This is a genomic window from Streptomyces sp., assembly GCF_031181555.1.
Taxonomy (GTDB): Bacteria; Actinomycetota; Actinomycetes; order Streptomycetales; family Streptomycetaceae; genus Streptomyces; species Streptomyces fimbriatus.
Genome location: NZ_JAPSKQ010000006.1, coordinates 1 through 57,671, shown reverse-complemented (window position 1 = coordinate 57,671; position 57,671 = coordinate 1). Strand labels below are relative to the sequence as shown.

Genomic DNA, 57,671 nt, shown 5'->3' with positions numbered 1-57,671 from the left:
GCGAAGTCCGTGCGCTGTTCAGGTGCCTGGAGGCGTTCCTCGTGTCCGGCCGAGCTGCCGTAGCCGGGGCGATCGAGGGCGACGACGGTGAAGCCGGCCGTGGCGGCGGTGCGCAGCAGGGAAAGCCTTGGGTGGCCGGGGTGGTCGAAGTAGGTGGAGGTGGTGGCGCCGCCGTGCACGGCCACGATCACGGCGCGCGGGCGGGCCGCCTCGGCGACCAGTGCGGAGGCGGGGACACCGTGTACGTCCACCACCTCCCGGTGGACACCGATGGCGAGTTCGGGTTCGGTCGAGGTCATCCGTCCGTCCTGAGCAGGAGTACGCCGCTGGGGGTGAGCCCGCCGCTGGAGACCACGGCCGTCCGTGCGTCCGCCACCTGGCGGGCGCCCGCCTCGCCGCGCAGCTGGACGACGGCCTCGTGGAGCAGGCCCATGCCGTGGGTGCGGCCGTGGGAGAGCTGTCCGCCGTGCGGGTTGAGCGGGAGGACCCCGTCCCGGGCGATGTTCTTGCCGCCGTCCAGGAAGTCGCGGGCCTCGCCGATGCCGCAGAAGCCGAGCGCCTCGATCCAGGACAGGCAGTTGAAGGTGAAACCGTCGTACAGCAGCGCCACGTCCACGTCGGCGGGGCGCAGCTCGGTGCGGGTCCACAGGTGGGCGGCCTGGCCCAGCACCTGGGGTTCGTGGGTGAGCGTGGCCTGGTCCCACTCGGGGCGTTCCATGATCCGCGTCCCGACCGCCTCGATACGGATCGGGGCCTTCGGCAGGTCGGCGGCGGTCTCGGCGGCGGAGACGACGACGGCGGTGGCGGCGTCGCAGGGGACGTCGCAGTCGTAGAGGCCGAAGGGCGTGGTGATGGTGCGCGCCGACAGGTAGTCGTCCATGGTGAGCGGGTCGCGGTAGACGGCGTCCGGGTGCAGGGCGGCGCCGGCACGCTGGTTGAGGGCGATCCAACCGAGGGTCTCGCGGGTGGAACCGTAGCGGTGCATGTGCCGCTGGGCGTTCATCGCCAGCATCATCGCGGGTGAGACGGCGCCGAACGGCTTGAACCAGCCGTCGGCCGCTCCTCCCCGGGGAAGCCGGATCTTTCCCTGACGGACGAGTTCGGCGTGGGTCGCCTCCCACACGGTGCGGAAGCAGAGCACGTGGCGGGCGAGGCCGCCGGCCACCGCGAGCATGGCGGCGATCACGGAGCCGCCGGGGCCGAAGGTCTCCCCGGCTCCGTTGTGCCAGACGGGGCGGATGCCGAGCGCGGATTCCAGTGCGGTGACCCCGCCCTCGGCGAAGCCGCCGTAAGCGCCGCCGCCGGGGTAGGTGGACAGACCGTCGATGTCATCGAGGGTGAGTCCGGCGTCGGCGACGGCCTTCTCGCACGCCTCCACGGTGAGGTGGAGAGGCGGGGCCATGAGGCGGCGGCCGATGCGGGAGGCACCCGCGCCGCTGATGACGGCGCGGTCCTCGAACTTCCGGGTGACCGGCGTGCGGCGGAGGTGCTCACGCATGCGTTCGGGGGCCGGGTCGTCGGTCGGGAGGGGGGCCGGGTCCGGCTGGTCGGCGGCCGGCCGGAACAACGGCAGCCAGGTGTCGCCGGCCTGTTCGAAGACGACCTCCATGAGCATGCCGAGGCGCAGGTCCTCCGGCGCGCAGTCGACGACGTTGGTGGTCAGGCGGACCCGGGGGTCCTCCTCGACGGCGACCTGGGCGACGACGAACGGGGTGGGCAGGCCGGGGAAGGGGAAGCGGTGGTTGACGGTGAAGCCGATCAGGGTCGCCCGGCCGGAGACCTCCCGGATCGCGGTGCCGTGGCCGCGGCACTGGCGGCAGACCTGCTGCGGTGGGTGGACCAGGGCCGCGCAGGCGGTGCAGGAACGGAAGCGGAGCCGTCCGTCGCGGCCGGAGGTCCAGAAGAACTCGGTCTCCTGGTCCGGTTGCGGCCGCGGACGGACGGTCTCCTGGTGGGGCGTGGTCAACGGACCTTCGCCTCCGCCTTGCGTACCGTCACCGGCTCGGCCAGTCCCTGCTCGTCGCACGCCTGCTGGAGGGTCACCAGTGTCTCTTCCAGGCCGGGGCCGATGCGCGGGCCGGGCGTGAAGGTGGCGGGCAGGTGACGCATGCCCTGGATGACTCCGATGGTGTCGTAGTGAACGGTGCCGGCGGGGTCGCAGACGAAGTCGGGGATGCGGTCGAGGACCTGGAGCAGCATCCGTTTGAACACCGTGCGGGCCACGTTGGAGCCGATGCAGCGGTGGATGCCGAGACCGAAGGCGGTGTGCCGGTTACCGCCGCGCTCGAGGTCGACGCGGTCCGGGTCGGGGAAGACCGCCGGGTCACGGTTGGCCATCGCCCACGACAGCCAGATCCGGTCGCCCTCCTTGAACTCCTTGCCGGCGATCTCGCAGTCCTCCGCGACCGTCCGCGCGTCGCCGGGAGCCGGTGTGAAGTACCGCAGGAACTCCTCGGTGGCCGTATCGAGCAGGGTGTCGCGCTCCTGGCTGAGCCGGCTGCGCTCCCCGGGGTGCTGGGAGAGCCACTCCAGGGCGTGCGCGGTGAGCGCGGTGGTGGTGTCGAAGCCGCCACCGATGAGCAGGGCCATGGCACCGACCAGATCGGTGTCGGACGGGGCCTCGCCGTCGATCTCCAGGCGGACGAGGGCATCGGCGAGTCCCGGCCTCGGCCGGGCGCGGACCTCGTGGAGGGTGGTGGCGATGTCCTTGAGCATCGCCATGTGGGCCTCGGCCACCCGGGCCATGTCCGGGGAGTTCGGCGGGGTGTAGACACCAGCGTGGGCCGGCTCGTTGTACAGCTGCCACTTCTTCAGCGGGACGCCCATCATGGCCAGGGTGAAGACGGCCGGGACGATGTTGGCGAGGTCGTCGACGAAGTCGATCCGCCCGGACTCGATCTTCTCGTCGATGCAGGCGCGGGCCACCTCGTCGATGAACGGGATCCAGCGGGCGATGGCCGCCGGGGAGAGATAGGGGTTGAGGGCGTTGCGGTACGCGCGCTGCTCGGGTGGGTCCATCTCCAGGAAACCGCCGCGGAAGCCCTTGCCGCGGGTCGGCGCCGGAATGCTGATGCCCTGGTAGCCGCGGCGCTCGCCGTTCACGTCGTGGTCGTTGGAGAGCTTGTCCCCGGCGCGGGCGAAGGCGAGCAGTTCACGGTTGCCGGCGGCCACCCAGTGACCGCCGTAGGTGTCGGACCAGGCGAGCGGGCAGCCCGCGTGGAAGGCGCGGGTCTGCTCCTCGAACTGGTCGCGGTACTCGGGGGCGTGCCGGTCGAAGTGGACGCGGGGCTGCTTGCGGGTGTCGTCGTGCGGCTCGGATGCGGTCATGGGTGCCTTCTCCTCGTGTCGGCCGCGTTCCCCTCAGAAGACGCTGATCGCTCGCTCGGGGCAGGACCGGACGGCCTCCACCACCTGGTCCTGCTGGTCTTCGGGGACCTCCTCGGCGATCGGGGAGGAATGGCCGTCGATCTCGCTCAATTCGAATACTTTCGGGGCGCGCATGGCGCACAGGGTGTGTCCCTGGCAGCGCTCGGGGTCGACGCGTACCTTCACGTCACTCAGCTCCCGTTCACGGGTCGGGTCAGGTCAGGTCAGGTCAGGTCGGACATGGACTTGCCGACCGAGGCGAGGGTGGCAGGTTTTCCGTAGTCGCCCTTGTACTTGTAGACGGGTCCGTCACAGCGGAAGGCGCCCTGGTCGGGCTCGAAGTCCGCCGGCTGCCAGCCCTTGTCGGTGGCCTCCACGACCGAGAAGCACGTGCTCGGTTCCTTCGAGGTCAGGTCGAACGGGGCTTGCAGGCCGCCCGCCGTCCAGTCGGTGTTCTTCCGCGCGTTCTCGTACACGCAGGCACGGGTGAGAGTGATGCAGTCGCGGGCGGAGGTGGCGAACAACAGCCAGGAGGAGAAGGCGCGCAGCGCGGGGTAGGTGACCTCCTTGCCGGGCTCGTACTTCTCGAACAGGTCGATGACCTGCTGGGTGGCGGGATTGTCGGCCGCGCTCTCCAGCGGTGCCGTGGCGAACAGCTCGGCGTAGTTGTGCTGCTTGGCCAGGGCCGTACCCGCCAGCTTCGGGAAGGCGGGGCCGTAGGCGTTGGAGTTGGCGTCGATCCAGTCGGGCGCGTAGTCGATGCCGGTGAGGGCCTGCTCCAGTTTGGCGAGGCTGGCGAAGTCGCCGAGGAAGACCAGGCCCCTGACGCCTTCCTTCTTGATCGCCTGGGCGTACGGCGTCCAGTCGGAGACGCCGGACGCCGGGTACAGGTCGGTGTAGGAGACCTTGCCTCCGAGGCCGGTCACCGCCTCCTCGAACTGGGCCGACATCACCTTGGTGACGGGTGAGTCACCCGCGATGACGCCGACCTCCTGTGCGGAGTCGGGGTACTTCTCCTTCAACAGCCAGCTGTAGTAGCCGGGGTACTGGAAGTACCCGGCGCTCGGCTGCGCGGCGATCACCTGGAGGTCGGAGCCGATGGCCCCGATCTGGCTGGACTGCGCGGGGAAGTTGGGCAGCAGGCACGTCAGCCGATCCTTGACACCCAGGCTGTCCAGGGCGGCTCCGCCACCGACCAGCGCGAAGTCCTCCTTGCACGCTTCCAGGGTCCGCTGGCGGACCTCCGTGAACCGGGTGTCCCGGGTGACCGGTTCGATCTCGCGGCCGTTGATGCCCCCCGCATCGTTGCACCAGGAGGTGAACACCTTCGCCGCGTCGACGAACTCGGACTTCTTGGTGAACCCGACGTCGGAGAGCACACCGACCTGGATCTTGTCGTCGCTGACGCCCTGCACGGACGACTTCCCGGCGGTGCCGGGGCCGCACACGTCCTTCAGGGTGCCGAAGTCGGACGACGCGGTCTGCGTCTCCCGCGCGGAGGGACTGTTCCGCTGCGCGGAGTCGGTGTCGTCGTCGGACCGGGTGGAGCAGCCGACGGCCAGCAGCACCGCGAGAGCGGTGACACCGCCTGTGAGCAGCCTGCGCATGGTGCCTCCTCGGACAGCCCGGACGCCGTCGTCCGGGGGAGGTGACGGGAAGAGAGGGTCAGGTGACCGCTCCGCTCGCCTTGAGGGCGAGGATGCGGTCCCAGTCGTAGCCGAGCTCGGTGAGGATCTCCTCCGTCTGCGCGGCGAACTCCGGAGCCGGGCCGAGGGTCGTGTCCTCGACGTCGAACTGGACCGGGCTGGCGACGAGTTCGAGGTCGCCGGCCTGCCCGATGTAGCCGTTGGCGCGTACCTGGGCGTCGGTGGTGGCCTGGAGGGTGTCCTGGACGGGAGCCCAGGGGCCGTCGAGCGCGGCGAACCGCTCGGACCACTCGGCGAGCGGCCGGGTGGCGATCACCTCGCGTAGGATCTTCACCGCGTCGCCGGTGTGCGCCGCGATGGACTCGGTGGTGGCGAACCGGGGGTCGTCCGCGAGGTCGGGGCGGCCCAGGCAGTGGCACACGTTGGCCCAGGACCTCGCCGGCTGGAGCATGACGAAGGAGACGTACCGGTCGTCGGCGGTGCGGTACAGCCCGGAGAGCGGGTTGGTGGGTGAGCCGTGGGTGCTGGGTGTGACGCCCTCCCACGCACGGCCCAGGTGCAGGGACAGGCCGATGGAGTGGCCGAGCGCCCACAGGCCGCTGCCGAGCAGGGAGACGTCGACCACGGAGGGCTCGCCCGTGCGTTCGCGGCGCAGCAGCGCGGCCGCGATGCCGCCGGCCAGGTTGGTGCCGGAGACGGTGTCGCCGTAGGCCGGTCCGGGCGGCGCGATCATGCCGTCCGTGCCGGGCGGGGTGATGCTCGCCGCTGTGCCGGCGCGGGCCCAGAAGGCGGTCATGTCGTAGCCGCCCCGGTCCGCCTCGGCTCCGCGGGGGCCGAGCGCGCTGCCGCGGGCGTAGACGATCCGCGGGTTGACGGCGCGGATGTCGTCGACGTCGATGCCGAGCCGGGCGCGGGAGGCGGGCAGGAAACTGGTGAGAAAGACGTCCGCGTCCTTGGCGAGTTCGTACAGCACCTCGCGGCCCTCGGCCCTGGCCATGTCCAGGCCGATGGAGCGCTTGCCGCGGTTGGCGTGGGCGACGTTGGGATTGGGGTCGCCCTCCACCTTGAACGTACCGGTCTGGCGCAGCCCGCGCTGCGGGTCCCCGGTGACCGCGTGCTCGACCTTGACCACGTCGGCCCCCCAGTCCGCGAGGACGGCGCCGGCCGAGGGCACGAAGCCGTACATCGCGACTTCCAGGACGCGGATCCCCTCCAGCGGCTTCATACCTGCTCCTGCGGTACGACGATGCGGGCGAACGCCTTCTCCTCCAGGAACTCCTCGAACCCGGACCGGCCGCTCTCCCGGCCGATGCCGGACTGCTTGTAGCCGCCGAAGGGCACGTCGGGTGCGAAGTAGTTGCCGCCGTTGATGGAGAAGGTGCCGGTGCGGATGCGCCGGGCGATCCGGATCGCGCGTTCCTCGTCGGCGCTGTGCACCGCTCCGGACAGGCCGTACCGGGAGTTGTTGGCGATGCGGACGGCGTCGTCCTCGTCGTCGTAGGGGATGACGGCCAGGACGGGGCCGAAGACCTCCTCCTGGGCGATCTCGCTCTCCGGGTCCACCTCCGCCAGGAGGGTCGGCGCGTAGAAGAAGCCGGGGTCGATGGGCTTGCCGCCGCGGACGAGGACGGCTCCGTCGTCGACGGCCCGGCGCACCATGCTGTTGACCTTGTCCCGCTGCTGCTCGCTGATGAGCGGCCCCATGTTCACCTGCGGATCGGTGGGGTCGCCGACCCGGACGCGGTCCAGCCCGGCCGCGACCATCTGCACGATCTCGTCGTGCCGGGCACGCGGTACGAGGAGGCGGGAGGTGAGGGCGCAGCCCTGGCCCGAGTGGGAGCAGATGGTGAAGGCGGCGAACATGGCGGCCTTGGTGACGTCGGCGTCGTCCAGGACGATCATGGCCGACTTGCCGCCGAGCTCGAGGAAGACGCGCTTCACCGATCCGGACGCGGCGGCCATGATGCGCCGTCCCGTGGCGGTGGCCCCCGTGAAGGTAACCACGTCGACAGCGCGGTGGGTGGTGAGCACCTCGCCGACCTCGGGGGTCGAGGAGCTGAGGACGTTGACGACGCCGGGCGGGATGTCGGTGTGCTCGGCGATCAGTTCGCCGAGGGCGAGGGTGGTGAGCGGGGTCTGCGGGGCACCCTTGAGGACGACGGTGCAGCCCGCGGCGAGCGCGGGGGCCAGTTTGGCCAGGGCGAGCTGGTTGGGGAAGTTGTACGGCAGGATCGCGGCGACGACACCGGCCGCCTCCTTCTCCACCCAGCGGTGGTGGCGCTGGCCGCGGGACTCGACCTCGCCCAGGTCCTCGGTGAACTCGTAGCTCTCCAGCAGGTCGGCGTAGTACTTCACGATGCCGATCGGCTCGTCGAGCTGCGGGCCGTGGGTGAGCTGGCGGGGCGCGCCGGCCTCGGCGATGGTCAGCTCGCGCAGTTCCTCGCGGTGCTCGTCGAGGACCTGGTGCAGCTGGCGCAGGCAGCGCAGCCGCAGGTCACGGTCGGTGGGCCAGCCGGTGGTGTCGAAGGCGCGGCGGGCGGCGGCGACGGCCGCCTCGGCGTCCGCCCGGGTCGCGTCGGGTGCATACCCGACCAGCTCTCCGGTGGCGGGGTTGTGGGAGGCGAAGGCCGCACCGGCGGTGACGAGCTTGCCGTCGATCAGCTGGGACCTGGTGAATTCGGTGTTCACAGCCGCACCACCGATCCGCCGTCGACCGCGATGACCTGGCCGGTCACCCAGCTCGCCGCGTCGGACAGCAGGAACAGGAGCAGCCCCGCCGGATCCGCCGGCTGCCCCATGCGCTTGAGTGCGAGGGACCGCACCAGCGCCTCGCGGACCTGCTCCGGGATGATGTCGCGGGAGCCCTCCGTGTCCGTCGGGCCGGGCGCGATCGCGTTGACTCGGATGCCCCGGTCGCCGAGTTCGGCGGCGAGGGACGCGGTGAGGTGGTTGATGCCGGCCTTGGCGAGACCGTAGAAACCGGTGGCCTGCCAGGCCGCTGTGGACGACTGGTTGACGATGGCCGAACCCTCCTTCAGATGCGGTAGGACGGCGCGGGTCGTGTGCAGTGCGCCGAGCAGATTCACCTTGAGGAACCGGTCGAGGTAGTCGTAGTCCACGCTCGTCAGGCCCTCGCGGCGCATGCCCTGGAAGATCGCGGCGTTGTTGACGAGGTGGTCGATGCGGCCGAACTCGCGGATCACCGTGTCGGCGAGCGCCTCGGCGGACGCCGGATCGCCGACGTCGGTCCGCACGAAGAGCGCGTCGCCGATCTCCTTCGCGACACGCTGCCCCTGTTCCTCGTTCAGCTCGGCGACCACGACCCGTGCGCCCTCGGCAGCCAGTGCCTTCGCGTAGCCCTCGCCGATTCCTTGGCCGGCTCCGGTGACGATCGCCACCTTGCCCCTGAACCGCATCCCAGCCTCCCTGGTCGGTTGGTCGGAAACTACATTCTCCATTTCAGCGAATCAAGCATTCAGACAAGGGAACGTGACACTCGGACCCGAGGCCGCCAGGAAGGTCACCGGCCCGCACAACTTCCCTACTGAACACAGGGGTTCCCGTCAGGACCTCTATGAGAATACGATTCTCTCACACGGAAGGGGTGTTTCCATGATCGAATCGAAGGCCTTGAGTCCGTCCCTCGGGGTGGAGTTCACCGGTGTGACGGACCCGCTCGACGACGCCTTCGTCCACCGGGCCGTCGAAGCCCTCACCTGGCGCGGGGTCCTCCTCGTGCGTGGGCTGCACCTCGACGACGAGCAGCAGCTGGCGTTCAGCCGCACGCTCGGCGAGGTGGTCGCGCTGCGCGGCCAGGAGATCTTCCCCATCTCCATCAACCCGGCCAAGAGCAAGAGCGCCAAGTACCTGAAAGGCGCCTTCTACTGGCACCTGGACGGCACCAGCGACGACGTACCCGTCAAGGCGACCACACTGACCGCCCGGCACGTCGCCGCGGTCGGCGGCGGCACCGAGTTCGCCAGCACGTATGCGGCCTACGAGAGCCTGCCGGAGAAGGAACGCGAGCGGTACGAGTCGCTGCGCGTGGTGCACAGCTTCGAGGCGTCCCAGCGGCTGGTGAACCCCGATCCCACCGACGAGGAGCTGGCCGCCTGGCGGACCCAGCCCAGCCACGAGATGTCCCTGGTGTGGCACCGCCGGGACGGGCGCCGCTCCCTGGTGACCGGCACCACCGCCGACCACATCGTCGGGATGGACCCCGACGAGAGCCGTTCCCTGCTCGACGAGCTGCTCGAGTGGACCACCCAGGAGCGATTCCGCTACACCCACGACTGGGAGGTCGGCGACCTGGTGGTCTGGGACAACACGGGGATCCTCCACCGGGCGCTGCCCTACGACGAGAGCTCCGAACGGCTGCTGCACCGCACGACCGTCGTCGGCGACGAGGCGTTCGCATGAGCACTCCGTCGAAACGGACGGCCGTCGTCACCGGCGGTGCCTCCGGCATCGGCCGGGCGATCGCGCGACGGCTCACCACCGACGGCCTCAACGTGGCCGTGTTCGACATCGCGCCGGCCGAGGAAGGCCACGCGTTGACCGTCGACATCACCGACCGGACACAGGTGGACAAGGCGATGGACGCGGTGCGCGACCGCTACGGCCCGGTCTCCGTACTGGTCAACGCGGCGGGCAGGGACGGTTTCACCCGCTTCTCGGAGCTGTCCTTCCAGGAGTGGCAGCGCGTCGTGGACATCAACCTCAACGGGGTGTACCACTGCGTGCAGTCGGCACTGCCGGACATGTGGGAGGGCCGCTGGGGCCGGATCGTCAACATCTCCTCCTCCAGCACACACTCCGGCCAGCCCTTCATGGCCCACTACGTCGCCGCCAAGTCCGCGGTGAACGGGCTGACCAAGTCCCTCGCCCTGGAGCTGGGCCCCCGGGGCATCACCGTCAACGCCGTGCCGCCGGGCTTCATCGACACCCCCATGCTGCGCACCGCCGAGCAGGAGCGGCGGCTCGGCGGCACCATCGAGGACCACATCGCACGGACCCCGGTGCGCCGGGTGGGCCGCCCTGAGGACATCGCGGCGACCTGCGCCTTCCTGGTGAGCGAGGAGGCGGGCTACATCACGGGGCAGATCATCGGCGTGAACGGAGGGCGCAACACATGACGAGGTTGCCCCCGGTGCCGTACGAGGAGTGGGACGCCGAGGCACTGCGACCGCTGACGGGCGGCCGGACAGTACCCCCCTCGAACGTCCTCGGACTGCTCCTCCACCATCCGGAGCTCGCCAAGTCGTTCCTCACCTTCTCCGCCTACTTGCTCGCCCGCAACTCGCTGCCGGAGAAGACGCGCGAGCTGGCGATCCTGCGGGTCGCCTGGCGCCGCGAGTGCCGGTACGAGTGGACGCAGCACGTGCTGATCGGCCGACGGGCCGGCGTGACGGAGGACGACCTGGAGCAGGTGCGGACGGGTGCCGGCACGCTGGTGAACCGTGCCGTCGACGAACTGGAGACCTCCTCCGCCCTCTCCGACGGCACGTACGCGGAGCTGGCGGAGGAGCTGGACGATCGACAGTTGCTGGACTTCGTGTTCACCGTGGGCGCGTACGGAATGTTGGCGGCGGCGTTGAACACGTTCGAGGTGGACCCGGATCCCGGTCTCGACGACGGGGAATCCGGCTGAAGCCTGTGGAGAGAGTGCGGCAACTGCTCGGTGCGGCGTTCCGAGGCGCATGTCGTGTACACGGCTATCTGCCGATGACGGGCGGGTGCCCGCCGCCTCCGCCCACCGCACTCGAATCGGCAGCCCACCCGGTCGGTCCGCTCGGGAATGGGCGTTCTCACGGAAGCGAGGTTCTGCAAACATGCGGGTACGTACGGAACGTTTCAAGAAAGGGACGTTGCCAGTCAGAGCGGTGGCCGCACTGCTCGCCCTTGCCCTCGTCGAGCCGATCACGGCACAGGCGGGCGAGTCACCTGCCACGGCGTCGCTCGCGACGATTTCGGTCGACTTCGGTTTCAGGGAGGGGCAGCTACCGCGGTCGGAGAGGTACAACAATTTCGCGAACGTCACCGCGTGGCCCGGCCAACGTGCTGACGACGCCAAGTTCCTCAACGAGCAAGGTTTGCACGGCGATGTTTATCGGGTGTGGCTGAGCAGCCCCAACGCACCCGCGGAAGACAACATCTTCAACCAGTGCGACCTGAAGACCCGCGCGTGCGACTTCTCCAGACTTGACTCCTACCTCACCGAGGCGAGCACGGTGTCCGACTCCGTGCTGGTCAACCTCAACCCCACGGACTTCATCGAGGGACGCAGGCCGATGAAGCATCTCGAGCCGTTGGTCGAGTTGATCCTGCGCAACCTCAAAGAAAAGTACCCCCGAGTCGACTACGTCGAGGTCTTCAACGAGCCGGACTGGCAGTTCCACGGGCTGGAGCGCAGGCAAGGAGTCCCCGCAGACGGGACAACGGTGCAGCCCGACAGGCTGTACCGCTTCTACAGGCCGTTCTACGAGGCCGTCAACAAGGTCAACAGAAGAATTCGCCGTGCGGACAGGCTGAAGGTGGGCGGACCGGCGCTCATGTTCAGGGACGGCAAGTGGCTGCAGCCGTTCCTGGACGACTACGCGTCCGACAAGAACCCCCGCAAACGACTCGACTTCCTCTCCTACCACGCGTACCTGGCATGGGACGACGACTACCAGGTACCTACGCTCTACAGCCGGGACCTCAGACAGGTCGCCTCGGACCGGGCCACTATCCGGGCGTGGCTGAAGGAACGCCGTCTCGACACCAGGATCCCGACGTTCGTCACCGAGGCCGGTGTCTATCCCGGTCCGGCGTTCGACGACCCCCAACCCAAGAACGACTACCTCCGCCAGGCTGCCGGCCTCGCGACGCTCGGCTACTGGTACTCCCGCCAACCCGACACCCACATGTTCAACTGGTGCGTTCGTCACCGCGTCGAGGAACGCAAGGACCAGTTGGTCACCCGCACCCCGGACGGGCCCCTGACGAACACCTTCACGCCCTACGGCAACATGATGCTGATGCAGTCCAAGATGAAGGACACCAGGGTGTCCGCCGTCTCAGACGGCCTCGAGGAGGACAACGGCGTCTACGCGGTGGCGTCCAAGGACAGGACGGGTGCTTCCCTGATGGTCTGGAACTGGCAGCACACTCACGACCGCAGCTACCGTGCGACGATCGACATGTCCCGTCTCCCGCTGGAGCTCAGGCACCGTCCGGTGCGCCAACGCATGTTCAGGATCGACGCGACGACAAGCAACTACTTCGCCGACCCCGGCACAGCTGGCCTCCAAACGGTGAAGGACAGGATCATCACACCGGGCACCTTCCGCACCGAAAAGATCGACCTCACGCCCAACGCGATGTACCTGATCCTTCTCGAACCCGCGTGACAAAGATGGCGACGCCTTCGAGCCAGGTTTACATCCCAGGTTCGCCTTGTTGTCATGTAGGAGCGGAGAGCCCTGCCGGTTCTGGTCATGGCAGGACAGGGGCGATGCTGCACGGTCGGAGCCGGCCTCGGGTTCAGCCGATGTGTCGGGTGGGTCCTGGCCGCCCTCCGAGGCTGCTACGTCGTGTCACGTCGCTCGAGGAAGCTCTCCCACGTTCGGCTGGTCCCTCCGTCCGAGGATCTTCAAGATCTGGCGGCAGATGTCGCGCTTGAGGCATCGCTGTGCGTTGCGGGGGGTCTTTGCCCTCGCTGACGCGGCGGGCGTCGTACGTCTTTGTGGCGGGATCCAGACGCATCATGATCAGAGTGATTGTGCGCATCGATCGGTTTGGTTAACGGTCTCCTCCCCAGTTGAGCCGATGCCTGTTCGTCGGGCCGGAGGAAGCCGGGATCTGAGCGGCACCGGCGAACGACGCGAAGGCAGTCGCGGGTGCGCAGACGGTGGCACAGCCGGGTACGCGAGTCGGGCCGCGCCGGCCTCAGGTGCGCCCCGGAGCGGCCGTCGAACGAAACCTGCCCCGTCCTCGAAGCGGACGCAGCCCCCGCAGGCTTCCGGGCTCTTTTACCTCACCCCAGGACGCCTCCCTCGACGCGGTCACGGCCCACTCGTCGCGCTCGGCCGCCCGCCGTGCGGGGACCTGCGGCTGAAACCGAACCGGTGCACCAAGCGCGTCGCACCCGACATGCTGCAGGAGATGTGGAACTTCCTGCCGATCAGCGTGGCCACCCCCTCGCCGCCGTCCACACCTGGTCCTCCACTCAGCCGTGCGCGGCCGCCCCTCCCTCGGGATATACCGCCGATTTCTCCGGACAACGCGGCGGCAGACGGCACCGTGAACCGCTCGGGCCACGCGAGACCAGAGCCTGCACGGCCACCGTCCCGCCGCAACCGGTGCCGCTGACAGGCCGGCTTCTCACTCACCCGCAGGCGCCGTGCCACCTCCAGCGGCTTGATCTCCTGCTCGAACAGCTCGGCCGCCGGCATCCGCACCGTCTCCCGGCACCGACGTCCCGCAGCGGTCAGCCCACCCTCCCCCACACACCTCACGGAATACAGCCACCACCCCCAGCCCATCAGGAAATTCGCCGAAGCCCACCCTGACGAGCCGAAGTCAGTAGGGGTGGGACGCCGCGCATACCGGCCAGGAACATCTGTCTGTCCGAGCCGCGTGTATCGAGTGCGGCGGTCCACTGGTTGTCCGGAGAAAGGGTGACCGGGTCGGTGTACTCGGGGTGCGCCGTTAGCCGACGTACCTTTCCGGTCCTCAGGTCAGCGGCGTATACATCGATGCTGGACGACTCGCTGGGGTAGCCGATGTAGGTGACCTCCCGGCCGTCGGCGGAGAAGCCGCGCAGCTCGCCGACAGAGGGAACCTCGGATTCGATCACCAGGCGGTCCGGGGATCCTCGTCTGCCCTCCTTGGTCTGGACGGGCTGCTCATTCTCGGCGGAGTCGAAGAGCCGGGTGACCGCGGTCAGGTCGTAACGGGGGACGCAGGGGCTGCCGGTCTTCGGTGTCGGGTTGAACTTGAGCCGCGCGAGGTAGCTGTACTGGTCAAACCGATTGCCGGTCATTGTGACACTGCTGAAGCCGATGTGCTTGCCGTCGGGGTGCAGACGCAGCTCGCGCATCGAGCCGGTCTCGCCCGAGCCGTCGGCCCGCACGTTCCAGCGGATCGGGTAGGCGCGGATGTCGTCAGGAGTGCAGGCGTGACTGACGATTCGGTACCGGCCGCAGCTGATCACGGTGGTGCCCACCATCACACGCCTGCCGTCTGCGAAGGCCTCCGGGTGCTCCCAGCCGGTGCCAGGGAACTATCCGTCCTTCACGTCGCTTCCGCAGGTCACGCACTTCCAGGGATCGCCGCTCGGGAACGCCGTCCCGTCGGCCCTGATCAGGATGAGCTGTTTATCCCGGTGGACCGAGGCGGGATCGGAGGCTGCGGGGGCGCCGACGAACTCGACCAGGGCCATGACATGGCGGCCGTCCGTGGTGAATCCGCCGCCCTGCAGAGCGTTCCAGTCGGAGCCGATACAGCCGGTGCCGCGCGGGTTCACGGCCTTCGTGCAGGCCCCTTCGCCGTCCGAAGGCGTGGTGGGCGGCAGCGGTAACCGCTCGACGTCGATCCGTTCAGGGCTCGGCGGTGGGGGCGGTGAAAGGACCCTCCGAGTGCCGGCCGTCGTCGGCTGCCAGGCGGTACACGTGAGTAACACCGCCGCCAGCAAGGCCAGCACGCGCCACTAGCGACGCGAGCCGGTGGCAGCTCTTCGTACGGACATCAGGATCTCCTTAAGGATACACCTCTTGTTTCATTTGACAAGAATTACATTCTCTAAAAAGGCAATGCTGCTCTCTCGGACTCATTCCTACCGAACGAAGGCTGCGGCGTCATCGGAGGGTGACCTTCGGTCGGCCGGTTCGCGATCCAGTCACAGGAGACCGTGTGCGCGAAAACATCGGGTGCGCCGTCCTCTCGGGGCGGCCGGTCCACGACCTCCTGTCCATTGAGCACGAAGGCAACGAGGCCGCGGCCCCCATGATGGGGATCCACCTCGGTGATACGCCTGCGAGGTATGGCGTGGTCCGGGTCAAGGAGCGTTCCGAGGCGGTGCGCCATCCTGCGTGGGGGGCAGTACGCACGCATCGCTGCCTGCCGCCGTCACGGTGGTACAAGCGACTGCACCGCGACGTACACGGCTTCCTGAGGGGCACTCGGGCCCCGCATGCCCGATCTCCTCGGTCAGCGTCCAGTGTTCTTTCGCTCCACGCGGTTCTTCCCTGCTGAACCGCAGCACGAACTGTTTGTGCGGCACGTCCTGTTCGTTTGCCCACGGATTGACATCAGCAGGGTCCACAGCGGTGGCCACGCCAACGACCAGCCTGGCCACCGGTCACAGCAAAAGCCGTTGCGTTGCCAGCCGTCACGGGTCCCTCCTCTGCGGATATGGTTCTCAGCCCTGCTCGATCCGCTGCTTCATGTCCTCCAGACGGGTCAGGATGGGAAAACCGTTCACACTGAGCGCGTTGCCGTGCCCGGTCTGGTGGACGTCGAAGACGGCCTGGAGCGCGGCGTAGAAGCCCTGGACGTCCAGGGTCTGGTTGACCGCCCGCTTGGCCTGGCGCAGACCGAAGGACGGCATCCTCGCTATCCGCGCCGCAAGTTCACGTGCCGATCCGTCCAGTTCGTCCAGTGGAACGACCTTGTTGACCATGCCCACCCGCTCGGCCTCGTGGGCGGTGAGCGGGCGGCCGGTGAACAGGATCTCCTTGGCCTTGCGCGGGCCCAGCTCCCAGGTGTGGCCGTGGTACTCGACCCCGCCGATCCCCATGTGCACCACCGGGTCGGAGAACTCGGCGTTCTCGGCGGCCACGATCAGATCGCACGGCCAGCAGAGCATCAGTCCGGCGGCGATGCACTTGCCCTGGACGGCGGCGATGGTGGGCTTGGGGATGTTGCGCCACTTCAGCGAGTATTCGAGGTAACGGCGCGTCTCGGCGTTGTAGATCCACTCCAGGGTGATCTCGTCCGGTCCCGGCCAGCGGTCCTTCAGGTCGTGTCCGGCGGAGAAGTGCCGCCCGTTGGCCCGCAGGACGACCACGCGGACCTCCTCGTCCCGGGCCGCGCGGGTCCAGGCCGCGTCCAGCTCGTCGAGGAGGGCCATGGTCTGGGCGTTGGCGGCCTCGGGGCGGTTCAGCGTGATGACGGCGACGCCGTCTTCGGCTTCGTACAGGATCTGGTCCATGACCGGCGTCCTAACGCGGTAGGCCGAGGATGCGCTCGGCGATGATGTTGCGCTGGATCTCGCTGGTGCCGCCGGCGATGGTGCCGGCGAAGCTGCGCGCGTACCGCTCGAACCAGCTGGAGACGAAGTCCTCGTTGTTCATGTGGTGGTACGGGCCGGTGCGGGCGGGGTGCGGCAGTGCGTCGGCGCCGTGCGCCTCCAGGGCGTGCAGGGAGGCGGCCTGCACGGCCTCGGAGCCGAGCAGTTTGAGCACGGAGATCTCTGCGGGGTTCCGGTCGGGACCCAGCTGGCGGTAACCGAGGAGTCTGAGGGCCGTCAGGTCCATGAGGAGGGTGGCGTACCACTCCTGGCCGGTGCCGGCGTCCGCGGCGTCGCGCACCAGGTCCTGGAGGCGTTCGGCGTACGACAGCCACAGCAGGGTGCGTTCGTGGCCGAGGGAGCCGTTGGCCACGCGCCAGCCCTCGCCGAGCGGGCCGACCAGGTTCTCCCGCGGCACGCGGACGTCGGTGAGGAACACCTCGTTGAAGTCGTGGTCGTCCTCGGCGGCGATCGACCCGAAAGGCCGGCACACGACGCCGTCGGAGGCGGTCGGGATCAGCAGCGCGCTGAGCCCTTTGTGCTTGGGAGCGTCGGGGTCGGTGCGCACGAAGGTGAGGAGCACGTCGGCGTCGTGGGCGCCGGACGTCCAGATCTTCTGCCCGTTCACCGTGAAGGTGTCCCCGGCGAGGACGGCCCGGGTGCGCAACGAGGCCAGGTCGGAGCCCGCCTCGGGTTCGCTCATGCCGAGCGCGGCGGTGATCTCGGCGCGCAGGATCGGCACTGCCCAGCGCCGCTTCTGCTCGTCGGTGCCGAAGGTGAGCAGGGAGGCGGCGATGATGCCAAGTCCCTGCGGGTTGAAGCTGTGGTAGATCCGGCGGTGGGCCAGCTCCTCGAGGTGGGCGAGCTGTTGGGGCAGGGTGGCGTTCCTTCCCCCGTACTCGGGTGGCCGGCCTGGCAGCAGCCAGCCGTTCTCGAAGAGGGCGCGCTGCCAGCGGCGGGCCCAGTCGGGGACGTGGGCGCTGGAGCGGGGGCGTTCGCGGGCCTCCGCCTCCGTGGGCAGGTGTGCGTCGAGGAAGGCGGAGAACCGAGCGCGGAACTCCTCCACCTCGGGGTCGTCGGCGAGCTTCATACGGCCAGCAGGGCCTTCCTGTGGGCGGACGCGGTACCGAGCAGGAGGTCGCAGGCCTGGGCCCGCTTCAGGTGCAGTTGCAGTTCGTTCTCCCAGGTGAAGCCCATGGCACCGAACAGCTGCAGGCCGTGCCGGAAGACCAGGCGCTGGCACTCCCCCGCCGCCGCCTTGGCCATGTGGGCGGCCCGGCTCCGGCGCGGGTCGTCCTCGGCGATCGTGAGCGCGGCGAAGTGGGTGAGGGCGCGGGCCCGTTCCACGGCCACGTGCATGTCGGCCGCCTTGTGCTTGACGGCCTGGAACGAGCCGAGCGGCCGGCCGAACTGCGTGCGCTGTTTCACGTGCGCGAGGACCAGATCGAGGATGCGGCGGCAGGCTCCGACCCCGGTGGCCGCGAGACCGACCAGGGCGAGATCGGGGACGCCGACCGCCAGAGCGCCCGCGTCGACGTGCGCCACGTGCAGGTGCGGGTCGAGAACGTCGACGCGCTCGGCGCCGAGGCTCGCTCCGGACACGACGGTGACACCGTCCGGGGTGAGCAGCGCGATCTCGTCGGCTCGGTCGGCGTCGAGGACATAGTGGCCGGTGCCGTCGAAGACGGCCGTGCCGCTGCCCTCGGGCAGCCGTCCGGCCAGCGGCGCGAACCAGGTGGCGGTGGCCAGGAACGGGGTCGGATCGGCCACGTACCCCAGCTCCTCCAGGATGAGGACCAGCTCCAGCGGCGGTGCCTCCAGCCAGCCCAGGTCCCGATAGGTCTCCCATTGCCGGTCCTCGGGCTGCGGCCGCACCTTGGCGACCGTCTCGCGCACCGTTCGGCGCAGCATCCGCTGCTCCTCGTCGAGTTCGAACTCCATGTCCGGCCTCCGCTCTCCCGAGGTTCTGGTGGCATCCTCTGCGGCACCATGCGCGGCGAGAATAACATTCTCGCTAAGAGGAAGTAAGAGTCTCGTTTCACGCGGAGCGCGATTCGGCAGGGGGAGTGCCACCTCTTTTCACATGTGTGGAGTACCGTTCTGCCATGAGTGTCGTCCCCGCCGAACCGGTCGAGTCCCCTGAGCCCGCGTGGCGGCAACGCGCCGTCGAGCGATCCACCCGGGCCGCGAAGCTGCGCGCCGAGCAGCGCGTGCAACGCTTCCTGGACGCGGCGCAGGAACTGATCGCCGACAAGGGCACCACCGACTTCACGGTGCAGGAGATCGTGGAGCGGTCCCGTCAGTCGCTGCGCAGCTTCTACCAGCACTTCGACGGCAAGCACGAGCTGCTGCTCGCCCTCTTCGAGGACGCGCTGTCGAGGTCGGCCACCGAGATGCGGGAGAAGATCTCGGCCGTGGCGGATCCGCTGGAGCGGCTCAAGGTGGCGGTGGACCTGCTGTACGAGGCTTCCACACCCCGTGAGGGGCAGCAGTCCCCGCTCTTCACCGACTTCGCCGTCCAGCTGCTGGTGAGCCACCCCGACCAGGTGGCCACCGCCCACGTGCCGCTGCTCACCCTGTTCACGGAGCTGGTGGAGGGCGCGGTCGAGGCCGGCCTGGCCGTCGCCCCCCGCCCCCGCCGCACCGCCTCGCTGATCATGCAGACGGCGATGTTCACGGCCCAGGCGCCCGCGGCCCCGGTCGGCGCACAGCCTTCCCGGATCGGCGCGGAGGACGTGTGGGAGTTCTGCCTGGGCGGCATCACCGGGACGGTCCGGGACGCCGCCGAGAACACGGCCGGGACCACCGGACCCAAGAAGACCACGACCGCCAGGAAGACCACGGCCGCCAAGAAGGCGACGACGAAGAGGACCGCCGCCAAGAAGTCCGCCACCGCCAGGGACGCTGCCGGCGGCACGGCCTGACACCGCAGTCGTCCGAGTCGAAGGGTCCGCGTCCGCGCGGACCCTTCCCATCCGACGGCTGGCCCCGGCCCACCGCAACTACGTCATGTTTCTCGGGCAGTTGACGTCTCTTTTGGTCTGACCTTTGATATGTTTCACACATCAGCAACCGGCAGAGGGGTTCCCCGCCGTGGATTTCGAGCTGACCGAGGACCAGGAGACGATACGCAAGGCCGTGGCCGGTCTCCTGCGCGACTTCGACGACCGGTACTGGATGGAGAAGGATCGCGACCACGCCTTCCCCGACGAGTTCTACGACGCCGTCGCCGGCGGCGGCTGGCTCGGCATCACGATCCCGGAGGAGTACGGCGGTCACGGCCTCGGCATCACCGAGGCCACGCTCCTCCTGGAGGAGGTGGCCCGCTCCGGGGGCGGGATGAACGCCGCCAGCGCCATCCACCTGTCCATCTTCGGCATGCACCCGGTCGTGGTGCACGGATCCGAGGAACTGAAGCGCCGCACGCTCCCCCGCATCGCGGACGGCGACCTGCACGTCTGCTTCGGGGTGACCGAGCCCGGCGCCGGCCTGGACACGACGAGCATCACGACGTACGCCCGGCGGAACGGCGACCACTACGTCGTCAGCGGCCGCAAGGTGTGGATCTCCAAGGCGGTGGAGTCGGAGAAGATCCTGCTGCTGACCCGTACGTCGCGGCGCGACGAGGTCGCGAAGCCGACGGACGGCATGACGCTGTTCCTCACCGACCTCGACCGCGACCACGTGGACATCCGCCCGATCCCGAAGATGGGGCGCAACGCCGTCACCTCGAACGAGCTGTTCATCGACGAGTTGCGGGTCCCCGTCCGGGACCGGGTCGGCGAGGAGGGCCAGGGGTTCCGCTACCTGCTCGACGGCCTCAACCCCGAGCGGATGCTGATCGCCGCCGAGGCGCTGGGCATCGGCCGGGTGGCACTGGACCGGGCGGTGGCCTACGGCCGCGACCGTGAGGTGTTCGGCCGCCCCATCGGCATGAACCAGGGCATCCAGTTCCCGCTCGCCGACTCGCTCGCCCGGCTCGACGCGGCGGAACTGGTACTGCGCAAGGCGACCTGGCTGTACGACAACGGCCGGCCCTGCGGACGGGAGGCCAACACCGCCAAGTACCTGTGCGCCGACGCCGGGTTCACCGCCGCCGACCGCGCCCTGCAGACCCACGGCGGGATGGGCTACTCCGAGGAGTACCCCGTGGCCCGTTTCTTCCGCGAGGCCCGGCTGATGCGGATCGCCCCGGTCAGCCAGGAGATGGTCCTGAACTACCTGGGGTCGCACGCCCTGGGCCTGCCGCGCAGCTACTGAATCTTCCGTACCGACGATGAGGAGCTCAGGGATGACCGACCGTACGGAACTGTTCGACCTCACGGGGCGCTCGGCGCTCGTGACCGGAGCCGCCGGCGGGATCGGCTCCGCGGTGGCGGGAGCACTGGCCCGCGCCGGGGCCGCGGTGCTCGTCACCGACGTGGACGGCGAGGCGGCGGCGGCCGTGGCCGGCAAGCTCTCCGCCGCCGGGCTGAGGGCCGACAGCACGGCCCTCGACGTGACGGACCGGTCCGCCGCCGACAGCGCGGCGTCCCGGGCCGCCGCGCTCGCGGGCGGAAGACTGCACATCCTCGTCAACAACGCCGGGGTCACGGCTCCGGCGATGTTCGACAAGCTCCGGGAGGAGTCCGTCCGGCGGCTGATCGACGTCCATGTGATGGGCGCCTTCCACTGCACGCAGGCGGCCCTGCCGTTCCTGCCGACGGACGGGACGGGACGCGTCATCAACGTCACCTCCTCGGCCGGCCTGACCGGCACCCTCGGCCAGGTGAACTACTCGGCCGCCAAGGCGGGCATCATCGGCCTCACCAAGTCGCTCGCCCGGGAGCTGGCGCGCAAGCGCATCCTGGTCAACGCCCTGGCGCCGCTGGCCGCGACCCCGATGACGGAGACCATCCGCACCGACCCCAAGTTCGCGGAGCGCATGCTCGCCCGCATCCCGCTGGGCAGATGGGCCGAACCGGAGGAGGTGGCGGGGGCGTTCGTGTTCCTCGCCTCGGACGCCGCCTCGTTCGTCACTGGCCAGGTTCTGCCGGTGGACGGTGGGATGGTCATGTGACAGGCCCCTTTCCGGCTGTGTTGAATGGTTCAGCCGAAAAGGGACGCCCGACGAGAGGCCCGCACCGTGTCCAGCGCCGATTCCACCCCGCCCACTCCGCGTTTCGAGACACTCACCGTGCCGAAGGCGTCGGACGTGCTGGCGGCCGAAGTGCGCGAGCGCATTCTGTCCGGGGAGTTCGGCGAGGGCACGGCGCTGCCGCCGGAGCGACAGCTCGTGGAGCAGACGGGGCTGAGCCGGGCGACGGTGCGAGAGGCGCTGCGCATCCTGGAGGTCGAGCGGCTGGTCGAGATCCGGCCGGGGCGCGGAGGCGGGGCCTTCGTGCACCGGCCGGGGCGCGAGTCCCTGGCCAGTACGGTGCGGTTGGTGATCCGGGGGCAGCGGATCCGGCTGGAGGCGCTGCACGAGACGCGGGAGGCGATCGAGCCGGCCTGCGCGGCGCTCGCGGCCCGGCGGCGCACCGAGCGGGACCTGGCGGACCTGGACGCCGCCCACGCGGATCTGGTCGGGGCGGGTGACGACGTGCCGCGGTTTCTGCGTGCCAACATCCAGTGGCACAACGCCGTGGCCAGGGCGGGCAGCAACGAGCTGCTCATCGGTTTTCTGAGCGCCCTCTCCGAGTCGATCCACGCCTCCACCGACCTTGCGCAGTTCATGGACGTCCGCATCCGTCGGCTCACCGCGCGTGCCCATGCCCGGATCACGGAGGCGATCCGGTCCGGTGACGCGGAGGCGGCTCACCGGCGGATGAGCCGTCATGTGTGCGGCTTCGCGCGCGCCGCTGCCGAGGTGGACGAGCGGGAGCTGCTGGACCTTCCCGGAGCCGAAGACTGACCACCGATCGGGGTCCTCCTGTCCGGAAGGCGGGCCACGTGAGTCCCTACCTATGCGAGAACGATATTCTCGTTTTAAGGTAACACCATTGACAATATCGGTCTGACCTTTAATACCATCGCCGCATGAGCGACGTGAGCCCCGTCCTGACCGTGACCGCCGACGGCGACGTCCGCGTCGTCACACTGAACCGGCCTGAGCGCCTCAACGGTGTGTCGGAGGAACTGCACCGCCGGTTGTCCGAGGTGTGGGGGGAATTGGCGGAGGACAGCAAGGCCCGGGCGGTGGTCCTGACCGGAGCCGGACGGGCGTTCAGCGCCGGCGGCGACTTCGACCACCTGCTCCGCCACCACGACGACCCGGAACTGCGGGAGCGCTCGATCCGGCTCGACCGGACCATCCAGACGGAGATGATGCGTTTCCCGCTCCCCGTGGTCGCGGCGGTCAACGGTCCCGCGGTGGGCCTGGGATGCAGCCTGGCCCTGGGGTGCGACCTGGTCCTGATGGCCGAGGACGCCTATCTCGCCGACCCCCATGTGTCGGTCGGTCTGGTGGCCGGTGACGGCGGGGTGACGCTGTGGCCGCTGCTGACGAGTCTGCTGCGGGTCAAGGAGTACCTGTTCACCGGCGACCGGATCCCGGCCGCCACGGCGGTCGAACGGGGGCTGGCCAACAGGAGCGTCGCGCCCGCCGACCTGATGGACGAGGCCCTCGCGCTCGCCCACCGGCTGGCCGCCCAGCCCGCGGAGGCGCTGCGCGCCACCAAGGCGGCGCTGGCCACGATGGTGGAGCAGGTGTCACGGGGTGCCATGGAGGCGGCCCTGCTGGCCGAGCGGTCCACGATGACCAGCCCGGACCACATCCGGATCGTCAACGAGCTGGCCTCCCGGGCACACCGCCGCCCGGCCGTCCCCGAGGAGGACTGAGCGTGGAGGCCGAGGAGTTCACCCTGGTCCGCGACATGCTGCGGACGTTCGCGACCCGCTACCGCGTCGGGTCCGCCGACGAGATCGAGCCGCAGACCCGCACGGCCGCGCAGAAGGCGCTGGACGAGCTGGGCCTCGCGGAACTGCGCCTCGCCTCCCCGCCCGCCGCGACGGCGCAGGAGTGCGCGCTGCTCGCCGAGGAACACGGCAGGCAGCCGCTGACGACGTCCCTGCTCGGGACGGCCCTCCTCGCCCCGGAATTGCTGCGCCTGCTCGGGATCACGGTCACCGCGTCCCGCCCGACGATCGCCCTCGCCCACGACCTGCGCTTCCCGCAACGGTCCGCTTCCCCTCTGGTCGCCTGGGACTGCGACGCGGCCGACTGCGCACTGCACGTCGCCCCCGACGGGACCGTGCGGCGGATCGCCCTGGGCCCGCCCACACGGACGGCCGACCTGCTGCGCGCCGTGCGCACGGTCTCCGACGACGGTGACGGGGAGGTCGTCGGACGCCTCGGCTTCAAGGACGGGCAGCGCTGGCAGTCGTACGCCCTGGTCGTCGTGGCCGCCGAACTGGTCGGCGCGGCGGGTGCCTTCGTGGAACTGAGCACGGACTACGCCCGTGACCGCCGCCAGTACGGACGGCTGATCGGGTCCTTCCAGGCGGTGCAGCATCTGCTCGCCGACGCCACGGTCCTGGTCGAGGCGTGCGCCAGTGCCACCCGGTACGCCGCCTGGTGTCTGGACCACGAGCCGCCGGACCGGGCGCTGGCGGCGGCCCGGGTGGCCAAGGCGGAGGTGAACACCTCGGCGGTCGAGGCGGTGTACGCGGGGATGCAGGTGTTCGGCGGCATCGCCCAGACCTGGGAGCACGTCGCCCATCTGTACCTGCGCCGGGTCCTCGTGGGGGCCGGCCTGCTCGCGACCACGGCCGACCTGCTGCCCGTTCTGGCCGATCCCCTCGCCGCCGCCCCGGACGGAGACCGGTCCGGCACGGCCGGGCATCCGGCTTCCGCGACGGCCGAACCGGAGAAGACGCGATGACCGACCTCCCCCTGGACTTCGGCGACCCGGCCGACCTGGAACGCCTGCGTCGCGACTTCCGCGCCTGGCTCGCCGACCACCCGCTCCCCGCTCGCGGCGCGGACGAGCCGGTCCCGGTCTTCCTGCACCGCTGGCACCGCATGCTGCACTCCGGCGGCTGGGTCGGTCTCGACGTGCCGCGGGAGTACGGCGGACGCGGACTGACCTCCCTGCACCAGGTCGTGGTCAGCGACGAGCTGGGAGCACGGGGCGCGCCGGGAGTCCCGCGCATCGGGTATCTGGCCCACGCCCTGCTGGAGTTCGGTTCCGAGGAGCAGCGCCGCCGGTTGCTGCCGCGCATGCTCGCGGGCGACGACGTCTGGTGCCAGGGCTTCAGCGAGCCGGGCGCCGGCTCGGACCTGGCCGGGATGAGCACCCGAGCCGATCGCGGCGCGGACGGCCACTACATTATCAACGGCCAGAAGTTATGGACCAGTTACGCCCAATACTCCGGTCTGTGCCTGTTGCTGGCCCGCACCGGCCCCACCACGCCCCCACACACCTCGATATCGGCGTTCGTGCTGCCCCTGGACCGTCCAGGGGTGACTGTGCGGCCGCTGCGCGCGGCCAACGGTGACGACGAGTTCTGCGAACTGTTCCTCGACGACGTCCGTCTGGCGGAGTCCGAGCGCATCGGCGCCGAGGGTGACGGGTGGGCACTGGCGATGACGACCGTGGCGTACGAGCGCAACGCCCTGGACACCGGCCACCTGTCCAAGTACGGGCTGCTGATCGAGCGGCTGCGGCGCCGGGCCCACGAGCGCCGCGGCACCCTCGCCGACGGGCTGCTGTCGGACATCGGCCGGTGCGTCGTCGACTACCGGGTCCTGGTGGCCCACTCCCGCCGCCGCACCGCCGAACGCCTGGCCGGCCGGGCCGCGGGCCCGGAGTCCTCCGTCGACAAACTGCTGATGACCCGTGCCGAGCAGCGGCTGTACGAGACGGCGCTGAAGGTCTTCCCCGAGGAACTGCACGGGGAGGGCGGGGAGGTCTTCGGCGACTACCTCTACTCCAGGGCCGCGTCCGTCTACGGCGGGACGTCCCAGATCCAGCGGAACATCATCGCCAAACGCCTGCTGCGTCTGCCGGCCGACGGCCGCGGCTGAACGGAGTCCCGTCATGCGACACGACCAGGAGTTCCAGAGCATTCCGAACGTGGTCAGAGCCGCCGCGCGGCGGTTCGGCGACGCGACCGCACTCGTCGAGGGGGACCGGCGCATCGGGTTCCGCGAGCTGGAGGGTCTGATGGTGCGGGCCGTCGCCTCGGCGCAGGCCCTGGGCATCGGACCGGGCGACCGAGTGGGCCTGTGCGCCCCGAACTCGGTGGAGTGGATCGTGGCGGCCCTCGGCATCCAGGGCGCCGGAGGCGTCGTCGTCCCGCTCAACACCCGGTTCAAGGCACGGGAACTCTCCTACATCCTGCGCAAGTCCGGTGCCAAGGCCCTCTTCGCCGCCGCGTCCTTCCTGGGCAACGACTACACGGCCGACCTCAGGCGGGCGGACCCGGAGCTGCCCGCGCTGCGCACCACGGTGTCACTGCCGGGCGCACCCGGTACGGCCGACGTGACGTGGGAGCGATTCCTGGAGCTGGGATCCGGGCCGGCGCAGGCGCACGAGGCCATCGACCGGCTCACCCCGGACCACGTCAGCGACGTGATGTTCACCTCCGGCACCACCGGCCATCCCAAGGGCGTCGTCCTCACTCACGGGCAGTCCCTGCGCGCCTACGGCTGGATGTCCTCGGAGTACGGTTTCCGCGCCTCCGACAGCTTCCTGGTCATCCCGCCGTTCTTCCACTGCTTCGGCTACAAGGCGGGCTGGCTCGCCTCGTTCCTGCACGGCGTGACGGTGATCCCGATGGCCGTCTTCGACGCGGGGCGGGCGCTCGAGGTGATCGAGCGGGAACGGGTCAGCATCCTGCTCGGCCCGCCCACCATCTTCCACGACCTGATCCACCACCCCGGCCGCCCGGGCCGCGACCTGTCGTCCCTGCGGGTGTCCATGACGGGCGGCTCCACCATCCCGGAGTCCCTGATCCGCGCCATGAAGAAGGACTTGTCCTTCGACGTCGTGCTGAGCGCCTACGGCCTCACCGAGTCGACCGCGCTGGTGACCACCACCCGGCCCGGTGACACCGAGGAGACGGTGGCCCGCACGACCGGACGGCCCATCCCCGACGTGGAGGTCCGCCTCACCGACGCGTCCGGGCAGGAGGTCCCGCCGGGCCGGGACGGGGAGATACAGGTCCGCGGCTACAACGTCACCCAGGGCTACTGGGACGATCCCAAGGCCACCGCCGCGGCGATCGACGGCGACGACTGGCTGCACACCGGGGACATCGGACACCTCGACGCGGCGGGCAACCTCGTGATCGTCGACCGCAAGAAGGAGATGTACATCGTCGGCGGCTTCAACGCCTACCCGGCCGAGATCGAGAAGCTGCTGCTCGGCTGCGAGCACATCGCGCAGGTGGCGGTCATCGGCGTGCCGGACGCGCGCATGGGCGAGGTCGGCTGCGCCTTCGTCGTGCCCGCACCCGGCGCCGACCCCACCGAGGAGGACGTCGTGGCGTGGGCGCGTGAGCACATGGCCAACTTCAAGGTGCCCCGGCACGTCCGGTTCGTGGACGCGCTGCCCCGCAACGCCAGCCTGAAGGTCCTCAAGGACGACCTGCGCGCCCGGTACGGGGACGGTGGGCGCCGGTGACGGAGGGACCGCTGGCCGGGGTCACCGTGGTGGCGCTGGAGCAGGCCGTGTCGGCGCCGATGTGCACCCGCACCCTCGGCGACTTCGGCGCGCGGGTGATCAAGGTGGAGAACCCCCGGGGCGGGGACTTCGCGCGGCACTACGACGATGTCGTGGGCGGCCTCGCGGCCCACTTCGTGTGGGTCAACCGGGGCAAGGAGTCGGTCGCGCTGGACCTGAAGACCGACTCCGGCCTCGGCGTGCTGCACCGGTTGCTGGACCGCGCCGACGTGCTGGTCTCCAATCTCACCCCCGGTACGACCGCCAAGCTGGGCCTGTCCCCCGCCGATCTGGAGGCCGCCCACCCGGGCCTGATCGCCGTCGAGATCGACGGGTACGGTCCCGGCGGCCCGCTGTCCCACAAGCGCGCCTACGACCTGCTCGTCCAGGCCGAGTCGGGGGCGTGCGCGGTGACCGGACACCCGGGGGCGCCCGCCAAGCCGGGCCCACCGGTGGCCGACGTGTGCAGCGGCCTGTACGCGGCGCTCTCCGTCCTGGCCCTGCTGCACGGCAAGGGACGCGGTCGGCCGACCGCGTCCGTCGCGGTGAGCCTGTTCGACACGATGACGGAGCTGATGGGCTACCCGCTGACGTACACCCGGCACTCCGGGGTCGAGCAGCAGCCGCTCGGCATGGGCTCGCCCGCCGTGTCCCCGTACGGCGCCCACCGGACCGCCGACGGGCACACGGTCGTCCTCGGCACCACCAACGACCGCGAATGGCAGCGTCTGGCCCGGGAACTGCTCGGTCGGCCCGATCTGGCGGACGACGAGCGGTTCCGCACCAACGCCGGGCGGGTGGAGCATCGGGCCGTCCTGGACGCCGAGATCACCGCCTGGTGCGCACGGCACGACCTGGCGGACATCCAGGCCCGGGCGGACGCCGCCGGGATCGGCAATTCCCGCTTCAACACCCAGGCCGACGTCCTGGCGCACCCGCATCTGGCGGCCCGCGGCCGTTGGCGGGAGATCGACACGCCGGGCGGACCGGTGCCCGCCCTGCTTCCGCCTCCCGTGATCGCGGGGTACGAGCCGCCGATGGGGGCGGTGCCCGCGCTGGGCGAGCACACGGACGCCGTGCTCTGCGAACTCGGTCTCACCGACGAGGAGATCGTGGCACTGCGCGAAGAGGGGGCCGTGCGGTGACCGTTCTCCTCACCGACGACGCCGAGGGGGTGCGGACCCTGACGCTGAACCGCCCGCACCGCAAGAACGCGATCGACGCCGAGCTGTGGGAGGCGCTGCGCACCGCGCTCGACGACGCCGGACGGGACCGGAGCGTCCGCGCGCTGGTCCTCACCGGGGCGGGCGGCGCCTTCTGCTCGGGCGCCGACATCTCCAAGGGCCTCAGCGACGTCCACCCCGTGTACCGCATGCGCACCCTGACCGACGTGACGCTGCTGTTGCACGAGCTGCCCGTGCCGACGGTCGCCAAGGTGACGGGGGTGGCGGTGGGCGCGGGCTGGAACCTCGCGCTGGGCTGCGACCTGGTCGTGGCGACACCTCAGGCGAGGTTCTCGCAGATCTTCACGCGGCGGGGGCTCTCCCCCGACTGCGGCGGCTCCTGGCTGCTGCCGCGGCTGGTCGGTCTCCAGCAGGCGAAACGGCTCGCACTGCTGACGGAGACGATCGACGCCGAGGAAGCCCGCGCGCTGAACCTCGTGACCTGGGTGGTGGACGCCGGAGAGGTGGACGCCTTCGTCGACGGCCTCACCGCGCGTCTGGCGGCCGGCGCCCCCGTGGCCCTCGCCCAGACCAAGGCGCTGCTCAACGAGGGCGCCGACCGCACCCTGCGCGAGGCGCTCGCCGGCGAGGCGCGGGCGCAGGCGGCGAACTTCGCGACCGCCGACGTACGGGAGGCGTACGCGGCCTTCGCCGGAAAACGCGATGCCCATTTCACCGGCGGCTGGGCGGTGCCCGGCGCGAGTGCCGGACGATCGGAGGACGAGACGTGACTCGGGAAGCGGTGATCGTCGGTGCGGTCCGCACCGCCGTCGGCAAGCGGGGTGGTGGACTGTCCGGCGTCCATCCGGCGGACCTGTCGGCGACCGTGCTGAACGCCCTCGCGGAGCGGACCGGTATCGATCCGGAGGTGGTCGACGACGTCGTCTGGGGCTGTGTGTCCCAGATCGGCGACCAGTCGAGCAACATCGGCCGGTACGCGGTGCTCGCGGCGGGCTGGCCGGAGAGCGTTCCGGGGACGACGGTCAACCGGGCGTGCGGGTCGGGCCAGCAGGCGCTGGACTTCGCCGTGCAGGCAGTCCTGTCGGGCCAGCAGGACGTGGTCGTGGCGGGTGGCGTCGAGGTGATGAGCCGGGTGCCGCTGGGAGCCGCGAAGGCGGACGGGATGCCGTACGGCCCGCAGGTCCTGGACCGCTACCGGGGCTTCTCCTTCAACCAGGGGATGTCGGCGGAACGGATCGCGCGGAAGTGGGGCTTCTCGCGGGAGGACCTCGACGCGTACGCGGCGCTCTCGCACGAGCGCGCGGCGGCGGCGCAGGACGCAGGGGCGTTCACCGCGGAGATCGTGCCCGTGGCGGGGGTCGACGCCGACGAGGGGATACGGCGCGGGACGAGCGCGGACACGCTCGCGAAGCTCAAGCCCTCCTTCCAGGAGGACGGCGTGCTCCACGCGGGCAACGCCTCGCAGATCTCCGACGGGGCCGCGGCCCTGCTGGTCACCACGGCTCACAAGGCACGGGAGCTGGGGCTCGCTCCCCTGGTCCGCTACCGGGCCGGTGCGGTCGTCGGGTCCGATCCGGTGCTGATGCTCACCGGGCCGATCCCGGCCACCGAGAAGGTGCTGCGCAAGGCGGGCCTCGCCCTCGACGAGATCGGTGTGTTCGAGGTGAACGAGGCGTTCGCCCCGATCCCGCTGGCCTGGCTCGCCGAGACCGGCGCGGACCCGCAACGGCTGAACCCCCTCGGCGGAGCCATCGCGCTCGGCCACCCGCTGGGGGCCTCGGGAGCGGTGCTGATGACCCGCATGATCCATCACATGCGCGCACACGGCATCCGCTACGGCCTGCAGACCATGTGCGAGGGCGGCGGCACCGCGAACGCCACCGTCGTCGAACTCGGCGACTGACGACGGGAGTCACCGTGCGCAGAGACGTCTTCACCGCGGATCACGAGGACTTCCGGGAACTCGTCCGGGACGTCGTGACCAAGGAGGTGGTCCCGCACCACGCCGACTGGGAGAAGGCCGGGCGGCTGCCCCGCTCGTTCTTCGAGCGGCTCGGCTCGCTCGGCCTGCTGGGCATGGCCATCCCCGAGGAGTACGGCGGTGGCGGGCAGCCCGACTACCGCTACAACGTCGTCCTCCAGGAGGAGGCGGCCCGCGCCCTGGTCACCCTGGGCACGGTCCGCACCCAACTCGACGTCGTCCTACCCTACTTCCTCGCCTACGCGGATCAGGAGCAGCGCGCGCGCTGGTTCCCTGGCCTGGCCTCCGGCACACTGCTGACCGCGATAGCGATGACCGAGCCGGGCACCGGCTCCGATCTCGCGGGGATCCGCACCACCGCCGTACGGGACGGGGACACCTACGTCCTCAACGGCGCGAAGACCTTCATCACCGGAGGGCTGCTGGCCGATCTGGTGATCGTGGTGGCGCGCACGGACCACGACCCCGATGACCGGCGGGCGGGACTGACGCTGCTGGTGGTGGAGGACGGGATGCCCGGGTTCACGCGCGGGCGGGTGCTGGACAAGATGGGCATCAAGGCGCAGGACACCGTGGAACTGGCCTTCGACGACGTCCGCGTGCCCGTCGCCAACCGGCTCGGCGAGGAGGGCGGGGCCTTCGCGTACCTCGGGCACAACCTGCCGCAGGAGCGCATGACCGTGGCGGTCGGCTCGGTGGCGCAGGCGCGGGCGGCGCTCGACACCACCATCGCGTACGTCAAGGAACGGGAGGTGTTCGGAACCACCGTCGCCTCGTTCCAGAACACGAAATTCGAACTTGCAGCAGTGGAAACCGAATTGGAGGCCGCGCAGGCGGTGCTGGACCGGGCCGTGCTCGAACTGGTCGACGGCCGGCTATCCGGCGCCGACGCCGCCAAGGTCAAGCTGTTCTGCACGGAGGTGCAGGCACGAGCCGTCGACCGGTGCCTCCAACTGTTCGGCGGGTACGGCTACATGCTGGAGTACCCGATCGCCCGGCTGTACGCGGACGCGCGCATCACCCGCATCTACGCCGGGACGAGCGAGGTCATGAAGGTCATCATCGCCAAGTCCCTGGGGTTGTGAGGCATGGAGGACTTCTCTTCGCGCCCGGGCGTCGCCCTCGTCGCGGGCGGCACCGGCGGCATCGGCTCGGCGATCGTACGGACGCTCGCCGCCCGCGGCTGCGATGTCGTTCTCACCTACCGCGCCAGCGGGGAGGCCGCGCACGCGCTCACCGACGAGGTGAAGGCCGGCGGGTGCCGGGCTGCGGCGGTCGGGCTCGACCTGACCGACGAGGAGGCGACCGGGAAGGCCGTGCGCGACACCGCGTCGGACTTCGGCGGCCTGCACACGGTGGTCTACGCGGCCGGGCCGCACGTGCCGATGACCCACCTCAGCAAGGTGACACCCGGTCAATACCGTGGGCAGCTGGAGGCCGACGCGGTCGCGTTCTTCAATCTCGTCCACCCCGCGCTGCCGCTGCTGCGGAAGAGCCGGGGCTCCGTCGTCGCCGTGACGACGGTCGCCACCCGGCGTTTCCCGGTCCGCGACGGACTCTCCTCGGGCGTCAAGGGCGCGGTCGAGGCCGTGGCCCGGGCGCTGGCGGCCGAGGAGGGACGGTACGGCGTCCGCGTCAACTGTGTCGCTCCCGGCATGCTCACCGACGGCATTGCGGGCCGCTTGATCAGCACGGGCGAGCTGGACGAGGACGCCCTCGCCGTCACGCGACGCAACATCCCCCTGCGGAGGTTCGGGCAGGCGCAGGACATCGCGGAGGCGGTCGCGTTCCTCGCGTCCGACCGGGCCGGGTTCATCACCGGGCAGGCGCTGGGGGTGGACGGCGGGTACAGCGTCTGAACGAACAGCGCGCTCAAGGGGTGATCGGGCGGCCCGCCACGTACGCGGCTCGTACGGTGTCGGCGGACAGCACGTGCAGCGCCTCCCGCAGGGGCACGTGGAGCAGGCACAGGTCGGCCGGCGTGCCGACCGTCAATCGACGGGCACGGGCGGGCCGTTCGGGTGCACCGAGAAAGAGCCGCAGAGCCGCTTCCGGCGTCACGCTCTCGCCGTCGTCCCGTCCGACGGCGGCCCGCATGACCGCCCAGGGGTCGTCGGTGCCGTACGGCGCGTCGGTCCCCGCGGCGAGCGGAACACCCGCCGCGGCCAGGCTCCGGCAACGGTAGAGGTGGGCCCGGTCGTCGGGGTGGACCTCGACGGCGTACTGACGGCCCCGCTCCACCGGGAAGTGCGGCTGGGTGACGACCGTCAGACCGAGCCGCCGGATCCAGGAGACGGTCTCCTCCGGAATCACCGCGCCGTGCTCGACGCGGTCCCCGGCGACCGGACCGGCCTCCTCCAGGGCGAGCAGGGTGACGAGTAGCTGCACACGGGTGACGCAGTGCACGGCGACCGGCCGGGGCCGTACCGCGCGCACCCTGGCCGCCAGGTCGCCCAGGGTCGGCAGGGCGGCGTCGTCCAGCATGACCTTGACCGGGGAGTCGAGGCCCATGACGGTGAGCCGCTGCGGCAGCACCGACAGGGTCCCCCGCAGTCCGGGGGCGGGACGGGGGTCGGCGTTGGTGAAGCCGGTGACACCGAGGCGCGCGGCCCGTCGGCCCAGGCCCACCAGGTCGAGCCGTACCGGCGGCACCAGGTGGCGCAGCCGTTCGTCCTCCCGCCACAGTCGGCCGTCGCCGTCCAGCTCTGCCGCCCGCAGCGCGGCGGTGTTGAGGAACCACATCGTCCCGCTGCGGTGCTGCACCCGTACGGGCCGGTCGGCGACGAGCGCGTCCAGCGCCGAGCGGTCCAGGTCCCCCGCGACGCTCTCGTGGTAGCCGACGGCCCGGACCCACTGGCCGGGCGGCCCGCTCCGCAGGGCCGCCCGGAGCCCGTCCGCTCCGTGCACGTCGGCGGGGCCCACGCGGACCGAGGAGGCGTCCGCGGCCAATGCCGTCAGGTGGACGTGGTGGTCGTGCAGTCCGGGCAGCAACGCCCCTCCGCGCCCGTCCACATCGGCGCTCCCTGCGAGGCGGCGCCCGATCTCACTGATCCGCCCGTCGGCACCGATCCGCACGTCCGTACCGGCGAATCCTTCGACCTCGACGTTCCTGATCAGCACGGCACCGTCCGGGAGTCGGTGAGCTCGGCGGCACAGGCTGCCATGGACACGCACAGCAGTTCCCCGCCACCGGCGGCGAGCGAGCGGACGACCGCCCGGGCGGCATACAGGCCGGTGACGGGATCGGCCAGGGCGTCACCGAGGAACACCGGGTCGTCGTACGCGTCGCGGCCGACCAGACCACCAGCCACCGCCGCGTCGTCACCGAAGGCGATCCGGTCGTCGTCGCGGCCGTACCCGGTGATGCCGACCCAGACCCGCCCCGGACGTGCGGCCAGGAACTTCTCGGCGCTCACCCCCAGCCGGCGCAGCGCCCGCGGGCGTGAGGCCTCAATGACGACGTCCGCCCGGTCCACGGCGTCGGCCAACTCGCCGGAGGCGAAGTCCAGCACCAGGCTCTCGTGCCCCTCGTGCAGCCGGCGGTAGAACTCCGGATGCCCCCACCGCGCACCGTCCGGTCTGGTGGTGCTCTCCACCTTGGTCACCTGTGCCCCGGCCAGGCCGAGCAGCCGCGCGCACAAGGGCCCGGCCCACAGTGCGGAGAGGTCGAGCACGCGCAGGGCGGTGAGCGGGCGGGGGCACCGCTCACCATGGGACCGGGCACGCACGGGGCGGCGGCGGGCACGGGCCGATCCGAGCGCGGCGGCGGGGATGCCCACCGTCTGGGCGGCGTCCGCGAGGCGGGACGCGGTGACCCGTCGGGCCCCGCCGACCAGGTCCGTGTCCCGCGCGTCGAGGAGGGCCAGCAGCGCGGGGAGGGACGCGTGGTCGTCCGGACGGGCCAGGTTGACGGCGGCCCATCCGTCGGCGGTCCGCAGGAGTCGGCACGAACCGCCGGCCGAGGTCCGGCCCGGTGCCGGGAGGCCGGCGAGGCACGCCCGTAGGAAGAGGGCCGCGGGCAGGTCGACGGTGACGCCGGAGAGGACCTCGAAGTCGTCAGCGACATCCCGGAGCGGGCCGAGGTACGGCGCGACGTCGGACATCCAGCGATCACAATCGAGAGCGGCATTTCCCATGGAGTAAACACCCTTCTCTGCAAGTGGGAGTCAGATTACACTCGGACCGTCATGGAGTCGCCCTGCCGTGTGATCCACATCGACCGTCCGGCACCGCCGCCGACCGCGCGGGACCACGTCGTGGTGGGCGTGGCGGCCCGGCCGGAGCAGGCCCCGGACGGGTTCGACGTCCTGCTGACCGAGGGCCCCGAGGCGCCACCCCCCTGGGTGGCGTGCGCCGATCCGCAGGCCACCGCCCAGCACATCGGCGACACGGTCGGCCGGCACCCCGCCGCGTCCGTCGCACTCGTTCAGGTACTCCGGATGGGGCGCGCGCTCCCGTCGCCGGACAGACTGGTGGTGGAGTCCCTCGCCTACTCGGCGCTCCAGAGCGGTGCGGACTTCCGCGCCTGGCTGGCCGCGGCCCCGCCCCGCACGCCGCGTCCCGCGCCGGAACCGGTACGGCTCCGGCGCGACGGCGACCGGCTGAGCGTCGTACTGGACCGCCCCTGGGCACGCAACGCCTTCGACGTCGCCACCCGGGACGCCCTCTGCGAAGCCTTCGAGGTGGCCGCGGCCGATGCCTCGATCACCCGCGTCGACCTGCGCGGCACCGGGCCGGCGTTCTGCAGCGGGGGCGACCTCACCGAGTTCGGCACCGCACGGGATACCGCCGAGGCGCACCGGGTACGGGTGTCCCGCAGTCCCGCGGCGCTGCTCCTGCGGTGCGCCCCCAAGGTGACCGCCCACCTGCACGGTGCCTGTGTGGGCGCGGGCATCGAGCTGGCGGCGTTCGCCGGACGGGTCACGGCCACCCCGGACACGGTGATCCGGCTGCCCGAGATCGGAATGGGCCTGATCCCCGGCGCGGGGGGCACGGCGAGCCTGCCCGCCCGCATCGGCCGGGAACGCACCGCCTACCTGGCTCTGACCGGTACCGCGCTGACCGCGACGGAGGCCTTGCACTGGGGCTTGGTGGACGAAATTCCCCTCGAAAACTGAGTAATGGAAGTAATTTACGGCACCTTCACGTCCGACCGGCAGGGATCTTGCTCGATCGACCGCAAAAATGTTAGCTTCCACTCAATATTAAGGGAAGGGCAGTCCATGAAAGCTGCCGCACGCTCACGGAAGCGCGGCCCCTATCAGCGGTCCCACGAACGCCGGGAACGCATCGCACTCGCCGTGCTCCGACTGATCGACGAACGAGGGCACGAAGGGGTCACCACCTCACTCGTCGCCGCCTGGTCGGACTCCAGCGAACCGACGGTCCTGTACCACTTCCCCACCAAGGACCACCTGCTCGTCGCGGCCCTCGACCGCTCGGACGACTTGGAGCTGGACCTCGCGACCGTGGGGGGTGAGGAGCTGACGCTGGACCTCGACGCCCTGCGCACCGTCGCGAACGCCGCGGTGTCGGCACACGAACGGCGACTGCGTCTGTTCGTGATGCTGCGCGGCCAGGCCGCGACGCCGGACCATCCCGCCGCCGAGTACTTCGCCCGCCGCGCGGGAAGGGCGCTGGACGTCTGGACCGGGCTGATCTCGAAGAGGCAGCGCGACGGGCTGGCCCATCCCGGTCTCGACGCCCGGGAGACGGCCCGGCAGGTCCTCGCACTCTGGGACGGTCTGGTTCTGGCCCGCCTCGGCGACCCCGACTTCGACTGCGGACGGGCGCTGGTGGACGGTGTCCGCCGCCTCACGGGCCAGAACTGGATCGAGGGGCTGGCCGTCCTCAACCAGCCGGGCAACGGCCTCTGACGGAACGGGAAACGGAACCATGACCGCACAGACCTTCGAGCACCCTTACGTCGATGTCGACGAATGGCGTGACACGCCGCAGCCCCACCGCTACGTACACGGAGGCTTCAAGGGCACCGAGACCCGGTTCTCCCTCTACTTCCCACCGCCCGGGATGTACCGGAAACGGTTCTTCCAGCACATCACCCCGGTCCCGGACAGCGAGCACCTGGCGCAGTCCGCGACCGGACAGGAGGACAAGATCGGGTTCGCGTTCAGCGCGGGCGGCTACTTCCTGGAGACCAACGGAGGCGGGATCCCCGGAACACCCGGCCCGGACACGGATCCGACGATCGCCGGTTTCCGGGCGAACGCCGCCGCCGCGGAACACTCAAGGGTGATAGCCCGTCAGGTGTACGGTGCCCACCGCCCCTACGGTTACGCCTACGGCGGCAGCGGCGGCGCCTTCCGGACCATGGGCTGCGCGGAGAACACCGAGGGGGTGTGGGACGGCTTCGTCCCCTACGTCCCCGGCAGTCCGATGGCCGCTCCCAATGTCTTCGCCGTGCGGATGCACGCCCAGCGGGTGCTGCGCCACGCGTTCGACCGGATCGTGGACGCGGTGCAACCCGGCGGTAGCGGCGATCCGCACCAGGGCCTGGCCCCCGAGGAGAGCGCCGCGCTGACCGAGGTGACGCGCATGGGGTTCCCGATCCGCTCGTGGTTCGGACACCGCACCATGGGAACGCACGCCTTCGGGACGCTGTACCCGCACATCGTCACGGTGGACCCCGGGTACTTCGAGGAGTTCTGGACCACGCCCGGGTACCTCGGCGCGGACCCCGACTCGTCGATCCACCGGGACCGCGTCCGCTTCGAGAGCACGGTCGATGACATCCTCACGCGGCGCGACACACCTGATCTCGGTTCCTTGGCCGGCCCCGCCCAGGCTCCGCGGGGCGGCGTGGACGAGGCATTCAAGGGGCCTGCGGGCGAGGACGACACCGTGGTCGCGCTGCGTCTCGCGTCCGTGCCGGACACCGAGCCCCTGGGTGCCGAACTGACCGTGACGACCGGCGAGGCCGCCGGTGCCCGGCTGCGGCTGAAGGGCTTCTGGCACGACCTCGCCGTCCTGGACACGCCCGACGCCGAGCACTTCCCGGGTGGTCTGCGCCCCGGCGACACCGTCCACGTGGACAACAGCAACTTCCTCGCGGCCCAGACCTACCACCGTCATCAGGTGCCGGGCCCCGAGTACCCGGTGTGGGACCAGTACCGTGACGCCGCCGGCGCGCCACTTCTCCCCCAGCGTCCCTTCCTGCTCGCCCCGATGTTCGCGGCTGCGGCGGCCGGACACGTGCCCACCGGGAAGTTCGGCGGCAAGATGATCGTCGTGTCCTGCCTGCTCGACAGGGAGGCCTTCCCCTGGCAGGCCGACTGGTACCGCAGCAGGGCCGCCGAGCATCTCGGTGACGCCCTCGACGACTGCTTCCGCCTCTGGTACATCGACAACGCGCTGCACGCCGACGCCGAACGGCAGGAACACCCGACCCACACCGTCAGTTACCTCGGCGTCCTGCACGAGGCGCTGCACAGTCTCGCCGACTGGGTGGAGAAGGGCGTGTCGCCCGCCTCCAGCACCCGCTACGAGATCCGGGACGGGCAGGTCGTCGTGCCCGACTCCGCCACCGACCGCGGCGGGGTCCAGCCGGTGGTGCGGCTCACCGCTGACGGCGCCGCGTGTGCCGACGTCCGCGCCGGCACACCCGTGACCCTGGCGGCGACCGTCGAGGCCCCACCGGGAACGGGCGGCATCGTGCGGGTTCAGTGGGACGTGGACGGAGACGGCACGTACGAGATCGACGACGTCACCGAGCCCGTTCCCCAGCTGTCCCTCGAACGCCACCACACCTACCTCGAGCCCGGTACCCGCTTCGTCACCGTACGGGTCTCGGCACAGCGCGACGCCGATCCGGAGACACCGTTCGCCCGCATCGACAACCTGGCCCGGGTCCGCGTCGTCGTACGCCGATGACCGTGCCGGCGCCCCGAAGCGTTCAATCGGCCTGCGGAGGGCGGACGCGCACCAGTCCGCTCTGATAAGCGGTCACCACCAGTTGCGCACGATCACGGGCCTGCAGCTTCGCCATGGAGCGGGAGATGTGACTGCGGACGGTCAGGGGACTCAGGAAGAGGGCGTCGGCGATCTCGGCGTTGGACTTGCCGAGCGCGGCGAGCGCGACGATCTCGCGTTCGCGAGGGGTGAGCGCGGCGAGGCGTTCGGGCGGTGCCGGTCGTTCGTCCGTGTCCGGCGTGGCCAGGAAGCGGGTGATGAGGGCTCTGGTGGCCGTGGGGGAAAGCAGCGAGTCGCCCGCGGCCACGGTTCTGATCCCTGCCAGAAGGACGTCCGCGCTGACGTCCTTGCCCAGGAAACCGCTGGCGCCGGCGCGCAGGGCGCGAGCCACGTTCTCGTCGTTCTCGAAGGTGGTGAGCACCAGGACGCGGGTTCCGGACAACTCCTGCCGTCCGCAGATGCCGGCGGTGGCGGCGATTCCGTCGGTCGACGGCATCCTGATGTCCATGAGGACGACGTCCGGACGGTGGGTGCGGGTGAGTTCGACGGCTTCCTGGCCGTCCGAGGCCTCGGCGACGACCGTCATGTCCGGGTCCGAGTCGATCAGGATGCGGAAGGTGGCCCTGAGCAGGGCCTGGTCGTCGGCGAGCAGGACGCGGATCGTCATGGGGCGGGCCGTTCGTCGTCGTTGTTGAGTGGAAGGGAGCAGAACACCTCGAACCCGCCCTGTCCGCTGTGGCCGGCGCGGAAGGTGCCGCCCGCGGCGAGGGCGCGCTCGCGCATGCCGACCAGCCCGAAACCACGCTGGGAAGTGCGTGGCGGCGCGTCACCGTACTGAGCGGTGTCGTTGGCGACGAGGAGGGTCAGGTCCGAGGACGTGTAGACCAGCCGGACACGAGCGGCCGGGGGGGCGGCGTACTTGGTGGCGTTGGTCAATGCCTCCTGGATGATCCGGTACGCCGTCAGGCCCAGTCCGGGGTTCAGGGGTCGTGGTCGCCCCTTCACCTCGACGGACACGTCCAGGCCGGCTTCCGAGCAGGTGGCGATCAGGTCGGGCAGCTGCTCGAGGCCGGGGGCGGGGGCCAGCTCGTCGGACGTGTCGGTGTCCTGGCGGAGGAGACCCACCGTTCTCTTCATCTCCCGCAGCGCCTCGCCGGTGGTTCCGGACAAGTGCCCCAGCATGTCGATGGCCTGGGCCGGGTTCGACTGCGCCAGGTGAGCGGCGGTCGTGGCCTGCGCGTTCGCCAGGGCGAGATGGTGGGCGACGACGTCGTGCAGTTCCCGGGCGATGCGCATGCGCTCCTGGACGACACGGTGACGCGCCAGTTCCTCCCGCTCACGCTCGATGTGTTCGGCACGGGCCACGGCGTACTCCCGGCGCACCCGGACGTAGCTCCCGAAGGCGGCGGTCAACAACACCCATCCCGCCGGGTTGACGACGGCGATGATCAGCGAGTGCCGGAGGGACGGGGTGCCCCACAGCCCGGCGAGCACCATGCCCACGGTGGCGGCCGACACGCTGATCCGTGTGGTCCTGCGGTCGGTGTGCAGGCTGACGGAGTACTGCGCGGTCAGGAGCGGCCCCATGAGGAGCGGGGTCAGCAGGTAGCCGAGAGCTCCCAGCCCGACGGTGCACAGGGTGGTCACGGCCAGGACGGCGGACGCGTGGCGGTGCCGCCAGCGCACCGCCGCACAGGCAACGAAGGACAGGAGGACCGCAGGCCGCAGGGGAAGGGACTCGGAGATCAGCCAGCCGGTGACGAAGCAGCCGGCAGTCGTCACCAGGAACAGTGCGGCGGGCACGACAATGCCGGAGGCCCCGGGTTCGCTGCCGGTCCAACGCCGCCAGGTGGTTCTCATGGTGCGATCTCTCCGGAGGGGGACGGGGAACCAAGGACATGCTGGCAGACCCGGGCCGCTGCGCCGTGTACGGCGTGGCAGCGGCCCGGGTCGTAGTCCACACGTCAGGTGCGAGCCGTTTCGGGGTGCCGCGCCGCGTGGTCGGCGGGGCCCGACGGGTCGGCGGTGAGACCGGTGCCCTCGATGTCCACGTCGGGCAGCAGCCTGTCGAGCCAGCGGGGCAGCCACCACGCCTTGTCGCCCAGCAGGGCGAGTACCGCCGGCACCAGGGCCATGCGCACCACGAAGGCGTCGAAGAGGACCGCGACCGCGAGCCCGAAACCGATCGTCTTGATCATGGACTCGGTGGACCCGATGAAACCGGAGAAGACCGCGATCATGATCGCCGCAGCGGCCACGACCACGCGGGCGCTGTGCCGGAAGCCCGTGACGACCGCCTGCCCGGGACGGTCCCCGTGCGCGTACGCCTCCCGCATCCGGGACACGAGGAAGACCTCGTAGTCCATGGCCAGCCCGAAGACGATGCCTACCAGGAAGATCGGCATCAGGCTCATGATGGGGCCGGTCTGCTCGACGCCCAGCAGCTCCGCTCCCCAGCCCCACTGGAAGACGGCCACCACTGAACCGAGTGCCGCCAGCACCGAGAGCAGGAAGCCGAAGGCCGCTTTGACGGGCACGAGCACCGAGCGGAAGACCACCAGCAGCAGGACCAGGGCCAGTCCGACGATGACCGTCAAGTACGGCACCAGGGCATCCTTCAGGGCCTGGGCGACGTCGATGTTCATCGCGGTGCTGCCGGTCACCTCGAAGGTCGCGCCGGTGTCGGCCTCCAGCCCGGCGCGCTCCGCGCGGATGGACTGCACCAGGTCCTTCGTCCTCTCGTCGTTCGGGCCCGTGGCGGGGACGGCCGAGACGAGTGCGGTGTCGCCGTCCTCGTTGAAACGGGCGGGAGAGACGGACACGACGCCTTCGGTGCCCTTGATCTCCTCGACGACGGTCGTGACCGCGGTCTCGGGCTCGTCGGCGTCCCGGGCGTCGACGACGATTGTCAGCGGGCCATTGAAACCGGCGCCGAAGCCGTCGGCGAGGGCGTCGTAGGCGCGTCGCTCGGTCGTGGAGGTCGGTTTCGACTCCGCGCCCGGCATGCCCATCTCCAACTGGGCCGCGGGCAGGGCGAGCGCTCCGAGGCCCGCCACGCAGACCAGCAGCACCGCCACGGGACGGCGCAGCACGAAGCGGGCCCACCGCGTTCCGCCGTCGTCGCGTGCCGACGCGCGCGTCCCGGCCCCGTTGTCCGCCTTGCGCGCCCGCCGGGGAAGGACCGCGTCGGGCCACATGCCCAGCAGTGCCGGGACCAGGGTCAAGGCGACGAGCACGGCGACCACGACGGCACCCGCGGCGCACATGCCCATCTTGGTCAGCATCGGAACGTTGACCACTGCCAGGCCGACCAGGGCGATCACCACCGTCAGACCGGCGAAGACGACCGCGGAGCCGGCTGTTCCGACCGCGAGGCCGGTGGCTTCCCGTGCGTCGCGGCCCCTCGCGCGCTCCTCCCGGTAGCGGGAGACGACGAACAGGGCGTAGTCGATGCCGACCGCGATGCCGAGCATCGACGCGAGCGTGCCGGTGGTCGCGGTCAGGCCGAAGACGCTGCCCACCGCCATGATCCCGGCCATGGTGACGCCGACCCCGACGACGGCGGTCAGCAGCGGAAGTCCGGCGGCTGCGAGAGATCCGAAAGTGATCAGCAGGACCACGGCGGCCAGCGCGAAGCCGATGACCTCGGCGGTGCCGCCCGCCGAGGGCTGCGAGGCGAGTGCGTCGCCTCCCACCTCGACGGTGAGGCCGGCGTCGCGGGCCCCGTCGATGGACTTCTCCAGGGCGGCCTTGCTGGAGTCCGTGAGGTCGCCGGCCTTGACCTTGAAGTTGACCGTGGCGTACGCCGTGGAGGCGTCCTCGCTGACCGCCTTCGCCTGGAAGGGACCCGTGGCGGAGGCCACCTGGCTGCCGCTGCCGGCCTCGTCCACCAGTTTGTCGATGGCAGCACGGTTGTCGGCCGCGGTGACCTTCTCCCCGTCGGCCGCGATGAAGACGATGCGTGCGCTGGCCCCGTCCGCGTCGGAACCGGGGAAGCGTTCGCCGATCAAATCGAAGGCCTTCTGGGCCTCGATGCCGGGCATGAAGGAGGTGCCGTCGTCACTGGCGCCGGGGGCCTTGGCGGCGCCGGCGCCGAGGGCGCCGAGGAGCACGGCCCACAGCAGCACCACGAGCCATCGCCGCCGGAAGGCGATACGGCCCATGCGATACAGGAAGGTAGCCACGAAGAAGGTTCTCCAGGTCGGGTCTCGGGTAGATACCCAAGATCGCCTGTTCGGCCCGGCCTCGTCATCGTACGCATGCCGTCAATGCCTCCTGGTCGCCAGACACCAGACGGAGCGGCCGTCTGGTCCTGGTGGATGAGACACCCATCCTTCTCACGGATGAGTTATGTCCATGACAAATCACAGGCGGTCTGCCGGAGCGGTGCAGCCAGCCACACGCCTGTGCCGACGTTCGCACTCACGGGTCACTCGGAGCGCGGATCAGTTCAAGGAAGGCGTTCAAGGCGTCAGCAAGGTCGATCCGCGAGTCGAGCAGCCACTGCACCTGCAAGCCGTTGAGCACGGCCTGGAAGAGAAGGGCTGCTTGTTCTGGCGAAATTCCTTCGCGAAGCTTTCCCTCGGCCGCCTGCTCATGGGCGGCCCGCGCCAGATGTGTGCGGCTCCGCTCGTAGCGTTCGACGAAGTAGTCGTGCGCCGGGTGGTCCGGGCGGGAGGAGGCGGCGGCCAGTTCGAGCCACAGGCGCATCAGCTCGGGAGACTTCTGATGACGGAGCAGAACGTCCACCAGGTAGCGGCCGAGCGATTCGCTCCGCCCGTCGACCTCCGCCCTGCCCTCCTGCCACTCCTCCGCGTCCCGCTGGGCGAGCACGGCGGCGAGCAGCTCCTCCTTGTTGCGGAAGTGATGCAGCAGACCGGCGTGGGTGATGCCCGCCCGTTCCGCGATGTCACGCAGTGAGGCACTCGCGTAACCACGGTCGGCAAAGCTGTCACGCGCCGCCCGCAGGATGTCCGCCTGCCGTGTAGCCGTCTTTGCATACGGTCCACGTGACTTCGCCTGCCCCACGGTGAACACCTCTCTCCTCGGCGCCACAAAGACGCCACTTCCGACACAGCCGGACAGACGCCTCGCCCACAGCTTCGACACCCGGCCGCTCAGCCCGGTCGCCCCAACATTTACCACGCGGTCGGTCCGCACGCCGGAGACGTCGGCATCCAACTTCCGCCGAGGCCCACCTCGAAAGTAACGCTCTTATTACAAAGGCCGACCCTCATCTTTCGCGCCTCGCCGACCTGGGCCAGAGTTCCCAGCGAAAACCAACCTATTGGTAAGCATTCACCGGGAACCCCCTCGCACGTGCCATCCATCCGTCGTGCACCGGCGAAGCCATGGGCTTTTCGCCTGAACACCGGCATGACGTCCTCACGGACCTCCCGCAGTCGAAGGAGATTGCCCATGCGCATCCGCTTCCCGCTCGCGCGGCCGTTGTCACGGGTCGCACCCGTCGCCATCGCCACCACGGTCCTGTTCTCGACGACGGCATGTGACGGGCAGTCAGGCGGAACCGCGCCGGGCTCCGGCCGGACGCTCTCACTGGCCATCATCGGCACCCCGAACTCCTTCGATCCCACCCAGCTCATCGAGGGCCAGCAGACGTACATCTGGGACTCGGTCTACGACACGCTGCTCATACAGGACAACGAGGGCCGCCTCGTCCCTGGCGCGGCGGAGAGCTGGGAGTACTCGGACGACGCGCGCGTCCTGACGCTGCAGATCCGCAAGGGCATGAAGTTCACCTCCGGCACGCCGGTGACCTCCGCCGCGGTGAAGGCCACCCTGGACCGCGTCAGGACGACCTCCGGACCGAACCAGGTGGCTCTGGCGGCCGTGGCGTCGGTGGAGACCAGCGGGGACCACAGTGTCGTGATCAAGCTCAAGCGTCCGGACGGCTCCCTGCTGCCCGCCCTCTCGGGCGCCCCCGGGGTCATCGGTGACCCGAAGACGATGACGTCGAAGAGCGCAGCGCTCAACCCGGTCGGCTCCGGCCCGTACACGCTCGACAAGGGCGCGACGGTGAACGGTTCGGTCTATGTGCTGAAGCGGCGCGACGACTACTGGAACAAGAAGGCCTACCCGTTTTCCACGGTCAAGGTGCGGGTGATCGCCGACCGCACCGCGTCCGTCAACGCGCTCAAGGCTGGCGAGGTCAACGCCGGCAGTGTCGAGACCGCGCAGGTGAGCACCCTCGAGTCCTCCGGCTTCGAGGTCAAGCACGTGGAGGCGACGGCCGCGGGAGTTCTGGTGCTGGCCGACCGGGGCGGCTCGAAGCTCAAGCCGCTGGGCGACGTGCGCGTGCGCAAGGCGATCAACATGGCCTTCGACCGCGACAAGATCGTCAAGCAGATCCTGCGGGGCGGTGGCAAGCCGACGGTGCAGGTGTTCAATCCCAAGGGCGATGCCTACGACCCGGCCCTGGAGAAGACATACACCTACGACCCGGCCGAGGCCAAGCGGCTGCTGGCCGAGGCCGGTTACCCGGACGGGTTCTCCGTCCCGATGCCGAGCCTGGTGTACACCAAGCCCTTCGAGCCGACGATCGTCCAGTCGCTGAAGGAGATCGGCATCACCGTGAAGTGGGAGACGGTGCCGGCACAGCAGACCAACTCCGCTCTCATCTCCAAGAAGTACCCGATGTTCTTCACCATGGACGGCCTCAGCACCGCCCCCATCGAGGTGAGGAACAACTTCAATCCGACCGGTACACGCAACGTGTTCGGAACTACTGAGGAGCGGTTCGACTCGCTCCTGACGCGGGCCAACAGCGAAGTGGACCCCGCCGCGGCCGCGAAGACCTACAAGGAGCTCAACGCCTTCACCGTTGAGAACGCCTGGAACGCGCCCGTCTTCTACGTCGGTACCCACTGGGTGACCAAGAAGGGCATCCGTTACCTCGGCGACGGTTCCTCAACGTTCAGCACCATCCGCCAGTTCGGTGTCACGGACCAGTGACCGAAGGAGCCGAACGATGATTTCCTATGTACTGCGACGCCTCGGCACGGGCCTGGTCCTCGCCGTCCTCGTCACCCTGATCACTTTCCTGCTGCTCTGCACCTCCTTCGACGACGTCGCCAGCACCATTCTCGGCAGCGGGGCGACCCCGGAGGGCATCCAGGCGCAGAAGGCCCAGATGGGGCTCGACCGCCCCGTCCTGACCCAGTACGCGGACTGGCTGTCCCACGCGGTCCGCGGCGACCTCGGCGCCTCCTACTTCACCGCGGAGCCCGTCCGTTCCGCCCTTTCCGCCCGACTCGGTGTCACCCTCTCCGTCGTGCTCGCCGCCCTGCTCCTGACCGCTGCGATCAGCGTGGTCCTCGGCGTGATGGCCGCCTCCCGGGGCGGGGCCGTCGACCGAGTGGCCCAGGGCGCTTCGCTCATCGGCTTCCTCGTGCCGAACCTCCTCATCGCGATCGTCCTCGTCTACGTGCTGGCGATCGAGCTGAAGTGGCTGCCGGCGACCGGCTACACACCGTTCGCCGAGGACCCCGGCAGCTGGGCGACATCGATCGCCATCCCGGTGGCGGCCCTGATGGTGCCGGGCATCGCCAACCTGACGGCGCAGATCCGCGGCGCCATGATCGGGGAACTGCGCAAGGACTACGTACGCACCCTCCGCACCCGCGGAGTCTCCACCCGGTCGGTCGTGCTGCGGCACGCCCTGCGCAACGCCGCGGGCCCCGCGCTGACCGTGCTGTCCCTCGAGTTCGTGCAGATGCTCGGTGGCGCGCTGATCATCGAGAAGGTCTTCGCACTCCCCGGCTTCGGCAGCTACGCCTTCGACGCGTCACTGCAGGGCGACGTCCCGATCATCATGGGGATCACCCTCTTCGGCGTCCTGCTCGTGGTCTGCGTCAACCTCGCTGTCGATCTCGTGAACGGCTGGCTCAACCCGAAAGCGAGAGTTCATTGAGCAACTCGGTGAACACCTCGGACGCGCAGACGTCCGCATCGCAGGATTCCGGACCGCAGGCGGCCGGGAAGCCGACCGAAGCCGGCCGGAGGTCGTCCCTGCACACGCTTCTGCGCGATCCGCAGGCCGTCATCAGCGCGGGCATCCTGCTCGTCATCGTCCTGCTCGGTCTGCTGGCTCCGCTGCTGTCCGGGCACGGCCCCAACGACTCGTCCCTGGACGCGGTCAACGCCGCTCCGGGAACGGAGGGATACCTCCTGGGCGGGGACAAGAGCGGGCGCGACATCTTCGCCCGGCTGCTCAACTCCGTCAACACATCCGTCGTCTCGGCCCTCATCGGAGCGGGCATCGCTCTCACCATCGGCGTCACCTTCGGCCTGATCGGCGGTTACTTCGGCCGCCGTGTCCGCGGCGTCACCGAGTGGTTGTTCAGCCTCGTCATGACGTTCCCCGGACTGCTGCTGCTCATCGTGCTGCTCCCGGTCACCGACGGCGACTACCGCGTGACGATGATGATCTTCGGGGTGCTGCTCTCCCCGGGCATCTACCGTCTGGTGCGCAACCTGGTCGTCGGTGTCAGCAAGGAGCTCTACGTCGACGCCGCCCGTGTATCCGGGTTGCCGGACCGGCGGATCCTCAGGCGGCACGTGCTGTCCGTTGTCCGCGGCCCCATCGTCATCGCGGCGGCGTTCCTCGCCGGGTCGTCCATCAGCGTACAGTCCGGACTGGCGTTCCTGGGCATCGGGTCCAACGAGGTGGCCAGTTTCGGCTCGATGATCGCCGACGGCTTCACCAACCTCTACGAGGAGCCCCTGCAGTTCCTCTGGCCGAGCCTGTTCCTCGGAGTGATGACCGCTTCCCTGGTCCTGCTCGGCAACGCGCTGCGGGACGCGCTGGAGGGCGGCCGGCCGAAGGCGTCCGGTGTCGCCGGGGCCCGGACCCGGCCCGCCCCCGCCGTGCCCGGCACCACGGACGCCGGCGCGACGGGCACCGCCTCCGGGCTGCTCGTCGTGGAGGACCTCACCATCGCCTATCCGACACCCACGGGAGAGTCGAAGGAGGTCGTCAGCAAAGTCAGCCTCAGCCTGGAGGCCGGGGAGACTCTCGGACTCGTCGGCGAGTCGGGCTCCGGCAAGACCCAGACCGCGTTCGCCACGCTCGGTGTGCTGCCCCCGGAGGCGACGATCACCCGGGGCTCGATCCGCCTCGACGGACGTGAACTCCTGGGCCTCGCGGAAGCCGAGCTGCGCAAGGTGCGGGGCACGTCGATCGCCTACGTCCCTCAGGAACCCATGTCCAACCTGGACCCGTCCTTCACGGTGGGATCGCAGCTCGTCGAGGGCGTCCGGGCGGCCACCGCCCTGTCGCGGAGCGAGGCACGCGAGCGGGTCCTCGCGCTCCTGCAACGCGTGGGCATACCGGATCCCGGGCGGACCTTCGACTCCTATCCGCACCAGATCTCGGGAGGCATGGCCCAGCGCGTGCTCATCGCGGGCGCCGTCGCGAGCCGACCTCTGCTGCTCATCGCCGACGAGCCGACCACCGCACTCGACGTGACCGTGCAGGCGGAGATCCTCGACCTGCTGCGCGACCTGCAGAAAGACCTCAACATGACGGTACTCCTGGTCACCCACAACTTCGGCGTCGTCGCCGACATATGCGACCGCATCGCGGTCATGCGCCAGGGCGAGATCGTGGAAACGGGACCCGCGGAGGAGCTGCTCGTCCAGCCCTCACACCCCTACACGCAGATGCTGCTCGGCTCCATCCTCGACGAAGGCACCGTGCGCACCGACGCGCCGGCCGACGTCCTGGTGTCCGACGGCGGCATCCCGGTCGGGACGGAGACGTCGTGACCACTTCCCTCCTCGACGTGAGCGACCTGCGTGTCGCCTATCCGGGGCGGGGCCTGCGCGCCCGTCCGCACGAGGTGCTGCACGGCGTGTCGCTGAACGTGCGCCAGGGCGAGACCCTCGGGCTGGTCGGAGAGTCGGGCTCCGGCAAGACGACCATCGGACGCGCCGTCCTCGGTCTGGTCAAGCCCAGCGGCGGACGGATCCTCTTCCAGGACCAGGACATCACCCACGTCCCGCCGAAGGTCCGCCGCAGCCTGTCCCGTGACATCCAGGTGGTCTTCCAGGACCCCTACACGTCCCTCAACCCCTCCCTCACCATCGGTGACATCCTCAGTGAGCCGCTGGTGGTGCGGGGAGCGTCCGCCAGTGGCGCCCGGACCCGGGTGCGGGAATTGCTGGACCACGTGGGCCTGCCCGCGGACGCCTCCGCGCGGTTGCCCCGTGAGTTCAGCGGCGGTCAGCGGCAGCGGGTGGCGATCGCCCGCGCCCTGGCCCCCAAGCCCCGGCTCATCGTGTGCGACGAACCCGTCTCCGCGCTCGACCTGTCCACCCAGACCCGGGTGCTGGATCTCCTCATCGACATCCAGCGCCGCACGGGCGTGGCCTACCTGTTCGTCTCGCACGACCTGTCGGTGATCCGGCACATCAGCCACCGGGTCACCGTCCTGTACCGGGGCGACGTGGTCGAGACCGGTCCGGCAGACCGGATCACCGCCTCCCCCGAACACGCGTACACCCAGGCTCTTCTGCTGGCCGCGCCGGTCGCCGATCTGGTGCGGCAGCGGGAACGCCGTGCGGAGCGCCGCCGCCTGGCCGCACACGGACCGTCCGAGACGAAAGCGAACTGATCCATGCCTTCCACCTCTCCCGGTTTCCTCTGGGGCGCGTCCACCTCACCCCACCAGGTCGAGGGGAACAACATCAACAGCGACTGGTGGGTGCGTGAGCACCGCGCGCCCGGGATGGAACGCAGCGGCGACGCCTGCGACAGCTACCACCGTTACGCCGAGGACATGCGGCTCCTCGCCGAAGCCGGCCTCAACGCCTACCGGTTCGGCATCGAGTGGGCTCGCGTCGAGCCGGCCGAAGGGCACATCTCCCGAGCGGAACTCGCCCATTACCGCCGAATGATCGACACGGCCGTGGAGCTGGGTCTGCAGCCGGTCGTCACCCTCCACCACTTCACCCACCCGCGCTGGTTCGCCGAAGCCGGTGGATGGATGCACGAGAAGGCGATCGACCGCTTCACCTCCTACGTCCGAGCGGTCACGACGATCCTCGACGGTGTCGAGTGGGTCTGCACCATCAACGAGCCCAACATGCTCGCCCTCATGGTGATGATGAGCCACGCGGCGCGCACGGGCGACGCGAAGAAGTGGCTCAGCCCCACCGTCGAGGGCGCCGCACGGCCCGTGCTGCCGGACCCCGACCCCCACATCGGACTCCGTCTGGCCGAGGCGCATCACGCCGCCCGCGACGTGCTCGGGCAGCACACCGGCGCGAAGGTCGGCTGGACGGTGGCCTGCCAGGCGCTGACCGCCACGCCGGGCAACGAGGCCAGACTCCGGGAGGTGCGGTACGGCCGGGAGGACCTTTACCTCGAAGCGGCTCGCCACGACGACTTCATCGGCGTGCAGTCGTACTCCAGCCAGGAGGTCGACGAGAAGGGCGTCGTGCCGCATCCGCAGAGCCCCGACAACACCCTGACGGGCAACGCCTACCGGCCCGACGCGATCGGCATCGCGGTGCGGCACGCGTGGAAGGTCACCGACGGCACGCCCGTCCTCGTCACCGAGAACGGCATCGCCACCGCGGACGACGACCGCCGGATCGCCTATACCTCCGAGGCCCTGCGTCACCTCTTCGAAACCGTCGAAGAGGGTGTCGATGTACGGGGATACCTGCACTGGAGCGCGCTGGACAACTTCGAGTGGGGCCACTGGGAGCCGACGTTCGGTCTGATCGCCGTGGACCGGAAGACGTTCGAGCGCCGTCCCAAGCCGAGCCTGAAGTGGCTGGGCGAGGTCGCCCGGAGCGGGCGGCTCTGACGGACATGACGACATCGCGCGAAGCCTCCTCACCGCAGGAGAACGCCGACCGGCCGACCGGGACCGGGTCCACCGGACTCCCCCGCATGGCCGGCGGGCACGTCGCCCTGCTGGTGGCGGCCACCTTCGGCGTCGCGATGGCACTCATGGTGCCGATGGCCTTCTCGCTCGCTCTGCGCGCCGACCGGCTGGCGCCGGGCCACGCGGCGGCCGTCGGCTACATCCTCGGCATCGGCTCGGCCCTGTCCCTCGTCACCGCCCCGCCGATCGGCACCTTCAGCGACCGCACCCGTTCCCGTCTCGGGCGCCGGGCGCCGTACCTGATCGGCGGCGGCCTGCTCGGCACGGCCGCCCTGGTGACGATGGCGTACGCGCCGAACCTTCCAGTACTGGGACTGGGGTGGGCCATGGCCACCCTCGGCTGGGGAACGGCACTCGGCGCGCTCGGGAACATCCAGGCCGACCGTCTGCCGCCCTCCCAGCGCGGGAAGGTGGCCGGTCTGACGGGGGCCACCACGATGGTGGCGCCGGTCGTCGGTGTCCTCCTCGTCGGCACGGTGAGCCACGACCACCTGCTGGTGTTCCTCCTCCCGGGCGTGGTGGGCCTGGTCCTGCTCACCCTGCTGGTGGTGTGCGTCCGGGAGGAGGACACCCGGGCGGAGTCCGTCCCGGTCGCACTGACAACCGGGCGCCTGCTGCGGAGCTACCTGTTCGATCCGCGGGCATACCCGGACTTCTCGTGGCACCTGCTGGCCCGTTTCGTCTTCTACTACGGCCAGTCCCTCTACACGTCCTTCGTCACCTTCTTCTATGCCGACCGGCTCGGTCTCACCCTCACCGAGGTCTCCGGCCTGGTGGCGGTCAGCGGTGGAATCAGCGTGCTGGCGATGACTGCGGGCACGCTGGGCAGCGGCTTCCTGTCGGACCGGCTGGGACGCCGTCGCCCCTTCGCCCTGGGGGCCGCTGCGATCTTCCTGTCCGGTGCCGCGGTCTCGGCCTCCGCACACGCGCTGGCCGGCCTGCTGGCCGGTGCCGCGCTGATGAACCTGGGCATCGCGGTCTTCTCGGCCAGCAGCCAGGCAACCGTGCTCGACATCCTCCCCGAGCGGGAGACCGACGCGGGACGCTTCCTCGCGATCGTCACGCTCTCCCAGAAGATCCCCGGCGCCCTCGCCCCGCTCACCGCCCCGCTGCTGATCGCCGCCGGAACCGCCGGCGAGGAGAACTACACCCTGCTGTACCTGTCGTCCGGTGCTCTGGGCCTGCTGGGGGGACTGATCGCCTTCCGCCGGGTCCGAGGAGTGCGCTGAGACACCGCCGGACACCCCCTGCCACCACCGACCGCCGCCGACGTTCCACCGAGGAGCACCGTGCGTTTCACGTCCTTCAACTCCGGCTGGGAGTTCCGCCCCAAGGTCAACCGCTTCCTGGACAGAGGCGGCCGCGCTCCGGCCCACCGCAGCGTGGCCCTTCCGCACGACGCCATGATCGAGTCGAAGCGCACCCCCGCGTCGGGAGGCGCGACGGGCTTCTTCCCGAGTGGTGTGTTCGAGTACCGCAAGACGTTCTCCGTACCGGAGGAGTACCGGGACAAGAAGGTCGCTCTCGTCTTCGAGGGCGTGTACCGGGACGCCGTGGTGTATGTCAACGACGCCTTCGCGGGCCACCGCGCGAACGGATACTCGGAGTTCCTCGTCGACGTGAGCCCGTTCCTGCGGGCCGGGGAGGACAACGTCATCCGCGTGGAATGCCGGGCCCACCAGGACTCACGCTGGTATTCGGGGGCCGGGTTCCACCGCGGGGTACAGCTCGCCGTCGGTGAGCCGGTGCACATCGCCTGGAACGGCGTGCGGGTCACCACCCCGGACGTGGACGAGAAGCGGGCGGTGGTCGAGCTGGCCACGGTCGTGAACAACGACGGCCGGGCCACGACCACAGTGGACGTCGCGGCCGAGGTCCGCGACCCCGCGGGCGCTGTGGCGGCCGCCGACACGACCGTCCTCACCGTTCCGCCCGGTGAGAGCACGACCGTACGCCAGCGCCTCTACGTCCCCTCCCCCGACCGGTGGAGCGTGGACGAACCGAACCTCCACACGGTCACGGTCACGCTGCCCGGCCTGGACGAGGAGCGCTTCCTCTTCGGCATCCGCACGCTTCAGCTCGACCCCGATGACGGTCTGCGCATCAACGGGCAGCCCGTGAAGCTGCGCGGCGCCTGCGTGCACCACGACAACGGCGTCCTGGGCGCCGCCACCGTCGCCCGCGCCGAGGAACGCCGGGTGGAACTGCTCAAGCAAGCCGGCTTCAACGCCATCCGCAGCGCGCACAACCCGCTCAGCCGGGCCATGCTCGACGCCTGCGACCGGCTCGGCATGCTCGTCGTCGACGAGGCCTTCGACGTGTGGACGTCCCCCAAGTCCGACTTCGACTACGCACTGGACTTCCCCCAGTGGTGGGAGAAGGACGTCGAGGCTCTCGTCGCCAAGGACTTCAACCACCCCAGCGTCGTCTTCTACTCCATCGGCAACGAGATACCGGAGTCCGCGACCCCCCACGGTTCCGTCTGGGGCCGCCGTATCGCGGAGAAGTTCCGCTCCCTCGACGACACCAGGTTCCTCACCAACGCGACCAACGCGACGCTGGCGATCATGGACGAGGCCGTCGCCGTCGCCCGCCGTCGGATCAGCGAGTCCGCCGAAACCATGGGCATCAACACGATGATGGCCACGATGGGCGAGGTCCTCGACGAGCTCAGCACCTCCGACCTGGTCACCCGGCAGACCACCGAGATCCTGTCGACGCTGGACGTGGCCGGCTACAACTACCTGGAGAGCCGCTACGAGCTCGACCGCAAGCTCTTCCCCCACCGCGTCATCATGGGGTCCGAGACCCATCCCACCCGCGTCGACCGACTGTGGCGGCTGGTCCTCGACAACTCCCACGTGATCGGTGACTTCACCTGGACCGGTTGGGACTACCTCGGCGAGGCCGGCGTCGGCAGGACCGGCTACGCGGACGAGGACTCCGCTCCCGGCCAGGGCATCGCGGGGGCCTACCCGTGGCTGACCGCCCGCACCGGCGACATCGACATCACCGGCCACCGCCGCGCCCCCTCGTACTACCGCGAGATCGTCTACGGGCTGCGCGCGGAGCCGTACATCGCCGTGCACCGACCGGAGAACCACGGCCGCAGGATCGTGGCCGGCCCCTGGTCGTGGCCGGACACGGTGGCGTCCTGGAGCTGGGACGGCTCGGAGGGAGACCCGGTCCGGGTGGACGTCTACAGCGACGCCGAGGAGGTCGAGCTGTACCTCGACGGTGAATCGGCGGGACGGGCACCCGCAGGACCCGAACACCGCTACCAGGCCACGTTCGACGTGGTCTACCGGCCCGGTGAACTGGTCGCCGTGGCCCGGACGAAGGGCCGGGAGCGGGGTCGGTACCGGTTGGTCTCGGCACGAGGACCGTTGGTCCTCTCGGTCACGGCCGACCGATCGGACCTCCGCGCCGACGACACCGACCTGGCCTACCTCGACGTCGTCCTCACCGACGGTGACGGCAACCTCCGGTGCCGTGCGGACCGTCCCGTCACCGTCGAGATCACCGGTCCGGGAGTGCTCCAGGGGCTCGGCTCCGCGCGGGCCGTCACCGAGGAGACCTTCACGGCCGGCACGCACACCACGTACGACGGGCGGGCGCTCGCCGTCGTACGGCCCACCGGCTCCGGCCCGATCACCGTGACGGTCACCGCGGAGGAGTGCGAGACGGCGAGCGTGACGGTGCGCGCGGTCGGCACGGGCGCCTGACGCCCGCCGATGCCCGCGCACCATCCGGAACACCCAGCACAACGCACTGAGAGGAACGGAATGGCCATCCCCGAAAACCTTGCCGAGCTCATCGGACGGCTCACCCTGGAGCAGAAGGTGGCGCAACTCGGCGGCATCGCACTGCCGGGTCTGCTCGCCCCCGGCCCGACCGGAGCGCCGGCACTCGACACCGGCCGGGTGGCAGAGCTGTGCCCGCACGGTGTGGGGCATCTGTCGCTGGCCTGGTTCCTCGGCCAGGACGCCGACAGTCTGCGCGACGCGCTGGCCCAGGTACAGCAGGCGGTGCGCGAGACGTCGCCGTTCGGAATCGGCGGCCTGGTCCACTTCGAGGGGATCAACGGCTTCCTGCACGCGGCCGGAGAGCAGTTCCCGACCGCCTGGGCACAGGCGGCCACCTGGGATCCCGGCCTCGTCCGGCAGGCTTCGTCCGTCACCGCCGCGCACATGCGCGACCTCGGTGTACAGCTCGTCTTCGCCCCGGTCATGGACCTCAGCCGGGACCCACGCTGGGGGCGGGTGCACGAGACGTACGGTGAGGACCCGGAGCTGGCCGCGCGGTTCTCGGTCGCCTTCGTCCAGGGCGTCCAGGGCACGCCGGACGAGGGCAGCGAGCTCCTCGCCACCGGCAAGCACTTCCTCGGTTTCGGCGCCTCCGAGGGCGGCCTCAACATGGCCACCACCCAGCTCGGACGCCGCACCCTCGTCGACGAGTACGCCGAGCCGTTCCGCAGGGCAATCGCCGAGGCCGGCCTGTCGGTGGTGATGAACTCCTACAACGACATCGACGGCGTGCCGGCCGCCGCCAACCACTGGTTGCTGACCACCCTCCTGCGGGAGGAACTCGGCTTCACCGGCATGACCGTCAGCGACTACGACTCGGTCGCCATGCTGCGGACCCGTTACCGGACGGCGACCACCCCCGGCGAGGCCGCGGCGCAGGCGGTCACGGCGGGCCTGGACGTCGAGCTGCCGCACGCGGTCAACTACCCGGACCTGGTGGCGGAGGTCACCGCCGGCCGCCTGGACGAGAAGGTGATCGACCTGGCCGTGTCCCGTGTCCTCGCGGTCAAGGCGCGCACCGGCCTGATTCCCGGCTTCGGTACGCCGTCCCCGGTACGATCCGGAGGTCCGGACCGCACCAAGGCCGCCGCGATCCGGCAGGCGCTCGCGGCACGCGGCACGGTGCTCCTGCACAACGACGGCGCCCTGCCGCTGGCCGCGGAGCAGCACCGGGTCGTAGTGACAGGGCCGGCCGCCGACGAACTCCGCGTCCACTTCGGGGCCTACACCTCGGTGGCCGCGGCGGAGATGCCCGCGGCCATCAAGGCAGTGCGGATGGGCAAGGTGCCGGGCGTCGACCCGTCGACCTTCGCCTCGACCGACGTCGTCTCCACGCCGCTGCCGACGCTGCAGCCGCAGTTCGAGGACATGACCCGCGCCCTGCATCCCGAGGCTTCCACGGTGTGGGAAGCCCTGCGGGAGACGGGTGCCAAGGCCGAGTACGTGTCGCTCGGGTCCTTCACCACGGAGGACGCCCAACCCCTCGACGCCGGGACGGTCGACGCGGCGGTGACCGAAGCCGACGTGATCGTCGCCGTGGTCGGCGAACGCACCGGCAGGGTCGGCGGCAACACCGCCGGGGAGGGCCGGTCCAGCGTGTCACCGTCGCTGCCGGGTGACCAGGAAGACCTCGTCGACCTGCTGGCCGCGACCGGCAAGCCGGTGATCACCGTGGTCGTCTCCGGACGCCCGCTGCTCCTGGACCGAGTGGTCCGGTCATCCGCCGCCGTCCTGCTCGCGCCGCTGCTCGGCGAGGAGGCGGGGCCGGCGATCGCCTCCGTGCTGTTCGGCAGGACGAACCCGAGCGGAAAGCTGCCCGCCACCTTCCCCCGGCACCTCGGCCAGATCCCCACCTACCACGGTCACCGTCACGGCAGCGGTTACGACCACCCGGCCGGCGAGAACTACACCTATGCCGACCTGCCCGACCAGGCCCCGCTGTTCCCCTTCGGACACGGGTTGTCCTACACCGGCTTCGAGGTGACGTCCACCGGTGACGCCGAGGTCAGCGGGGGCATGCTGCGAGCCCCGGTGAAGGTCACCAACACCGGAGCCAGGGACGGTGAGACGGTCGTGCAACTGTACGCGCGGGACGAGCACGCGAGCGTCGTACGTCCGGTGCGCCAGCTCCTCGATTTCCGGCGCCTGGTCCTGGCGGCCGGGGAGTCGGCGGATCTCGTTCTCCAGGCTCCGTTGGAACGGCTGTCCTACACGCTTCCCGACGGTCGGCGGGGTTGCGAGGCGGGCGAGGTGACGCTGATGGCCGGACTGAGCAGCGACGACATCCGATGCACCGTGACGGTGTCCGTCCCCGCGGTGTTCGGCGTTTCCGGCACCCGCCCCTGACAGGCGACAGGATGAACGACACGTACCAGGCCACCTTCATCACCCCGTCCTTCCCGCTCTCCCCTGAGGGCGAAGCACCCTACTTCCGGCGCGAGTTCTCCGTGGGCCGGCTGCCGGATCGGGCTCTCCTGCGGGTGACCGCGCTCGGCATCGTCGAGCCCCACCTCAACGGCATCCGCGTGGGCGACGAGGTACTCGCGCCCGGCTGGACGTCCTACCGGCACCGGCTGGCCGTCTCCACGCACGATGTCACCAATCTGCTCGTGCCCGGCGCCAACGCACTCGGCGTGATCGTGGGCGAGGGCTGGGCGGTCGGCAGGATCGGTTACCCGTCGGCGGTGCAGGACAGCGCTCGCCGCCACTACGCCGACCGCCCCGCGCTCTTCCTCCAACTGGAGCTGCGGCACACCGACGGCACGACGCAAGTGCTCGGCACGGACGAGTCGTTCAGGTGCGCCACCGGCGCCGTCCTCGCCCACAGCCTCTACGACGGGGAGACCCACGACGCCCGGCTGGAGCCCGTCGGCTGGAACCAGCCCGGCTTCGACGACACCGGTTGGTCGCCGGCGGTTCCGTACGACTGGGACATGACCACGTTGATCCCACGCACGGCCGAACCGATCCGCCGAACCGAGGGACTGGCGCCGGTCACCGTCACCACCAGCCCCTCGGGGCGCACCGTCGTCGACTTCGGCCAGAACATCGCCGGCCGCCTCCGCATGACCACCATCGGCCGGGCCGGACAGACCGTCACCCTGCGCCACGCCGAGATCCTCACCGACGGCGAGTGGGACACCACATCGCTGCGCACGGCGAAGTCGGTCGACCGGTACGTCCTTCGCGGCGGCGGACCGGAGGTGTGGGAACCGGCGTTCACCCTCCACGGTTTCCGCTATGCCGAGATCGACGGGCCCTTCGACGAGGTCGTGGCCGTCGTCGTGCACAGCGACATGCGGCGCACCGGATGGCTGGAGACCTCGCACCACCTGGTCGACCGGCTCCACGCCAACACCGTGTGGTCGATGCGCGGCAACTTCGTGGGGCTGCCCACCGACTGCCCCCAGCGCGACGAGCGCCTGGGCTGGACCGGTGACATCAACGCCTTCACACCCACCGCCGCTTTCCTCTACAACGTCCTCGGCTCCTGGCTCGAGGACCTCGCCGCCGAGCAACGACAGAAGGGATACGTCCCCGACGTCGTATCCGACGTGTTCGCCCGCCCCTCGGCGCCCGCGGCGCTCTGGAGCGATGTCGCGGTCGGTCTGCCGTGGGCGCTGTACCAGGAGTACGGCGATCTCGGCATCCTGCGCCGCGCCTACCCGTCCATGACGCGGTTCGTCGGGGATGTCGAGAAGCTGCTCGACGGGGAGGGCCTGTGGAGCAGCGGCCACCAGTTCGGCGACCGGCTCGACCCGGACGCTCCCGCCGACGACGCGGCCGGCGGCAAGACCGACAAGTACCTGGCCGCCCAGGCGTACCTCGCGAAGACGACCCGCGAGATGGCCCGGGCCGCCCGGGCCCTCGGTGAGCACGACGACACCGGTCGCTTCCAGTCTCTCGACGAGGCGGTGCGCGCCGCC

General features: G+C 70.3%; 48 protein-coding genes (1 of these 48 running past the window's edge). 29 read left to right on the top strand and 19 right to left on the bottom strand.

Annotated features, from left to right (window positions below):
- The 8 genes in view from RIM90_RS02640 to RIM90_RS02605 are tightly spaced (at most 58 nt apart) and all read right to left on the bottom strand, a layout consistent with a single transcriptional unit that may run on beyond the window.
- Positions 1 to 299: the start of an alpha/beta fold hydrolase gene (locus tag RIM90_RS02640; RefSeq protein ID WP_309058863.1), read on the bottom strand. The gene continues 616 nt to the left of window position 1, outside the view; only the first 299 of its 915 coding nucleotides appear in the window; it begins with the start codon at positions 297 to 299; the stop codon falls past the left edge of the window.
- The gene (locus RIM90_RS02635; protein ID WP_309058862.1) at positions 296 to 1,966 is read right to left on the bottom strand and encodes an OB-fold domain-containing protein; all 1,671 of its coding nucleotides are present in this window, start codon (positions 1,964 to 1,966) and stop codon (positions 296 to 298) included. The genes RIM90_RS02640 and RIM90_RS02635 overlap by 4 nt, the downstream gene beginning before the upstream one ends.
- Positions 1,963 to 3,327, bottom strand: coding sequence for a cytochrome P450 (locus tag RIM90_RS02630; protein ID WP_309058861.1), 1,365 nt, complete (start codon positions 3,325 to 3,327; stop codon positions 1,963 to 1,965). The genes RIM90_RS02635 and RIM90_RS02630 overlap by 4 nt, the downstream gene beginning before the upstream one ends.
- A gap of 33 nt (positions 3,328 to 3,360) precedes the next feature.
- A complete protein-coding gene (locus tag RIM90_RS02625; RefSeq protein ID WP_309058860.1) occupies positions 3,361 to 3,552 on the bottom strand; it encodes a ferredoxin in 192 nt (63 codons plus the stop codon).
- A gap of 38 nt (positions 3,553 to 3,590) precedes the next feature.
- A complete protein-coding gene (locus RIM90_RS02620) occupies positions 3,591 to 4,973 on the bottom strand; it encodes an ABC transporter substrate-binding protein (protein WP_309058859.1) in 1,383 nt (460 codons plus the stop codon).
- A gap of 58 nt (positions 4,974 to 5,031) precedes the next feature.
- On the bottom strand, positions 5,032 to 6,237 hold the full coding sequence (locus RIM90_RS02615) for a CoA transferase (RefSeq protein ID WP_309058858.1): 1,206 nt from the start codon (positions 6,235 to 6,237) through the stop codon (positions 5,032 to 5,034).
- Positions 6,234 to 7,700: an aldehyde dehydrogenase family protein gene (locus tag RIM90_RS02610; RefSeq protein WP_309058857.1), complete on the bottom strand. Its 1,467-nt coding sequence runs from the start codon at positions 7,698 to 7,700 to the stop codon at positions 6,234 to 6,236. Before RIM90_RS02610 ends, RIM90_RS02615 begins: the two co-directional genes overlap by 4 nt.
- Positions 7,697 to 8,428, bottom strand: a complete 732-nt coding sequence (locus tag RIM90_RS02605) for an SDR family oxidoreductase (protein WP_309058856.1) — start codon at positions 8,426 to 8,428, stop codon at positions 7,697 to 7,699. The genes RIM90_RS02610 and RIM90_RS02605 overlap by 4 nt, the downstream gene beginning before the upstream one ends.
- Positions 8,429 to 8,624: 196 nt before the next feature.
- Here RIM90_RS02605 and RIM90_RS02600 point away from each other — a divergent pair, with 196 nt between their 5' ends.
- The 4 genes from RIM90_RS02600 to RIM90_RS02585 all read left to right on the top strand — a co-directional run bounded on the left by RIM90_RS02600 (position 8,625) and on the right by RIM90_RS02585 (position 12,403).
- Positions 8,625 to 9,431: a TauD/TfdA family dioxygenase gene (locus RIM90_RS02600; RefSeq protein ID WP_309058855.1), complete on the top strand. Its 807-nt coding sequence runs from the start codon at positions 8,625 to 8,627 to the stop codon at positions 9,429 to 9,431.
- Positions 9,428 to 10,147: an SDR family NAD(P)-dependent oxidoreductase gene (locus RIM90_RS02595; protein ID WP_309058854.1), complete on the top strand. Its 720-nt coding sequence runs from the start codon at positions 9,428 to 9,430 to the stop codon at positions 10,145 to 10,147. Before RIM90_RS02600 ends, RIM90_RS02595 begins: the two co-directional genes overlap by 4 nt.
- A complete protein-coding gene (locus RIM90_RS02590; protein ID WP_309058853.1) occupies positions 10,144 to 10,662 on the top strand; it encodes a carboxymuconolactone decarboxylase family protein in 519 nt (172 codons plus the stop codon). The genes RIM90_RS02595 and RIM90_RS02590 overlap by 4 nt, the downstream gene beginning before the upstream one ends.
- A 232-nt stretch (positions 10,663 to 10,894) precedes the next feature.
- The gene (locus RIM90_RS02585) at positions 10,895 to 12,403 is read left to right on the top strand and encodes a hypothetical protein (RefSeq protein ID WP_309058852.1); all 1,509 of its coding nucleotides are present in this window, start codon (positions 10,895 to 10,897) and stop codon (positions 12,401 to 12,403) included.
- 1,133 nt (positions 12,404 to 13,536) lie between these two features.
- On the opposite strand, the gene RIM90_RS02580 is transcribed toward RIM90_RS02585, so the two are convergent.
- The 5 genes from RIM90_RS02580 to RIM90_RS02560 all read right to left on the bottom strand — a co-directional run bounded on the left by RIM90_RS02580 (position 13,537) and on the right by RIM90_RS02560 (position 18,225).
- Positions 13,537 to 14,223, bottom strand: a complete 687-nt coding sequence (locus RIM90_RS02580) for a hypothetical protein (RefSeq protein WP_309058851.1) — start codon at positions 14,221 to 14,223, stop codon at positions 13,537 to 13,539.
- Between the two features lie 54 nt (positions 14,224 to 14,277).
- On the bottom strand, positions 14,278 to 14,697 hold the full coding sequence (locus RIM90_RS02575; RefSeq protein ID WP_309058850.1) for a hypothetical protein: 420 nt from the start codon (positions 14,695 to 14,697) through the stop codon (positions 14,278 to 14,280).
- A 717-nt stretch (positions 14,698 to 15,414) separates the two neighbouring features.
- Positions 15,415 to 16,206: an enoyl-CoA hydratase gene (locus tag RIM90_RS02570; RefSeq protein WP_309058849.1), complete on the bottom strand. Its 792-nt coding sequence runs from the start codon at positions 16,204 to 16,206 to the stop codon at positions 15,415 to 15,417.
- Between the two features lie 10 nt (positions 16,207 to 16,216).
- A complete protein-coding gene (locus RIM90_RS02565) occupies positions 16,217 to 17,374 on the bottom strand; it encodes an acyl-CoA dehydrogenase family protein (RefSeq protein ID WP_309058848.1) in 1,158 nt (385 codons plus the stop codon).
- Positions 17,371 to 18,225: an acyl-CoA dehydrogenase family protein gene (locus RIM90_RS02560; RefSeq protein WP_309058847.1), complete on the bottom strand. Its 855-nt coding sequence runs from the start codon at positions 18,223 to 18,225 to the stop codon at positions 17,371 to 17,373. Before RIM90_RS02560 ends, RIM90_RS02565 begins: the two co-directional genes overlap by 4 nt.
- A 164-nt stretch (positions 18,226 to 18,389) precedes the next feature.
- Between RIM90_RS02560 and RIM90_RS02555 the strand changes: the two genes are divergently transcribed.
- The 13 genes from RIM90_RS02555 (at position 18,390) to RIM90_RS02495 (ending at position 31,954) form a co-directional block, all read left to right on the top strand.
- Positions 18,390 to 19,208 carry a TetR/AcrR family transcriptional regulator gene (locus RIM90_RS02555; RefSeq protein ID WP_309058846.1) on the top strand — a complete coding sequence of 273 codons (819 nt, stop codon included), beginning with the start codon at positions 18,390 to 18,392 and terminating at the stop codon, positions 19,206 to 19,208.
- Between the two features lie 169 nt (positions 19,209 to 19,377).
- Positions 19,378 to 20,544, top strand: a complete 1,167-nt coding sequence (locus RIM90_RS02550) for an acyl-CoA dehydrogenase family protein (RefSeq protein WP_309058845.1) — start codon at positions 19,378 to 19,380, stop codon at positions 20,542 to 20,544.
- Positions 20,545 to 20,575: 31 nt separating this feature from the next.
- Positions 20,576 to 21,343, top strand: coding sequence for an SDR family NAD(P)-dependent oxidoreductase (locus RIM90_RS02545; protein ID WP_309058844.1), 768 nt, complete (start codon positions 20,576 to 20,578; stop codon positions 21,341 to 21,343).
- Positions 21,344 to 21,409: 66 nt separating this feature from the next.
- Complete coding sequence (locus RIM90_RS02540; protein ID WP_309058843.1) at positions 21,410 to 22,177, top strand: FCD domain-containing protein; 768 nt, start codon at positions 21,410 to 21,412, stop codon at positions 22,175 to 22,177.
- A gap of 125 nt (positions 22,178 to 22,302) precedes the next feature.
- The gene (locus RIM90_RS02535; protein WP_309058842.1) at positions 22,303 to 23,103 is read left to right on the top strand and encodes an enoyl-CoA hydratase/isomerase family protein; all 801 of its coding nucleotides are present in this window, start codon (positions 22,303 to 22,305) and stop codon (positions 23,101 to 23,103) included.
- A 2-nt stretch (positions 23,104 to 23,105) separates the two neighbouring features.
- A complete protein-coding gene (locus RIM90_RS02530; protein WP_309058841.1) occupies positions 23,106 to 24,146 on the top strand; it encodes an acyl-CoA dehydrogenase family protein in 1,041 nt (346 codons plus the stop codon).
- A complete protein-coding gene (locus RIM90_RS02525; RefSeq protein WP_309058840.1) occupies positions 24,143 to 25,291 on the top strand; it encodes an acyl-CoA dehydrogenase family protein in 1,149 nt (382 codons plus the stop codon). The genes RIM90_RS02530 and RIM90_RS02525 overlap by 4 nt, the downstream gene beginning before the upstream one ends.
- Positions 25,292 to 25,304: 13 nt before the next feature.
- On the top strand, positions 25,305 to 26,891 hold the full coding sequence (locus RIM90_RS02520; RefSeq protein ID WP_309058839.1) for a FadD3 family acyl-CoA ligase: 1,587 nt from the start codon (positions 25,305 to 25,307) through the stop codon (positions 26,889 to 26,891).
- Positions 26,888 to 28,075 carry a CaiB/BaiF CoA-transferase family protein gene (locus RIM90_RS02515; protein WP_309058838.1) on the top strand — a complete coding sequence of 396 codons (1,188 nt, stop codon included), beginning with the start codon at positions 26,888 to 26,890 and terminating at the stop codon, positions 28,073 to 28,075. Before RIM90_RS02520 ends, RIM90_RS02515 begins: the two co-directional genes overlap by 4 nt.
- Entirely contained in the window at positions 28,072 to 28,884 is an 813-nt protein-coding gene (locus RIM90_RS02510; RefSeq protein WP_309058837.1) for an enoyl-CoA hydratase-related protein, read from the top strand. Before RIM90_RS02515 ends, RIM90_RS02510 begins: the two co-directional genes overlap by 4 nt.
- Positions 28,881 to 30,017 carry a thiolase family protein gene (locus tag RIM90_RS02505; protein ID WP_309058836.1) on the top strand — a complete coding sequence of 379 codons (1,137 nt, stop codon included), beginning with the start codon at positions 28,881 to 28,883 and terminating at the stop codon, positions 30,015 to 30,017. The genes RIM90_RS02510 and RIM90_RS02505 overlap by 4 nt, the downstream gene beginning before the upstream one ends.
- A 14-nt stretch (positions 30,018 to 30,031) precedes the next feature.
- Positions 30,032 to 31,180: an acyl-CoA dehydrogenase family protein gene (locus RIM90_RS02500; RefSeq protein WP_309058835.1), complete on the top strand. Its 1,149-nt coding sequence runs from the start codon at positions 30,032 to 30,034 to the stop codon at positions 31,178 to 31,180.
- Between the two features lie 3 nt (positions 31,181 to 31,183).
- The gene (locus RIM90_RS02495) at positions 31,184 to 31,954 is read left to right on the top strand and encodes an SDR family NAD(P)-dependent oxidoreductase (protein WP_309058834.1); all 771 of its coding nucleotides are present in this window, start codon (positions 31,184 to 31,186) and stop codon (positions 31,952 to 31,954) included.
- 13 nt (positions 31,955 to 31,967) lie between these two features.
- Here the strand turns inward: RIM90_RS02495 and RIM90_RS02490 are convergent, their stop codons facing one another.
- The gene (locus RIM90_RS02490; protein WP_309058833.1) at positions 31,968 to 33,215 is read right to left on the bottom strand and encodes an amidohydrolase family protein; all 1,248 of its coding nucleotides are present in this window, start codon (positions 33,213 to 33,215) and stop codon (positions 31,968 to 31,970) included.
- Positions 33,209 to 34,198 (bottom strand): CoA transferase, encoded by a 990-nt coding sequence (locus tag RIM90_RS02485; protein ID WP_309058832.1) that lies wholly within the window; start codon positions 34,196 to 34,198, stop codon positions 33,209 to 33,211. The genes RIM90_RS02490 and RIM90_RS02485 overlap by 7 nt, the downstream gene beginning before the upstream one ends.
- Before the next feature lie 84 nt (positions 34,199 to 34,282).
- Between RIM90_RS02485 and RIM90_RS02480 the strand changes: the two genes are divergently transcribed.
- From RIM90_RS02480 to RIM90_RS02470, 3 genes are all read left to right on the top strand, one after another.
- Entirely contained in the window at positions 34,283 to 35,212 is a 930-nt protein-coding gene (locus RIM90_RS02480) for an enoyl-CoA hydratase/isomerase family protein (RefSeq protein ID WP_309058831.1), read from the top strand.
- A gap of 105 nt (positions 35,213 to 35,317) precedes the next feature.
- Positions 35,318 to 35,971, top strand: a complete 654-nt coding sequence (locus RIM90_RS02475) for a TetR/AcrR family transcriptional regulator (RefSeq protein ID WP_309058830.1) — start codon at positions 35,318 to 35,320, stop codon at positions 35,969 to 35,971.
- Positions 35,972 to 35,990: 19 nt separating this feature from the next.
- Positions 35,991 to 37,985, top strand: a complete 1,995-nt coding sequence (locus RIM90_RS02470; RefSeq protein ID WP_309058829.1) for a hypothetical protein — start codon at positions 35,991 to 35,993, stop codon at positions 37,983 to 37,985.
- Between the two features lie 22 nt (positions 37,986 to 38,007).
- On the opposite strand, the gene RIM90_RS02465 is transcribed toward RIM90_RS02470, so the two are convergent.
- The 4 genes from RIM90_RS02465 to RIM90_RS02450 form a co-directional block, all read right to left on the bottom strand.
- Positions 38,008 to 38,691: a response regulator transcription factor gene (locus tag RIM90_RS02465; protein WP_309058828.1), complete on the bottom strand. Its 684-nt coding sequence runs from the start codon at positions 38,689 to 38,691 to the stop codon at positions 38,008 to 38,010.
- On the bottom strand, positions 38,688 to 39,884 hold the full coding sequence (locus RIM90_RS02460) for a sensor histidine kinase (protein ID WP_309058827.1): 1,197 nt from the start codon (positions 39,882 to 39,884) through the stop codon (positions 38,688 to 38,690). The genes RIM90_RS02465 and RIM90_RS02460 overlap by 4 nt, the downstream gene beginning before the upstream one ends.
- A 104-nt stretch (positions 39,885 to 39,988) precedes the next feature.
- Positions 39,989 to 42,208, bottom strand: coding sequence for an MMPL family transporter (locus RIM90_RS02455; protein ID WP_309058826.1), 2,220 nt, complete (start codon positions 42,206 to 42,208; stop codon positions 39,989 to 39,991).
- A 238-nt stretch (positions 42,209 to 42,446) separates the two neighbouring features.
- Entirely contained in the window at positions 42,447 to 43,205 is a 759-nt protein-coding gene (locus RIM90_RS02450) for a TetR/AcrR family transcriptional regulator (RefSeq protein ID WP_309058825.1), read from the bottom strand.
- A 237-nt stretch (positions 43,206 to 43,442) separates the two neighbouring features.
- On the opposite strand from RIM90_RS02450, the gene RIM90_RS02445 reads away from it, so the two are divergent.
- The 9 genes from RIM90_RS02445 to RIM90_RS02405 all read left to right on the top strand — a co-directional run.
- A complete protein-coding gene (locus RIM90_RS02445) occupies positions 43,443 to 44,996 on the top strand; it encodes an ABC transporter substrate-binding protein (protein ID WP_309058824.1) in 1,554 nt (517 codons plus the stop codon).
- A 16-nt stretch (positions 44,997 to 45,012) separates the two neighbouring features.
- Positions 45,013 to 45,954, top strand: a complete 942-nt coding sequence (locus RIM90_RS02440) for an ABC transporter permease (protein WP_309058823.1) — start codon at positions 45,013 to 45,015, stop codon at positions 45,952 to 45,954.
- A gap of 8 nt (positions 45,955 to 45,962) precedes the next feature.
- Positions 45,963 to 47,810 (top strand): dipeptide/oligopeptide/nickel ABC transporter permease/ATP-binding protein, encoded by a 1,848-nt coding sequence (locus tag RIM90_RS02435; protein WP_309058822.1) that lies wholly within the window; start codon positions 45,963 to 45,965, stop codon positions 47,808 to 47,810.
- The gene (locus tag RIM90_RS02430) at positions 47,807 to 48,658 is read left to right on the top strand and encodes an ATP-binding cassette domain-containing protein (protein ID WP_309058821.1); all 852 of its coding nucleotides are present in this window, start codon (positions 47,807 to 47,809) and stop codon (positions 48,656 to 48,658) included. Before RIM90_RS02435 ends, RIM90_RS02430 begins: the two co-directional genes overlap by 4 nt.
- A 3-nt stretch (positions 48,659 to 48,661) precedes the next feature.
- Entirely contained in the window at positions 48,662 to 49,858 is a 1,197-nt protein-coding gene (locus tag RIM90_RS02425) for a family 1 glycosylhydrolase (RefSeq protein WP_309058820.1), read from the top strand.
- 5 nt (positions 49,859 to 49,863) lie between these two features.
- Positions 49,864 to 51,168, top strand: a complete 1,305-nt coding sequence (locus RIM90_RS02420) for an MFS transporter (RefSeq protein WP_309058819.1) — start codon at positions 49,864 to 49,866, stop codon at positions 51,166 to 51,168.
- Between the two features lie 60 nt (positions 51,169 to 51,228).
- A complete protein-coding gene (locus RIM90_RS02415) occupies positions 51,229 to 53,664 on the top strand; it encodes a glycoside hydrolase family 2 TIM barrel-domain containing protein (RefSeq protein WP_309058818.1) in 2,436 nt (811 codons plus the stop codon).
- 60 nt (positions 53,665 to 53,724) lie between these two features.
- Positions 53,725 to 56,091 (top strand): glycoside hydrolase family 3 N-terminal domain-containing protein, encoded by a 2,367-nt coding sequence (locus RIM90_RS02410; protein ID WP_309058817.1) that lies wholly within the window; start codon positions 53,725 to 53,727, stop codon positions 56,089 to 56,091.
- Positions 56,092 to 56,102: 11 nt separating this feature from the next.
- The coding region (locus RIM90_RS02405; RefSeq protein WP_309058816.1) for a family 78 glycoside hydrolase catalytic domain at positions 56,103 to 57,671 on the top strand (1,569 nt) is incomplete at its 3' end.

Coding starts and splice junctions, on each gene's coding strand:
- RIM90_RS02480 (WP_309058831.1), top strand. CDS start 34,283: ATGGAGTCGCCCTGCCGTGTGATCCACATCGACCGTCCGGCACCGCCG.
- RIM90_RS02590 (WP_309058853.1), top strand. CDS start 10,144: ATGACGAGGTTGCCCCCGGTGCCGTACGAGGAGTGGGACGCCGAGGCA.
- RIM90_RS02520 (WP_309058839.1), top strand. CDS start 25,305: ATGCGACACGACCAGGAGTTCCAGAGCATTCCGAACGTGGTCAGAGCC.
- RIM90_RS02615 (WP_309058858.1), bottom strand. CDS start 6,237: ATGAAGCCGCTGGAGGGGATCCGCGTCCTGGAAGTCGCGATGTACGGC.
- RIM90_RS02425 (WP_309058820.1), top strand. CDS start 48,662: ATGCCTTCCACCTCTCCCGGTTTCCTCTGGGGCGCGTCCACCTCACCC.
- RIM90_RS02560 (WP_309058847.1), bottom strand. CDS start 18,225: ATGGAGTTCGAACTCGACGAGGAGCAGCGGATGCTGCGCCGAACGGTG.
- RIM90_RS02630 (WP_309058861.1), bottom strand. CDS start 3,327: ATGACCGCATCCGAGCCGCACGACGACACCCGCAAGCAGCCCCGCGTC.
- RIM90_RS02600 (WP_309058855.1), top strand. CDS start 8,625: ATGATCGAATCGAAGGCCTTGAGTCCGTCCCTCGGGGTGGAGTTCACC.
- RIM90_RS02445 (WP_309058824.1), top strand. CDS start 43,443: ATGCGCATCCGCTTCCCGCTCGCGCGGCCGTTGTCACGGGTCGCACCC.
- RIM90_RS02525 (WP_309058840.1), top strand. CDS start 24,143: ATGACCGACCTCCCCCTGGACTTCGGCGACCCGGCCGACCTGGAACGC.
- RIM90_RS02475 (WP_309058830.1), top strand. CDS start 35,318: ATGAAAGCTGCCGCACGCTCACGGAAGCGCGGCCCCTATCAGCGGTCC.
- RIM90_RS02535 (WP_309058842.1), top strand. CDS start 22,303: ATGAGCGACGTGAGCCCCGTCCTGACCGTGACCGCCGACGGCGACGTC.
- RIM90_RS02440 (WP_309058823.1), top strand. CDS start 45,013: ATGATTTCCTATGTACTGCGACGCCTCGGCACGGGCCTGGTCCTCGCC.
- RIM90_RS02595 (WP_309058854.1), top strand. CDS start 9,428: ATGAGCACTCCGTCGAAACGGACGGCCGTCGTCACCGGCGGTGCCTCC.
- RIM90_RS02545 (WP_309058844.1), top strand. CDS start 20,576: ATGACCGACCGTACGGAACTGTTCGACCTCACGGGGCGCTCGGCGCTC.
- RIM90_RS02555 (WP_309058846.1), top strand. CDS start 18,390: ATGAGTGTCGTCCCCGCCGAACCGGTCGAGTCCCCTGAGCCCGCGTGG.
- RIM90_RS02470 (WP_309058829.1), top strand. CDS start 35,991: ATGACCGCACAGACCTTCGAGCACCCTTACGTCGATGTCGACGAATGG.
- RIM90_RS02465 (WP_309058828.1), bottom strand. CDS start 38,691: ATGACGATCCGCGTCCTGCTCGCCGACGACCAGGCCCTGCTCAGGGCC.
- RIM90_RS02580 (WP_309058851.1), bottom strand. CDS start 14,223: ATGGTGGGCACCACCGTGATCAGCTGCGGCCGGTACCGAATCGTCAGT.
- RIM90_RS02485 (WP_309058832.1), bottom strand. CDS start 34,198: ATGTCCGACGTCGCGCCGTACCTCGGCCCGCTCCGGGATGTCGCTGAC.
- RIM90_RS02565 (WP_309058848.1), bottom strand. CDS start 17,374: ATGAAGCTCGCCGACGACCCCGAGGTGGAGGAGTTCCGCGCTCGGTTC.
- RIM90_RS02605 (WP_309058856.1), bottom strand. CDS start 8,428: ATGCGGTTCAGGGGCAAGGTGGCGATCGTCACCGGAGCCGGCCAAGGA.
- RIM90_RS02620 (WP_309058859.1), bottom strand. CDS start 4,973: ATGCGCAGGCTGCTCACAGGCGGTGTCACCGCTCTCGCGGTGCTGCTG.
- RIM90_RS02420 (WP_309058819.1), top strand. CDS start 49,864: ATGACGACATCGCGCGAAGCCTCCTCACCGCAGGAGAACGCCGACCGG.
- RIM90_RS02495 (WP_309058834.1), top strand. CDS start 31,184: ATGGAGGACTTCTCTTCGCGCCCGGGCGTCGCCCTCGTCGCGGGCGGC.
- RIM90_RS02460 (WP_309058827.1), bottom strand. CDS start 39,884: ATGAGAACCACCTGGCGGCGTTGGACCGGCAGCGAACCCGGGGCCTCC.
- RIM90_RS02570 (WP_309058849.1), bottom strand. CDS start 16,206: ATGGACCAGATCCTGTACGAAGCCGAAGACGGCGTCGCCGTCATCACG.
- RIM90_RS02410 (WP_309058817.1), top strand. CDS start 53,725: ATGGCCATCCCCGAAAACCTTGCCGAGCTCATCGGACGGCTCACCCTG.